The organism is Pseudomonas sp. 30_B, assembly GCF_017491605.1.
GTDB lineage: Bacteria > Pseudomonadota > Gammaproteobacteria > Pseudomonadales > Pseudomonadaceae > Pseudomonas.
In genome coordinates, this window is record NZ_JAFGYY010000028.1 from 1 (window position 1) to 55,721 (window position 55,721).

50 protein-coding genes (1 of these 50 running past the window's edge) are annotated in these 55,721 nt (G+C 65.2%); 29 read left to right on the forward strand and 21 right to left on the reverse strand.

Going from position 1 to position 55,721, the window contains the following annotated elements:
- The first annotated feature begins 309 nt into the window (after positions 1-309).
- The gene (locus J5M67_RS23405) at positions 310-507 is read left to right on the forward strand and encodes a heavy-metal-associated domain-containing protein (protein WP_207887782.1); all 198 of its coding nucleotides are present in this window, start codon (positions 310-312) and stop codon (positions 505-507) included.
- A gap of 106 nt (positions 508-613) precedes the next feature.
- On the opposite strand, the gene J5M67_RS23410 is transcribed toward J5M67_RS23405, so the two are convergent.
- Positions 614-1,246, reverse strand: a complete 633-nt coding sequence (locus J5M67_RS23410) for a TetR family transcriptional regulator (protein WP_207887783.1) — start codon at positions 1,244-1,246, stop codon at positions 614-616.
- Positions 1,247-1,401: 155 nt separating this feature from the next.
- Between J5M67_RS23410 and J5M67_RS23415 the strand changes: the two genes are divergently transcribed.
- The 3 genes from J5M67_RS23415 (at position 1,402) to J5M67_RS23425 (ending at position 7,116) form a co-directional block, all read left to right on the forward strand.
- Complete coding sequence (locus J5M67_RS23415) at positions 1,402-2,586, forward strand: efflux RND transporter periplasmic adaptor subunit (RefSeq protein WP_207887785.1); 1,185 nt, start codon at positions 1,402-1,404, stop codon at positions 2,584-2,586.
- 12 nt (positions 2,587-2,598) lie between these two features.
- Positions 2,599-5,751 carry an efflux RND transporter permease subunit gene (locus J5M67_RS23420; protein ID WP_347881009.1) on the forward strand — a complete coding sequence of 1,051 codons (3,153 nt, stop codon included), beginning with the start codon at positions 2,599-2,601 and terminating at the stop codon, positions 5,749-5,751.
- 189 nt (positions 5,752-5,940) lie between these two features.
- Complete coding sequence (locus tag J5M67_RS23425; protein ID WP_207887787.1) at positions 5,941-7,116, forward strand: multidrug effflux MFS transporter; 1,176 nt, start codon at positions 5,941-5,943, stop codon at positions 7,114-7,116.
- Between the two features lie 6 nt (positions 7,117-7,122).
- Here the strand turns inward: J5M67_RS23425 and J5M67_RS23430 are convergent, their stop codons facing one another.
- Together J5M67_RS23430 and J5M67_RS23435 are read right to left on the reverse strand one after the other, a co-directional pair.
- Positions 7,123-7,302: a hypothetical protein gene (locus J5M67_RS23430; protein WP_207887789.1), complete on the reverse strand. Its 180-nt coding sequence runs from the start codon at positions 7,300-7,302 to the stop codon at positions 7,123-7,125.
- A gap of 104 nt (positions 7,303-7,406) precedes the next feature.
- Positions 7,407-8,288 carry an AraC family transcriptional regulator gene (locus J5M67_RS23435; protein ID WP_207887791.1) on the reverse strand — a complete coding sequence of 294 codons (882 nt, stop codon included), beginning with the start codon at positions 8,286-8,288 and terminating at the stop codon, positions 7,407-7,409.
- A gap of 234 nt (positions 8,289-8,522) precedes the next feature.
- On the opposite strand from J5M67_RS23435, the gene J5M67_RS23440 reads away from it, so the two are divergent.
- Together J5M67_RS23440 and J5M67_RS23445 are read left to right on the forward strand one after the other, a co-directional pair.
- Complete coding sequence (locus tag J5M67_RS23440; protein WP_207887881.1) at positions 8,523-10,418, forward strand: propionyl-CoA synthetase; 1,896 nt, start codon at positions 8,523-8,525, stop codon at positions 10,416-10,418.
- 141 nt (positions 10,419-10,559) lie between these two features.
- Entirely contained in the window at positions 10,560-11,000 is a 441-nt protein-coding gene (locus J5M67_RS23445; protein ID WP_207887793.1) for a response regulator, read from the forward strand.
- A gap of 256 nt (positions 11,001-11,256) precedes the next feature.
- On the opposite strand, the gene J5M67_RS23450 is transcribed toward J5M67_RS23445, so the two are convergent.
- The 4 genes from J5M67_RS23450 to J5M67_RS23465 form a co-directional block, all read right to left on the reverse strand.
- The gene (locus J5M67_RS23450) at positions 11,257-12,165 is read right to left on the reverse strand and encodes a neutral zinc metallopeptidase (RefSeq protein WP_207887795.1); all 909 of its coding nucleotides are present in this window, start codon (positions 12,163-12,165) and stop codon (positions 11,257-11,259) included.
- Between the two features lie 215 nt (positions 12,166-12,380).
- On the reverse strand, positions 12,381-13,622 hold the full coding sequence (locus J5M67_RS23455) for a cation:proton antiporter (RefSeq protein ID WP_207887797.1): 1,242 nt from the start codon (positions 13,620-13,622) through the stop codon (positions 12,381-12,383).
- A gap of 118 nt (positions 13,623-13,740) precedes the next feature.
- Positions 13,741-15,294: a tryptophan halogenase family protein gene (locus J5M67_RS23460; RefSeq protein WP_207887798.1), complete on the reverse strand. Its 1,554-nt coding sequence runs from the start codon at positions 15,292-15,294 to the stop codon at positions 13,741-13,743.
- A 143-nt stretch (positions 15,295-15,437) separates the two neighbouring features.
- Positions 15,438-16,298 carry a PhzF family phenazine biosynthesis protein gene (locus tag J5M67_RS23465; protein ID WP_207887800.1) on the reverse strand — a complete coding sequence of 287 codons (861 nt, stop codon included), beginning with the start codon at positions 16,296-16,298 and terminating at the stop codon, positions 15,438-15,440.
- A gap of 172 nt (positions 16,299-16,470) precedes the next feature.
- Between J5M67_RS23465 and alaC the strand changes: the two genes are divergently transcribed.
- Positions 16,471-17,688: an alanine transaminase gene (gene alaC / locus J5M67_RS23470; protein ID WP_207887802.1), complete on the forward strand. Its 1,218-nt coding sequence runs from the start codon at positions 16,471-16,473 to the stop codon at positions 17,686-17,688.
- A gap of 61 nt (positions 17,689-17,749) precedes the next feature.
- On the opposite strand, the gene J5M67_RS23475 is transcribed toward alaC, so the two are convergent.
- Positions 17,750-18,184 carry a DUF411 domain-containing protein gene (locus J5M67_RS23475; protein WP_207887805.1) on the reverse strand — a complete coding sequence of 145 codons (435 nt, stop codon included), beginning with the start codon at positions 18,182-18,184 and terminating at the stop codon, positions 17,750-17,752.
- A gap of 201 nt (positions 18,185-18,385) precedes the next feature.
- Here J5M67_RS23475 and J5M67_RS23480 point away from each other — a divergent pair, with 201 nt between their 5' ends.
- Both J5M67_RS23480 and J5M67_RS23485 read left to right on the forward strand, forming a co-directional pair.
- Positions 18,386-18,853, forward strand: coding sequence for a DUF4345 family protein (locus J5M67_RS23480; protein ID WP_207887807.1), 468 nt, complete (start codon positions 18,386-18,388; stop codon positions 18,851-18,853).
- A gap of 131 nt (positions 18,854-18,984) precedes the next feature.
- The gene (locus tag J5M67_RS23485) at positions 18,985-19,287 is read left to right on the forward strand and encodes a DUF1883 domain-containing protein (protein WP_152220377.1); all 303 of its coding nucleotides are present in this window, start codon (positions 18,985-18,987) and stop codon (positions 19,285-19,287) included.
- A 3-nt stretch (positions 19,288-19,290) separates the two neighbouring features.
- On the opposite strand, the gene J5M67_RS23490 is transcribed toward J5M67_RS23485, so the two are convergent.
- From J5M67_RS23490 to J5M67_RS23500, 3 genes are all read right to left on the reverse strand, one after another.
- Positions 19,291-19,785 carry a DUF4136 domain-containing protein gene (locus tag J5M67_RS23490; RefSeq protein ID WP_207887809.1) on the reverse strand — a complete coding sequence of 165 codons (495 nt, stop codon included), beginning with the start codon at positions 19,783-19,785 and terminating at the stop codon, positions 19,291-19,293.
- Between the two features lie 82 nt (positions 19,786-19,867).
- Complete coding sequence (trmA, locus tag J5M67_RS23495; RefSeq protein WP_207887811.1) at positions 19,868-20,953, reverse strand: tRNA (uridine(54)-C5)-methyltransferase TrmA; 1,086 nt, start codon at positions 20,951-20,953, stop codon at positions 19,868-19,870.
- Positions 20,954-21,077: 124 nt separating this feature from the next.
- Complete coding sequence (locus J5M67_RS23500; RefSeq protein WP_207887813.1) at positions 21,078-22,373, reverse strand: NCS2 family permease; 1,296 nt, start codon at positions 22,371-22,373, stop codon at positions 21,078-21,080.
- Positions 22,374-22,649: 276 nt separating this feature from the next.
- On the opposite strand from J5M67_RS23500, the gene J5M67_RS23505 reads away from it, so the two are divergent.
- Complete coding sequence (locus tag J5M67_RS23505) at positions 22,650-23,141, forward strand: hypothetical protein (protein WP_207887815.1); 492 nt, start codon at positions 22,650-22,652, stop codon at positions 23,139-23,141.
- A gap of 206 nt (positions 23,142-23,347) precedes the next feature.
- Here the strand turns inward: J5M67_RS23505 and glyA are convergent, their stop codons facing one another.
- Positions 23,348-24,601 carry a serine hydroxymethyltransferase gene (gene glyA / locus J5M67_RS23510; protein WP_207887817.1) on the reverse strand — a complete coding sequence of 418 codons (1,254 nt, stop codon included), beginning with the start codon at positions 24,599-24,601 and terminating at the stop codon, positions 23,348-23,350.
- Positions 24,602-24,870: 269 nt separating this feature from the next.
- A complete protein-coding gene (locus J5M67_RS23515; RefSeq protein ID WP_207887883.1) occupies positions 24,871-29,037 on the reverse strand; it encodes an EAL domain-containing protein in 4,167 nt (1,388 codons plus the stop codon).
- Between the two features lie 392 nt (positions 29,038-29,429).
- On the opposite strand from J5M67_RS23515, the gene ettA reads away from it, so the two are divergent.
- Complete coding sequence (gene ettA / locus J5M67_RS23520) at positions 29,430-31,094, forward strand: energy-dependent translational throttle protein EttA (protein ID WP_207887819.1); 1,665 nt, start codon at positions 29,430-29,432, stop codon at positions 31,092-31,094.
- 68 nt (positions 31,095-31,162) lie between these two features.
- Here ettA and J5M67_RS23525 read toward each other — a convergent pair whose 3' ends face one another.
- On the reverse strand, positions 31,163-31,459 hold the full coding sequence (locus J5M67_RS23525; protein WP_243434849.1) for a hypothetical protein: 297 nt from the start codon (positions 31,457-31,459) through the stop codon (positions 31,163-31,165).
- 214 nt (positions 31,460-31,673) lie between these two features.
- Here J5M67_RS23525 and gdhA point away from each other — a divergent pair, with 214 nt between their 5' ends.
- Positions 31,674-33,008: an NADP-specific glutamate dehydrogenase gene (gene gdhA, locus J5M67_RS23530; protein WP_207887821.1), complete on the forward strand. Its 1,335-nt coding sequence runs from the start codon at positions 31,674-31,676 to the stop codon at positions 33,006-33,008.
- A gap of 157 nt (positions 33,009-33,165) precedes the next feature.
- On the opposite strand, the gene J5M67_RS23535 is transcribed toward gdhA, so the two are convergent.
- The 4 genes from J5M67_RS23535 to J5M67_RS23550 all read right to left on the reverse strand — a co-directional run bounded on the left by J5M67_RS23535 (position 33,166) and on the right by J5M67_RS23550 (position 37,371).
- Complete coding sequence (locus J5M67_RS23535; RefSeq protein ID WP_207887823.1) at positions 33,166-33,525, reverse strand: hypothetical protein; 360 nt, start codon at positions 33,523-33,525, stop codon at positions 33,166-33,168.
- A gap of 159 nt (positions 33,526-33,684) precedes the next feature.
- Positions 33,685-34,905, reverse strand: a complete 1,221-nt coding sequence (locus J5M67_RS23540) for an RtcB family protein (RefSeq protein WP_207887824.1) — start codon at positions 34,903-34,905, stop codon at positions 33,685-33,687.
- A 52-nt stretch (positions 34,906-34,957) separates the two neighbouring features.
- Entirely contained in the window at positions 34,958-36,823 is a 1,866-nt protein-coding gene (locus J5M67_RS23545) for a DUF4105 domain-containing protein (protein WP_207887826.1), read from the reverse strand.
- Positions 36,824-36,882: 59 nt separating this feature from the next.
- Complete coding sequence (locus J5M67_RS23550) at positions 36,883-37,371, reverse strand: DUF3015 domain-containing protein (RefSeq protein WP_207887828.1); 489 nt, start codon at positions 37,369-37,371, stop codon at positions 36,883-36,885.
- A 221-nt stretch (positions 37,372-37,592) separates the two neighbouring features.
- Between J5M67_RS23550 and J5M67_RS23555 the strand changes: the two genes are divergently transcribed.
- The 6 genes from J5M67_RS23555 (at position 37,593) to J5M67_RS23580 (ending at position 42,755) form a co-directional block, all read left to right on the forward strand.
- Complete coding sequence (locus J5M67_RS23555; protein ID WP_207887830.1) at positions 37,593-37,916, forward strand: TraR/DksA family transcriptional regulator; 324 nt, start codon at positions 37,593-37,595, stop codon at positions 37,914-37,916.
- Positions 37,917-38,011: 95 nt separating this feature from the next.
- Positions 38,012-40,489, forward strand: a complete 2,478-nt coding sequence (locus J5M67_RS23560; RefSeq protein WP_207887832.1) for a Lon protease family protein — start codon at positions 38,012-38,014, stop codon at positions 40,487-40,489.
- 165 nt (positions 40,490-40,654) lie between these two features.
- Positions 40,655-40,996, forward strand: a complete 342-nt coding sequence (locus J5M67_RS23565) for a hypothetical protein (RefSeq protein WP_207887834.1) — start codon at positions 40,655-40,657, stop codon at positions 40,994-40,996.
- Between the two features lie 153 nt (positions 40,997-41,149).
- On the forward strand, positions 41,150-41,644 hold the full coding sequence (locus tag J5M67_RS23570) for a TIGR00645 family protein (protein ID WP_207887836.1): 495 nt from the start codon (positions 41,150-41,152) through the stop codon (positions 41,642-41,644).
- 121 nt (positions 41,645-41,765) lie between these two features.
- On the forward strand, positions 41,766-42,062 hold the full coding sequence (locus J5M67_RS23575) for a DUF6482 family protein (protein ID WP_207887838.1): 297 nt from the start codon (positions 41,766-41,768) through the stop codon (positions 42,060-42,062).
- Positions 42,063-42,137: 75 nt separating this feature from the next.
- Positions 42,138-42,755 carry an FKBP-type peptidyl-prolyl cis-trans isomerase gene (locus J5M67_RS23580; RefSeq protein ID WP_207887840.1) on the forward strand — a complete coding sequence of 206 codons (618 nt, stop codon included), beginning with the start codon at positions 42,138-42,140 and terminating at the stop codon, positions 42,753-42,755.
- 133 nt (positions 42,756-42,888) lie between these two features.
- On the opposite strand, the gene J5M67_RS23585 is transcribed toward J5M67_RS23580, so the two are convergent.
- Complete coding sequence (locus J5M67_RS23585) at positions 42,889-43,113, reverse strand: hypothetical protein (protein WP_207887842.1); 225 nt, start codon at positions 43,111-43,113, stop codon at positions 42,889-42,891.
- 169 nt (positions 43,114-43,282) lie between these two features.
- A complete protein-coding gene (locus J5M67_RS23590; RefSeq protein WP_207887844.1) occupies positions 43,283-44,251 on the reverse strand; it encodes a polyprenyl synthetase family protein in 969 nt (322 codons plus the stop codon).
- A 241-nt stretch (positions 44,252-44,492) separates the two neighbouring features.
- On the opposite strand from J5M67_RS23590, the gene rplU reads away from it, so the two are divergent.
- The 5 genes from rplU to J5M67_RS23615 all read left to right on the forward strand — a co-directional run bounded on the left by rplU (position 44,493) and on the right by J5M67_RS23615 (position 48,166).
- Positions 44,493-44,804: a 50S ribosomal protein L21 gene (gene rplU, locus J5M67_RS23595; protein ID WP_017521623.1), complete on the forward strand. Its 312-nt coding sequence runs from the start codon at positions 44,493-44,495 to the stop codon at positions 44,802-44,804.
- 24 nt (positions 44,805-44,828) lie between these two features.
- Positions 44,829-45,086, forward strand: coding sequence for a 50S ribosomal protein L27 (gene rpmA, locus J5M67_RS23600; RefSeq protein ID WP_017521622.1), 258 nt, complete (start codon positions 44,829-44,831; stop codon positions 45,084-45,086).
- Between the two features lie 159 nt (positions 45,087-45,245).
- A complete protein-coding gene (cgtA, locus tag J5M67_RS23605; protein ID WP_207887846.1) occupies positions 45,246-46,466 on the forward strand; it encodes an Obg family GTPase CgtA in 1,221 nt (406 codons plus the stop codon).
- Between the two features lie 115 nt (positions 46,467-46,581).
- Positions 46,582-47,700, forward strand: coding sequence for a glutamate 5-kinase (gene proB, locus J5M67_RS23610; protein WP_207887849.1), 1,119 nt, complete (start codon positions 46,582-46,584; stop codon positions 47,698-47,700).
- Positions 47,701-47,710: 10 nt separating this feature from the next.
- Positions 47,711-48,166 (forward strand): CreA family protein, encoded by a 456-nt coding sequence (locus J5M67_RS23615; protein WP_207887850.1) that lies wholly within the window; start codon positions 47,711-47,713, stop codon positions 48,164-48,166.
- A 130-nt stretch (positions 48,167-48,296) separates the two neighbouring features.
- On the opposite strand, the gene rpsT is transcribed toward J5M67_RS23615, so the two are convergent.
- Positions 48,297-48,566: a 30S ribosomal protein S20 gene (gene rpsT, locus J5M67_RS23620; RefSeq protein WP_009617555.1), complete on the reverse strand. Its 270-nt coding sequence runs from the start codon at positions 48,564-48,566 to the stop codon at positions 48,297-48,299.
- Positions 48,567-48,819: 253 nt separating this feature from the next.
- On the opposite strand from rpsT, the gene murJ reads away from it, so the two are divergent.
- The 6 genes from murJ to ispH all read left to right on the forward strand — a co-directional run.
- Positions 48,820-50,358 carry a murein biosynthesis integral membrane protein MurJ gene (gene murJ / locus J5M67_RS23625; RefSeq protein WP_207887852.1) on the forward strand — a complete coding sequence of 513 codons (1,539 nt, stop codon included), beginning with the start codon at positions 48,820-48,822 and terminating at the stop codon, positions 50,356-50,358.
- 105 nt (positions 50,359-50,463) lie between these two features.
- On the forward strand, positions 50,464-51,402 hold the full coding sequence (ribF, locus tag J5M67_RS23630) for a bifunctional riboflavin kinase/FAD synthetase (protein WP_207887854.1): 939 nt from the start codon (positions 50,464-50,466) through the stop codon (positions 51,400-51,402).
- A gap of 21 nt (positions 51,403-51,423) precedes the next feature.
- Positions 51,424-54,258, forward strand: coding sequence for an isoleucine--tRNA ligase (gene ileS / locus J5M67_RS23635; protein ID WP_207887856.1), 2,835 nt, complete (start codon positions 51,424-51,426; stop codon positions 54,256-54,258).
- Complete coding sequence (gene lspA / locus J5M67_RS23640) at positions 54,251-54,760, forward strand: signal peptidase II (RefSeq protein WP_207887859.1); 510 nt, start codon at positions 54,251-54,253, stop codon at positions 54,758-54,760. Before ileS ends, lspA begins: the two co-directional genes overlap by 8 nt.
- On the forward strand, positions 54,753-55,205 hold the full coding sequence (fkpB, locus tag J5M67_RS23645) for an FKBP-type peptidyl-prolyl cis-trans isomerase (RefSeq protein ID WP_207887861.1): 453 nt from the start codon (positions 54,753-54,755) through the stop codon (positions 55,203-55,205). Before lspA ends, fkpB begins: the two co-directional genes overlap by 8 nt.
- A 65-nt stretch (positions 55,206-55,270) precedes the next feature.
- Positions 55,271-55,721, forward strand: the beginning of a protein-coding gene (gene ispH / locus J5M67_RS23650; RefSeq protein ID WP_207887863.1) for a 4-hydroxy-3-methylbut-2-enyl diphosphate reductase. Its footprint extends 494 nt past the window's final position; 451 of the gene's 945 nt are visible here — the first part of the coding sequence; its start codon is at positions 55,271-55,273; its stop codon lies off the right edge, out of view.

Consider the following 55,721-nt stretch of genomic DNA (forward strand, 5'->3'; position numbering starts at 1 on the left):
TCGCCCTCCTGCTCAGTGCCGTGACACAGGCCGACGGCATGCCCGATACCTCGGCTGCGCGGGGGGCTGCGGGGCAGCCGAGGTATCGGGCATGCCGTCGGCCTGTGTCACGGCACTGAGCAGGAGGGCGAAGGCCAGGAGAAGGGAACGGCACATGGGCGTTCTCCGGGAGGGGATCATCCGGGCAGCTTGGCTGAGAGCCTGACGCAGGACAAGCGTGTGGGAGCAAATTGCACAGGGGCTTGACCTTGCCACGAGGGGAAGGTCGAGACTGCATCCAACTCATCAACACACGACAGGAGATTTCCCATGCATACCTTCCAAGTCAAAGGCATGAGCTGCGGTCACTGCGTACGGGCCATCACCCAGGCGGTACAGGCGCTGGATGCTGCCGCGGAAGTTCAGGTCGACCTGGGCCAGGGTGAGGTGCGCGTCGCCAGCCGCCTGGACGATTCGGCCATTCTCGCGGCGATCCGCGAGGAGGGCTACGAGGCCGAAGCGGCCTGAGAGCCTGTTGACGATCTGCTGCGCCTACTGCGGCTCCAGCTTGCGAGATCGTAAACGGGCTCTGAGTTCTTCATCCTTCCGGGCCGGCATTGCGCCGGCCCATCCGTCAGGCCTGAGGCGCGCTCCAGTCGCGCACCAGCCCCCTGAACAGCGCATCGAACAGGAAGCGGGTTTCCCGTTCCGCGTCGAATAGCTCCGGGTCGCGCAGCCAGTCGCTGAGCAGGCCGAAAATCATCGCATGCACCGCGCGCGACGCGATCTGCGGCGTCACCCCCGGCATCAGCCGGCTGCGGCAGCTCTCGCGGGTGAACAGTTGCTCGCAGAGTTCGATGAACTGACGGACGAAATGGTTGTGGCGTTCTTCCGCGTCGCGCAGTTCGTCAGTGAACTCGCAGCGCTGCAACAGGATGGTGAGAATGCGCCGGCGTTGCGGGTGACGCGCCAGGTTCTCGATGACTTCCACGCTCAATTCGAACAGCGACTGGATCGGGTCGTGCCCGTCGCAGCCGGAGAGACGCTGCGCCAGTTGTTCGGGAGGCAGGCGTACCTGGTTGAGCAGGTCATTGAATAGATGAGCCTTGTTCTGGAAGTGCCAATACACCGCGCCACGGGTTACGCCGGCACTTCTGGCGATCTCTTCCAGGCTCGTATTGGAGACGCCCTTGGCCAGAAAAAGCTGCTCGGCGGAGTCGAGAATTGTCTGCCGGGTCTTTTCCGAATCTTCTTTAGTTCTTCTCATGGCGCTTACTGGTATACAGGCTAGGATCACTACTTAGTTGGCAGTTTACTGATTTTAAAGTACGAACAGTCCGTATCCGGCACTGGCGCAAGTGAACTCCTCTCAGTCAATATTCCTACCGTCCCGCTTTTTCTGACTTTCCATGGAGAGGTTACATGCAGTTCGTCCGCCGTTTGCCCTTTGCAATTGCTGTATTCGGCTTACCTGCCTTATTCGCTACGGCGCTTCAGGCTGAGGACAAACCTGCTGTCGCTGCACCCCCTCCGCCGCCGGTGACGGTTGAAGTCGCCAAGGCCACCGTCGTACCCGTGACCCTGGAGTACGCCGCCCGCACCGCCGGCTACCGGGAGGTCGAGGTTCGCGCCCAGGTCAGCGGCATCCTGCAACGCCGCACCTATGAAGAAGGCCGCCCGGTGAAGGAAGGACAGGTGCTGTTCCGCATCGATCCGCGTCCTTACCAGGCCGCGCTGGGCCAGGCCCAGGGCGCGCTGGCACAGGCCCAGGCGCGCTACCGCCAGACCGACCGCGATCTGCGCCGTATCCGTGAACTGCAGAAGAAGGGCTTCGCCAGCGAAAGCGAACTGGACCGCTACATCTCCAACTTCGAACAGGCCAAGGCCGACGTCGAAGCCGCCCGCGCCAACGTGCAGGCCAAGCAGATCGACCTCAACTACACCACCGTGACCGCGCCGATCTCCGGCATGGCGAGTAAGGAAGTGCGTTCCGAAGGCAGCCTGGTGGCCGCCGCCGATCCGGGCTCCAGCCTGCTCACCAAGCTCACCCAGCTCGACCCGGTATACGTCAACTTCGCCTACCCCGATACCGAGGCCGCGCGCCTGCGCGATGGCGTGCAGAGCGGCCGGCTGAGCCTGCCGGCGGACGGCAAGCTGAGCGCCGAGCTGCACTTCGGTGACGGCAGTCAGTACGGCATCGACGGCGTGGTCGACTTCACCGACAGCTTCGTCAACACCGGCACCGGCACGGTGAATGCCCGCGCCGTGGTGCCCAACCCGAAAAACCAGCTGATTCCCGGCCAGTTCGTCCGTGTGCTGGTCAAGGGCATCACCCGCAAGAACGCCGTCACGCTGCCTGAGCGCGCGTTGGCCCAGGGCCCGCGCGGCACCTTCGTCTACGTCGTGGACAAGGACGGTATCGCCCGCGTGCGCCAAGTCACCACGTCGCAGACGGTGAACGGCCGCTGGGTCATCGAGGCCGGGGTGGATGCCGGCGACAAGGTCATCGTGGACGGCCTGATCAAGGTTCGTCCCGATCAGCCGGTCAAGCCGGTAGAAGGTGGCGCGCAGCAGCCTGCGGCCAATACCGCCCAGACCCAGTCCTAAGGAGCGCCCATCGTGATTTCGCGCTTCTTCATCGATCGTCCGATCTTCGCCATGGTCATCTCCATCATCTTCCTGCTGGGCGGGATGGCGGCCATGCATGCCTTGCCGATTGCCCAGTACCCGGAGATCCTGCCGCCGCAGGTGTCGGTGACCACCAACTATCCGGGCGCCAGTTCCCAGGTGATCGCGGAAACCGTCGCCGCCCCGCTGGAACAGGAAATCAACGGCGTCGAAGGCATGATCTACCAGCTGTCCACCTCCGACAGCAGCGGTGCCATGACCCTCACCGTGTACTTCCAGGTCGGCACCGATCCCGACCAGGCGACCATCAACGTCAACAACAAGGTGCAGGCCGCGCTGGCCAAGCTGCCGCAGGAAGTGCGCCGGCAGGGCGTGAAGGTGCAGAAGAAGTCTTCGGACATCCTGCAGCTGGTGATCCTGTATTCGCCGGACAACTCGGTCGACCCGGTACAGATCAGTAACTACGCGCTGATCAACGTGATCGACGAGCTCAAGCGCCTGCCCGGCGTGGGCGACGTCACCCAGTTCGGTGCCAAGGATTACTCCATGCGCATCTGGCTGCGCCCGGACAAGCTGGCGCAGTACAACCTGACGCCGACCGACGTGGTCAACGCCATCCAGGAGCAGAACTCGCAGTTCGCCGCCGGCAACTTCGGCAAGGAACCTCTGCACACCCCGCAGGACTTCACCTACACGGTGAGCACCCAGGGTCGATTCTCCGATCCGAAGCAGTTCGAAAGCATCATCCTGCGCACCGACAGCACCGGCGCCAGCCTGCTGCTCAAGGATGTCGCCCGGGTCGAACTGGGGGCACAGGACTACTCGATGATGACCACGCTGAACGGCCAGCAGAACGCGGCCTTCGGTGTGTACCTGCAACCCGGCGCCAACGCCCTGGACACCGCCGAGGCCGTGCGCAGCACCATGGACCGGCTGTCCAAACGCTTCCCGCAGGGCATCGTCTACACCATCCCCTACGACACCACGGTGTTCGTGAAGGTGTCCATCGAGGAGGTGGTGCACACCTTCTTCGAGGCCCTGGTGCTGGTGATGCTGGTGGTCTACCTGTTCCTGCAGAACATTCGCGCCACCCTGATCCCGGTACTGGCGATCCCGGTGTCGCTGGTCGGCACCTTCGCCGGCATGTACCTGCTGGGCTTCTCCATCAACCTGTTGACCCTGTTCGGCCTGGTGCTGGCGATTGGCATCGTGGTGGACGACGCCATCGTGGTGCTGGAGAACGTCGAACGGGTGATGCGAACGGAGAAGCTCGGCCCACGGGAGGCCGCGATCAAGGCCATGGAGGAGGTGACGGGTCCGATCGTCGCCATCGTCCTGGTGCTCTGCGCGGTGTTCGTGCCGGTTGGCTTCCTCGGCGGCCTCGCCGGGCAGATGTACCAGCAGTTCGCGATCACCATTGCGGTGTCCGTGGTGATCTCCGGCATCGTCGCGCTGACCTTGTCACCCGCACTCTGCGCACTGATCCTCAAGCCCGAGCACAAGGAGCCCGCGGCGCCGTTCCGCTGGTTCAACCGCATGTTCGACAAGGCCACCGAAGGCTATGGCGCGGGCGTGCAGTTCTTCCTCAAGCGCGCGTCCATCGGCCTGCTGCTGGTCGGCGGGATGATCGCGCTGATGGTGGTGCTGTTCGAGCGGGTACCCGGCTCGCTGGTGCCTGACGAGGACCAGGGCTATGTGCTCAATGCCTACATCCTGCCGCCGGCCTCTTCGCTCAAGCGCACCGAGGAACTGACCAGTGCGGTCTCCGAGCAGCTGCAGAAGCATCCGGCGGTCAAGGACGTGGTGACCTTCTCCGGCCTGAACATCCTGACCAACACCAACGTCACCAGCGCGGGTGTGTCCTTCGTGACCCTGAAGGACTGGAAGGAGCGCCAGGAACCGTCGCTGGATGCGCGCAACCTGACGCGCACCTTCATGGGCATGGGCGCGCGTGAGCAGGACGGTGTGACCCTGTCGTTCAACCCGCCGCCGATCACCGGCATGTCCACCACCGGCGGCTTCGAGGCCTACATCCAGGACCGCAGCGGCGGCACCCCGGAGCAGCTTCAGGCAACCGTGCAGAAGTTCATGGCCGCGGCGGCCAAGCGTCCCGAACTGGCCGGCGTGACCACCACCTTCAACGCCGACGTGCCGCAGTACTACATCGACCTGGATCGCACCAAGGCACGTGCCTTCGGCGTGGCCATCGACGATGTGTTCACCGCCATGCAGTCGACCTTCGGCGCCTACTACGTCAACGACTTCAGCCTGTTCGGCCGTACCTGGAAGGTGAACCTGCAGTCCGAGTCGGATTTCCGTCGCAAGCCGGAGGATCTCAAACAGGTCTACGTGCGCTCCGTCACCGGCGACCTGATCCCGCTGGCGACGCTGGTACAGGTCAAGCGCATCCTGGCTCCGGATACCTTCTCGCGCTTCAACGTGTTCCCCGCGGCCAAGCTGCTCGGCGGCCCGGCACCGGGCTACAGCTCCGGCCAGGCGCTGGCGGCTATGCAGGAGGTGGCGGACCAGACCCTCGGCCAGGACTACATGCTGACCTGGATCGGCTCGGCCTATCAGGAACTGGAGGCCCAGGGTTCGGGTGGCCAGGCGTTCATCTTCGGCCTGATCCTGGTGTTCCTCATCCTGGCGGCGCAGTACGAGCGCTGGTCGCTGCCGCTGGCGGTGGTCACGGCGGTGCCCTTCGCGGTATTCGGCGCCATCCTCGCCATCTGGCTGCGCGGCATCGACAACGACGTGTACTTCCAGGTGGGCCTGGTGACGCTGATCGGCCTGGCGGCGAAGAACGCCATTCTGATCATCGAGTTCGCCGTGCTCTGCCGTGAAGAGCAGGGCATGGGGCCGGTCGAAGCGGCGCTGGAAGCGGCCAAGCTGCGCTTCCGCCCGATCGTGATGACCTCGCTGGCCTTCATCCTGGGTTGCGTACCGTTGGCGATCAGTACCGGCGCAGGCTCGGCCAGCCGTCACTCGATCGGCACCGGGGTGATCGGCGGCATGCTCGCCGCGACCCTGCTGGCGACCTTCCTCATCCCGATGTTCTACATGCTGGTGGAGTCGTTCTCCGACAAGCTTTCCAGCCGCAAGAAGAAGGACAAGCCCGTAGAGGGCGAGGCTCACAAGGCCTGAAGCCAGGACGGACCGGCAGCCTGCCGGTCCGTCCTACCACCTTTTCGGGAATTGATTAGTGAGCTTGCTAATTTCCCGGCCCTTGTCACAATGCAAGGCTTCGTCGCGCAGCGCTTTCGCGGCAGAACCTTACACGCCGTCCGCCCTGGCGCCTGAGCCGCCACCGCCGGTGTGTGTCCAGGTGACCTCATGAATCTCCGAATCCTGCTGATCCTTGGCGCCCTGAGTGCCTTCGGGCCGATGGCCATCGACTTCTATTTGCCCAGCTTCCCGGCGCTGGCGCATGCCTTCGACACCGACGTCGAGCACATCCAGCTGAGCCTGTCGGCGTATTTCGCGGGCCTCGCCATTGGCCAGCTGCTCTATGGCCCGTTGGCCGATCGCATCGGGCGGCGCATCCCGCTGCTGGTGGGGGTGGGCATCTTTACCCTGGCGTCGCTGGCCTGCGCCTTCGCGCCGGACCTGGAATGGCTGATCGCGGCGCGCTTCATCCAGGCGCTGGGAGGCTGCGCAGGCATGGTGATTTCGCGGGCGGTGGTGCGCGACCTGTGCGACCCGATTGCCGCCGCCAAGGCCTTCTCGCAACTGATGCTGGTGATGGGGTTGGCGCCGATCCTCGCGCCGCTGGGCGGCGGGCTGCTGCTGAAGCTCTCCGGCTGGCAGTCGATCTTCTATAGCCTGATGCTGTTCAGCGCCCTGGCCGGCGCGGCCATCGCGCTGTGGCTGCCGGAAACCATTCCGGCCGGTCCGCGCGCGCCCTTGCGGGGGGCCGGGCGGCAGTACCTGGCGCTGTTCGCCGACCGCTCCTTCCTGACCTATGCAATGACCGGCGGCTTTGCCGTCGCCGGGATGTTCTCCTACATCGCCGGCTCACCCTTCGTGTTCATCCAGCTCTATGGCGTGCCGGCGGAACATTACGGCTGGATCTTCGGCAGTAACGCGGCGGGTTTCATTCTGACGGCGCAGGTGAATGCGCGGCTGCTGCGCTATCGCGGGCCGGGTTTCTGGCTGCGCAGGGCGGTATGGGTGTATTTCGCCTGCGGCGCCACACTGCTGGCGGTCACCCTGGCCAAGCCGGCGCAGTTGTGGCCGCTGCTGATCCCGTTGTTCGGCGCCATTGCCTGCCTGGGCTTCCTGCTGCCCAACACCGGGGCCTGTGCCATGGCCAGCCAGGGTCGCCACGCCGGAAGCGCGTCGGCCCTGATGGGGAGTCTGCAGTTCACCGTGGCGGCGGGCGCTTCGGCATTGGTCGGCGCGCTGCACGACGGTTCGGCCCTGCCGATGGCGCTGGTGATCACCGCCTGCGGTCTGGCTGCCGCGCTGCTGGGCTGGTCCAGCGGACAGATCAGCAGTCGCGCCGCCTGAGTGGCGTCAGCCCGCGGCGCGTTGGCGCATCTCGGGCAAGTGGTGCGGTGCCCGCAACCGGGCTTCCAGGGTCTCGACGAAGGAGCGAGCTTCCCGCTCGCTGCGGAAGCCGACGGCCTGCTGATCCAGGCAGACTTCCCAAGGCTGATTCTTGTTGGCGGACGACGGGCGAACGAGGATGTGCATGATGGGCACCCCTGAACGGTCTTGGAAGGGATTCTCAGTGTAGACCCGTCACCGATCGGTAAAAGATGCGACACAAGGTCGCCGACAGCCGGCCGCTCCCCCCTTCACGCGCCGCCGTGGCCCTGGCTCAGGCGCCGGCGATAGGCACTGGGCGAGAGCCCCATGACCTTGCTGAAAAGTCTTGAAAAGTAATAGCTGTCGTCATACCCCACGGCCTGGCTGACCTGTGCAATGCCGCAGGCGCTGCTGTCCAGCAGTTGGCAGGCGTACTCGATCTTCAGGTGCAGGAAGTGCTGGATCGGCGTGCGTCCGGTGAGCGCCCGGTAGCGGTTGACGAAGTGGAACTTGGAGAGGTTGCAGAAGGCTGCCAGCTGCGGCAGCTCCAGGCGCTGGTGCAGGTTGTCGCGCATGTAGGCGTGCAGGCCGTCCAGGTCGAGCCCGGCATCGCGTACGGGGTGCAGCAGCGGCAGCTGGCAGAGCAGGGCGCGCAGGCGGCTGGCGGCGAGGAGGAAGGGCTGGAATCGGTAGCCGCTCCGGCGTGCTTCCAGCAGTTGGGCGAAGCCGCTGACCAGGGCGTGCTGCAGGCCCCAGTGGCGCACGGGAGAGTCCCCGTAGCCGGCCGCGTGGCGCAGCCAGTCGGCGCCGTCGCCGCGCAGGTGCACCCAGTGGATAGTCCAGGGATTGGCCGTATCGGCATGGTAGGCGTGGGCCATGCCGGGCGGCAGCCAGATCAGGTCGCCACAGCCGACCGCATGAGCCTGCCCCCGGGCGTCGAGCTCGCCCTGGCCTTCGCTGCAGTAGATCAGCAGGTGATCGTCATGCTGCTCGCGGCTCATCTGGTGGTCGCGGGCGCGGCGGTAGTGGCCCAGGGAGCTGGGGTACAGGTCATGGCTGAGCGGGTGCGTGGCGAGCTTGTGCAGCAGCGCCGGCGGCAGCACCAGGCGCAGGCTGTCGGCGGGAAGGGGCCAATCCGAGGTTCTCGACATACGGGTAGCTCGCTCAGCAATTTAATCCAGCAAGAGCACAATTTAGTCGATCATCGGCGCTGTGTGCCGGTGATAGCTTTGCTCGGGTGTGGAGTGTTCTGCCGTCTCTCCCGCAATAAAAGCCGGCTGCTGCCTGAGAGGCGCCGGCATACGACCAAAGGTTGATGGTGGGGGAGCGAACCCCGGCCATACTCGTTGTTCGACCTCGATAACAACAAATAAGAGGCTCAGATGATGAACTACCGGCAGTGCCATGACCGCTCCATCGCGGAGCCGTCCGAATTCTGGGCCGAGCAGGCCCGCCGCGTGGCCTGGTACCGCGCCCCGCAGGACATCCTGCAATCCCTGCCCGACGGCAGTCACCGCTGGTTCGCCGATGGCCGCCTGAACTCCAGCTACCTCGCGCTCGACCGCCAGATCGAACTCGGTCGCGGCGAGCAGACCGCGCTGATCTACGACTCCCCCGTCACCAACACCCAGCAGCGTTTCACCTACCTGGAACTGCGCGACGAAGTCGCCCGCCTGGCCGGTGCCCTGCGCGCGCTGGGCGTGGAGCGGGGCGACGGGGTGATCATCTATATGCCGATGGTGCCGCAGGCCGCGATGGCGATGCTCGCCTGCGCGCGCATCGGCGCCGTGCACTCGGTGGTGTTCGGCGGCTTCGCCCCCTATGAGCTGGCGCTGCGCATCGACGACGCCAAGCCCAAGCTGGTGCTCACCGCGTCCTGCGGGCTGGAGTTCGACCGGGTCATCGAATACAAGCCGCTGGTGGACAAGGCCCTGGAGCTGGCGCTGCACCAGCCGGCCCATGTGCTGGTATTGCAGCGTCCGCAGGCGATGGCCGAGCTGTATGCCGGGCGCGACCTGGACTGGCGCGAAACCCTGGCCCACGCCCAGCCGGCGGACCCGGTGGAGCTGGCCAGCGGCGACCCGCTGTACATCATGTACACCTCCGGCACCACCGGGAAACCCAAGGGCATCGTGCGCGACAACGGTGGTCACGCGGTGGCGCTGCACTATGCGCTGCCGACCATCTTCGGCCTGCAGCCGGGGGATGTGTGGTGGGGCGTCTCCGACGTCGGCTGGGTGGTCGGCCACTCGCTGATCGTCTACGGGCCGCTGATGAACGGCTGCACCACGGTGTTCTACGAGGGCAAGCCGGTGCGTACACCGGACGCCGGCAGCTACTGGCGGGTGATCGAGGAGCACAAGGTCAACAGCCTGTTCTGCGCGCCCACGGCGATCCGTGCGATCCGCAAGGAAGACCCCCATGGCGAACTGCTCAAGCGCTACGACCTGAGCTCGCTGCGGCACCTGTTCCTCGCTGGCGAGAAGCTCGACAGCAGCACCCAGCACTGGCTGGAGGAGCTCACCGGCAAGCCGGTGCACGACCACTGGTGGCAGACCGAGACCGGCTGGCCGGTGACCGCGCCCTGCACCGGCCTTGAGGGGCATGACCTGCGCGCCGGCTCCACCAACCGCGCAGTGCCTGGCTATCACGTGCAGGTGGTGGACGACGAAGGCCGCGTCCTGGGGCCGAACGAGCAGGGCTCCATCGTCATCGCCCTGCCGCTACCGCCCGGCTGTGCACAGACGCTGTGGAACGATCATCCGCGCTACCTGCAGGCCTACCTGAAGACCTATCCCGGCTACTACCACACCGGTGACGGCGGCTATGTGGACGAGGACGGCTTCGTCTACATCATGGGCCGCACCGACGACGTGATTAACGTCTCCGGCCACCGCCTCTCCACCGGCGAGATGGAGGAGTTGCTGGCGTTGCACGACGCAGTGGCCGAGTGCGCGGTGCTGGCCGTGGCGGACAACCTCAAGGGCCATGTGCCGCTCGGCCTGGTGGTGCTCAAGGACGACGCGAAGATCGCCGAAGACGCCCTGCAGCGCGAGCTGGTGGCGCTGGTGCGCGAGCGTATCGGCGCACTGGCCTGCTTCCAGCGCGCGGTGGTGGTCAAGCGTCTGCCCAAGACCCGTTCCGGCAAGATCCTCCGCGCTGTGCTGCGCAAGATCGCCGATGGCGAGGAGTACGCGCCGCCATCCACCATCGACGACCCGAGCATCCTCGGCGAGATCGCCGAGCGCCTGGGCGCGGCCGGTCTGGCCAAGGCGAGCTGATTCCCACGCGCCGGCCATGCCGGCGTCTTTCCAGGGCCGCCTTCGGGCGGCCCTTTTTTATTCGCCCTTCTGGATCGAACTGGGTGATAGCAAGATGCTTCTATACTGGTCGGATAGGCCTCTATGGGTGGTATTGCGGCTATGGTTACGGGCCCCCAGGACATTCTCGACGAAGAAGAGCTGGAAGCACTGCGGGAAGTCACCGCACCGACTCCGCGCCGGCCCGTGGCGCTGCTGGTTGAAGATGATCCCGAGGTATTGGCGGGGTTGCGCGAGCTGATCGAATCGGCCGACTTCCATTGCCTGGTCGCCCACAATGCGACCGAAGGGCTGCGCCGGATTCGCCGGGACGAGTCGGACATCGACCTGCTGATCACCGACCTGCCGATGGAGCGCAAGGGCGCGGGGCTGGAACTGATCCGCGAGCTCAACGTCATCGGCACCTTCCTGCCGATCATTGTCCTTTCCGGCCAGGCCGACACCCTCGACCTGATCGAGGCGATGGGGCTGAACGTGCTGGAAGTGATGCTCAAGCCAGTGGACCCGGAGTACTTCCTGCACACGCTGAGTCGTAGCCTGTAGGCGAAACCGTCTTCTGTCGGCGATATACGTGCCTATGCTTTCCCCTCACCCCGGCCCTCTCCCTGTGGGAGAGGGCCGGGGTGAGGGGCTGTCGTAGGGGCGCGCTGGATGTTATGCGCCGTTCCGGGTATTCCGAGCTGGGCCGGGGCGGGCGTCTCTGTAGGAGCGAGCTTGCTCGCGAACCGCCCAACACCGACGTGCCCGGGACTCTGTTCGCGAGCAAGCTCGCTCCTACAAGGTGATTCGGGGTGGCGCGTTACAGCGCCTGCGCCTTGAACGTATCGCACTTGCCCGGCGAGCCGCTTTCGAAGCCCAGCTTGAACCAGCGGACACGCTGCGCCGAGGTGCCGTGGGTGAAGGAGTCGGGCATCACGCTGCCGCGCGCCTGGCGCTGAAGGTGGTCGTCGCCGATGGCGTTGGCGGCGTTCAGTGCTTCCTCCACGTCGCCCGGTTCCAGCCAGTTCAGGCGCTGCTGGGCGTGGTTGGCCCAGACCCCGGCGAAGCAGTCGGCCTGCAGTTCCTGGCGTACCGACAGGCCATCGGCGCCCTCCATGCGCGCGCCGCGCTGACGGGCGGCGTTGATCTTGGCGGAAATGCCCAGCAGGTTCTGTACGTGGTGGCCGACTTCGTGGGCGATCACGTAGGCCTGGGCGAAGTCGCCGGCGGCGGAGAACTTCTGCTCCATCTCGCGGAAGAACCCGAGGTCGAGATACACGCGGTGATCGCCCGGGCAATAGAAGGGCCCGACCGCCGAGGAGGCGAAGCCGCACGCCGAATTCACCCCGCCGTTGAACAGAATCAGCTTGGGCTGCTCGTACTGCGCGTTGCTGCGGGCGAAGATTTCGCCCCAGGTGTCCTCGGTGTCGCCCAGGATCGCGCGGACGAACTCTACTTGCGGGTCGTTCGGGTTGGCCGGCTTGCCCTGCACCGGGCGGCTCGGTGCCTGTTGCGAGACGTCCATCTGGCCGAGCAGCGAGCCGAGGATCTGCATCGGGTCCTGGCCCATCAGCAGCCCGACCACCACCACAATGGCCACGCCGCCCAGGCTCAGGCCCCGCCCGCCGAGGCGCATGCCGCCGCCACCGCCCATGCCGCCTGCTCCATCATCAGAGCCATCGCGGGCATCCACTACGTTGTCGCTGCGTCGTCCTTTGCGCCAGAGCATGGCGGCATCTCCATCGAACAGGTGGGTTCAGTGTCGTCGCGGGTGGAGCTGGCCGCCAGCCCGGTCGTCAGGCGAAGCCCGGCCCGGACTCTGCCCTGCGGAATATCCGGCGCGCGTCGGTCAGCATGGATGCCTGGACGCCATGGCCGATAATCGCATGCGAGCGGACGCGGAGAGTACGGGAAGATTGCTATCCCAGGTGGTCTGTCACGATGTCAGGTGGTAGTCCGCCGGTGAGTGGCACTGGGGTTACCGAGCAGCAAGCTGAGCAGGGGCCCGGTCATCGACGTGGTGAGAAGAGCCATTATCAGCAGTATGGTGAACATTTCAGGGCCGATCAGGCCCGCATCCAGTCCGACCTTCATTACGATCAGCTCCATCAGGCCACGGGCATTCATCAGCGAGCCCACGGCGAAGCACTCCCTCCAGCACAGTCCGCTGGCCCGTGCGCCGGCGGCGGAGCCCAGTACCTTGCCGGCAGCGGCGACCACAATCACCAGCGACAACGCTCCGAGGTTCGTGGCAGTAAAGGCCTTGGCGGTCGTGCTCAGGCCTGCTAGGGCGAAGAACACCGGCATCAGCACTATCAGCGCCGGATATTCGAAGCGCTCGACCAGAACTTTCAGGAGGCGGTCGTCCCTGGGCAGGCTGGCTCCGAACAGGAAGGCACCGAACACCGCATGGATACCCAGCCACTGGCTCAGGGCCGCGCAACCAATGGCCCCGGCGGACAAGGCTGAGAGCACCAGCAAATCCGTGGGGCCACCGGCGGTCCAGTTGTGCAGCAAGCGGGCAATGGCGGGCTTGAGCAGACCCCAGGTCAGGCCCACCAGGGCCAGCATTCCCAGCGTGGACTTGAGTATCGCGGCGGAACCGCTCTGGTTGGTGAGCGTAACCACCACCGCGAGCAGAATCCAGGCGACCACGTCGGCGATGGCGGCCGAGGCCATCGACAGCCGTCCCAGTGTGCTCTGTGTCATGCCGCGCTCTTTCAGGATGCGGGCCAGGACTGGAAAGGCGGTGATCGACAGGGCGGCGGCCATGAATAACGCAAAGGACCAGAAGCTCACGCTCGCCGGTGCCAGGCCGGGGTGCAGGGCGAGGGAGGCAGCCAGCCCCAGGACCATCGGCGCTGCCACGCTCAGCATGGCCACTATGCCGGCAGAGCGCAGTTGTGCGCGAACGCCGTCCGGCGCGCGTAGTTCCGCGCCGACCACGAACATGAACAGGACCAGGCCCAATTGCGACAGCGCTGACAGCGCCGGCAAGGACTGTGGTTCGAACAACAGTGCGTGGAATTGCGGAAACAGTGCACCCAGCACTATGGGCCCCAGTACGATGCCCGCGGCCATCTCACCTATCACGGTGGGTTGGCCCACGGCGCGTAGCGCCAAGCCGAAAATACGAGAGACCGCCAGAATCACCAGAAGCTGCAGCAGAAACGGAGTATGAGACATATCACCGACCCAGAATGGCATCGCCGACCGGCCCGGCGATGTCGCATGAATGGCAAGTTATGCCGTCTGCCCGTTGCGGGGATTTGCTTCGGACAGGCGCTGCATGGCTAGCCTTGGCTCAAGGCTGAGGGGCCTGAGCCTGTTCAGCGGTGGCCGTATAGCCTTCGGCGGTCATGCGCCGGTCCACCTGGATGAGGAACTCGCCGATCTGCTGCCGCTTCTCCGTCGACAGCGGCACCAGGTCCGCCGCGGTGGCTTCGCGGGTCAGAACTCCCAGAGGGGCCGCCACGGACATCCAACTGGTCGGCCCGAACAGGCTGAAAGTGCCGCCTCTGTAGGGTTCGAGATCCATTTCCCGCGGCGGGCGAAGCTTGAAGGTCCGCTTGAGTTCGGCGTAGCTGGCTGGTGCCGGCGCGCTGCTTGCCGCTCTCCAGAACGCGGTGTCCTGGCGGGGCGTATCGTAGTGGAGGAAGAGGAAGTCGCGGATACCGTCCCAGTGCCGGGTGATGTCACGGTTGAATTCATCCACCAACTGCTGCGGAATAATGCCGTCGCTGCAACTGACCAACTGATTGAAGCGGGCGAGCTGGACCAGTGTCTGCCCGATCGAGGTGGCTTCCAGTGGCTCCACGAAGCCGGAAGATAAGCCGACCGCCATGACGTTGCCGATCCAGACTTTTTCGAAATGGCCAGGCGAGAAGCTGAAGTGGTTGACCGGCTCGATCTCCATGCCCCAGTACTTTTGGGCCTCGAGCAGAGCACCCTCCCTGTCGGTGTGCTGGTTGCTGTAGACATAGCCGACACCGAGTCTTTCCTGAGTGGGGATGCTCCACATCCAGCCATTTTTCATGGCGATCGCGCGGGTGACCAGTGAGGGGTTGGCGGTCTGCGCGGGAATGAAGAATGGCAGCGCCTCATTCAGCAACAGATGTTCGGAGTAGGACCGCCAGGGGGCATTCAGGGCCTTTTCGATGATCAGACGCCGCAGGCCGGAGGCATCGATTACGAAGTCGACGGCGATTTCTCCGTCTGCCAGGATCAGGTCGGTGACGTGCCGGCGCTCGTTCAAGCGTACGGAGTTGACCTGTGCGTTGATGCGCTTCACGCCGCGCTTCACGGCAACCTCACGTAGGTAGGCGGCCAGTTTTCTCGCATCGAAGTGGAAGGCCATCGGCGGGACCGAGTACTGCTTCAGTTGCTCCTGCAGATAGGCTTCCGCTTGCTCCTGACTGGCACCTTCACGGTACAGGCGCCAGACATCCGGGAAATGATCCAGCGGCAGATTCTGGTTGATCAGGATGGATGCCAGCGGATAACTGCCGTTGGGTTCGATCCAAGAGTTCAGGTCCACGCCTTGACTGAGGAATGCGAAAGGATGGAGGAAAACATCGTCCTTTGCACCGGTTCGCCAGCCTTCCAGGGAGAGCCCCAGTTTGTAGGTCGAGCGTGTTTCACGCATGAATTCGGCGCGATCGATTTGGTAGCGGTCAAGCGCGCGATTGAAGTTGGGCAGGCTGCCTTCGCCTGCGCCGATGATTCCTAATGTCTCGGACTCGACCAGTACGATCTCGACTTTGTCGAGAAATAGCTTTCTGAGTTCAAGGGCGGCGAACCAGCCGGCGCTTCCGCCGCCAACGACAGCGACTCGACGGCAATTGGATAGATTCAACATGATCGTTTCCTGGATGTCTGCGGGGCAGGAGTCCTGTGCGGTGCTCCTTTTGAGGCTTGCAATTATCCGGAGTTGATCGGAATAACGATGGCGGATATTTCTCGGGGAGCTGTAGTCAGAACCTGATTTTTACAGGGTTGCGGTCAAGCGAAGCGGTGCAGCAGCTCGGCGCGGGCGAGCAACTGGACGTCACCGCCGACGCGGACCTCGTCGTCCTGGCCGACCTGCACGTCGAGCCGGCTGGGGCGGCCGACGAAGCGGCCCTGGGCCAGGTGGAACGGCTCGCCGCGGCGCGCCTTGCCCAGCTCCACCAGGTAGGCGGCGACGGGGCCGGCGGCGCTACCGGTGGCGACGTCCTCGATGATTCCAGCGCCGTCCCAGGTGCGGCCCTCGCGATTATCCACGTCCAGCACGAACACGAAGGCAGCGTTGAGTTTTGCCAGCTCGGCCGTGAGGTCCGTGCGCTGGCGCACGCGGCCCAGGGCTTCGCCGCGTACCGGCAGCAGCAGGTAGGGCAGGCCGGTGCTGACCACGGCGGCGGGGTAGTCGGCGAGGTCGGCGGCGGTCAGCGAGAAGGCCTCGGCGAACCAGCGGCGCGCGTCGTCGTCCAGCACCGTGCCGAAGTCGGCGGCGCCCTGGTTCATCTCGGCGTGGAAGCCCACGCCACGACGGCGGGTGGCGACCTTCACCGCCTTGGCCGGCAGCTCCAGCGTCCAGAGTTCTTCCTCGCCGCGCTGGTGCAGGTGATGCAGCAGCGCGGCGGCGCCCAGCACCGGGTGGCCGGCGAAGGGCAGTTCCTCGTCGACGGTGAAGATGCGCGCGGAGTAGGTGTCCAGCGAGGCGGACGGGAACAGGAAGATCGACTCGAACTGGCGCAGCTCCTGGGTCAGCGCCTGCAGGGTCTGGGTGGGGATGCCCCGGGCATCGGGGAATACCGCCAGGCCATTGCCGGTGAGCGGTTGGTCGGCGAAGACGTCGAGCTGCCAATACTGTTGCGTGGACATGGGCCTCCAAATGCCGCCCTTGAGCGGCGCAAAGAAAAACTCGACAGCCAGCCTAGCGAGCTATATGTTCGCCGACAAGAAAGCGCTGGTCACAATGCCTCGCTTTCCAGGCCACCGCAGTGGCCGGCGTCGCTCGGACGGTTCCGGGCGCCTACGTTAACCCGAGGACACCATGACTGAACCCCGTTCAGCTCGTCGCTTTGCGCGCATCGATCGCCTGCCCCCCTACGTTTTCAACATCACCGCCGAACTGAAGATGGCCGCCCGCCGCCGAGGCGAGGACATCATCGACCTGTCCATGGGCAACCCAGACGGGGCCACGCCGCCGCATATCGTCGAGAAGCTCTGCCAGGTCGCCCAGCGCGAAGACACCCACGGCTATTCCACGTCCCGTGGCATTCCGCGCCTGCGCCGCGCCATCTCGCACTGGTACCGCGACCGCTATGACGTGCAGATCGACCCGGAATCCGAAGCCATCGTCACCATCGGCTCCAAGGAAGGTCTGGCGCACCTGATGCTGGCAACCCTGGATCATGGCGACACGATTCTGGTGCCCAACCCCAGTTACCCGATCCACATCTACGGCGCGGTGATCGCCGGCGCCCAGGTGCGCTCGGTGCCCCTGGTGCCGGGAATCGACTTCTTCAACGAGCTGGAGCGGGCGATCCGCGAGTCGATTCCCAAGCCGAAGATGATGATCCTCGGCTTCCCCTCCAACCCCACGGCGCAGTGCGTGGAGCTGGACTTCTTCGAGCGCGTGGTCGACCTCGCCAAGCGCTACGACGTGCTGGTGGTGCACGACCTGGCGTACGCGGACATCACCTTCGACGGCTGGAAGGCCCCTTCGATCATGCAGGTGCCCGGCGCCAAGGACATCGCGGTGGAGTTCTTCACCTTGTCCAAGAGCTACAACATGGCCGGCTGGCGCATCGGCTTCATGGTCGGCAACCCGGAGCTGGTCTCGGCCCTGGCGCGGATCAAGAGCTACCACGACTACGGCACCTTCACCCCGCTGCAGGTAGCGGCCATCGCCGCGCTGGAAGGCGACCAGCAGTGCGTGCGCGACATCGCCGAGCAGTACCAGAAGCGCCGCGACGTGCTGGTGAAGGGCCTGCACGAGGCCGGCTGGATGGTGGAGAACCCCAAGGCTTCCATGTACATCTGGGCGAAGATTCCCGAACACTACGCGCACCTGGGCTCGCTGGAATTCGCCAAGAAGCTGCTCAAGGACGCCAAGGTCTCGGTGTCGCCCGGCATCGGCTTCGGCGACTATGGCGATGACCACGTGCGCTTCGCCCTGATCGAGAACCGCGACCGCCTGCGCCAGGCTGTGCGGGGCATCAAGGCGATGTTCCGCGCCGACGGCCTGTTGCCGGCGAAGGCGGAGTGATGCAAAAGGGGCGGCCAGTTGGCCGCCCCTTTCGTTTGTGAGTCCTTGGCCCGGGTGAGCCTCAGTGCGCGGGATAGTCCGCCAGCACTTCACGCTGGCCGGTTTTGCTCAGGCCCACGACCTGGTAGGCGTCATGGCGGTCGCCCATTTCCATGCCCGGCGAGCCGACCGGCATGCCCGGCGCGGCGGCGCCGACCAGGTCCGCGCGCTCGCGCAGTTTCAGCACGTCGGCGGCTGGCACGTGGCCCTCGACGAACTTTCCGTCGATCACCCCGGTGTGGCACGAGCCCATGTTGTAAGGCACGCCGAGCTTGGTCTTCACTGCACTCATGTCCGCCTCGACATGGTCGTTGACGGTGAAGCCGTTCTTCTCCAGGTGCTTGATCCAGTCCTTGCAGCAGCTGCAGTTGGCATCGCGGTGGACGTCGATGGTCAGCGGCTCGGCGGCCTGGGCGGCGCCGGCGACGAGGGCGGTGAGCAGAAGCAGGGTACGCATGGTGGAAACCTCAAGGACCGGAAGCCTGCGAGGATACTCCCCGGAGGCTGGACCGCCCCATCGGCCAGCTGTATCTATATATGACGGAGGTCCCGAACTTGCCGCGTCTTCCGGGGTCTCTAGCTGATCGCTCATGCATCCGCGGCGCTGGGTCGCAGCTGCGGACGCGCTGGAATGGCTATTCGGCCAAGGAGAAAGAGCATGCTCTTCGCCCGTCTCGTCCTGCTGCTACAGGCCCTGGTGTGGGGTGGTCTGGGGCTGCTGTATTGGATTCGCCCCTACGAAATGGCCAACCTCAGCGGTATGTTGCTGATGGAGCCTTCCTCTGTGAGCGATGCCCGGGTGTTCTACGGCGGGCACCAGTTCGCCCTCGCGCTGTTCCTGGTGTTCGCCCTGCGCCGCCGCCTGCTGGTGCGCCCGGCGTTGATCCTGGTGATCCTCGTGCAGCTCACACTGACCCTGTCGCGCCTGCTGATCGCCTGGACCGAAGGCGGCATGGAGGTGGACGCGCAGCTGGCCGGCGTGGTCTATCGCGGAGCGATTTCCGCGCTGGCGATCCTCGCCCTCTACTGGCTGGAGCGGCAGTCGCGCAACCGGACTCCACCGACGTCGTCCAGCAAGGAGCCCGACGAGCCGGAAGAGCACCGGGCGGATTTCGAGGGCCTCTGAGCCCCGGAAATTCCCTGCCACGCGGACGGTGTCCGGATGAGCGGGGTAGCCCAACGCACCCGGAATGCCGGGTTACCCCGCGTGTCATGCTATCGTATTGATTTTGCGGAAGAACCGGTGCGGGGCCAAAGATGAAGTTCGTACATCAACGTGAACACCTGAACGAAGGCGATCTGGTGGTCATCGAGTGCTCCATGACCTGCAACATCCGCCTGATGACCGATGCCAACTTCCGCAGCTTCAAGAACGGCGGCCGCCATGCCTACCACGGCGGCGCGTTCGACCGTTTCCCGGCGAAGATCAAGGTGCCCAGCACCGGTTACTGGAACGTCACCATCGACACCGTGACCCGCCGCGCCATCAGCGTCACGCGCAAGGCCGACTTCAAGTACAGCATCAAGTTCGTCCGCAAGTCGCCGTCCAACTACAGCTGATATTCAGTGTCCGGCGTGCGCGGGGAAATCCTTCAACAGCCGCGCGATGGCGTCGTCGAATACCTGTTGGGTCAGGGACGGATCGTGCAGCTGGCGCGCACCCTGGGCCTGCAACAGCACCTCGCCTGAGGCTTCGTCGAGAATCCGCAGGGCCAGCCGGGCCTCTGCGGAGTCGGTGATCTGCGTCTGGGTGATCACCCCCGCCGAGGTCGACACCGGGCGCTGGACGATCCCGGACTGGTTATCGAGCCCGAACAGGTAGATCACCCGCAGTTCCCCCGAACTTTCCTGGTAGCGATACCCCTTGGCCTCCAGCGCCCGGCGCACGCCGAGGTCGAAGCGGTCTTCGAGATCCTCGCGTTGCCCCGGCGCGTCCAGGGCCTGGATGAAGAAGGTGCTCTGGTGGCCGTCGGCGTTCGGCGACACGCTGACGGTGGCGGGGTCGCTGGCGCAGCCGGCCAGCAGGAGAAGCAGCAGGGGCAGGATCAGGCGGGGCATGGGCGGTACTCGGGTTATTGTGCCCTTAGCCTAGCCCGTTGAACGCAGGACGCCGCCCAACTCTTGGTTGGGCGTTGCCTGATCAGCGGCGGGTCAGCAGCACGCCGGCTTCCATGTGGTGCGTGTAGGGGAACTGATCGAACAGGGCGCAGCGGCTCACCCGGTGGGTGTCGTGCAGCTGGGCGATGTTCTGCGCCAGGGTCTCCGGGTTGCAGGAGATGTACAGGATGTTGTCGAAGCGCCGGGTCAGCTCGCAGGTGTCCGGGTCCATGCCGGCGCGCGGCGGGTCGACGAACACGCTGCCGAAGGCGTAGGACTTCAGGTCGACGTCGGCCAGGCGGCGGAACGGGCGCACGTCATTCAGCGCCTGGGTCAGCTCCTCGGCGGAGAGGCGCACCAGCGTCACGTTGTCCACGGCGTTGTCGGCCAGGTTCGCCAGGGCGGCGTTCACCGAGGTCTTGCTGATCTCGGTGGCCAGCACCTTGCGCGCGCGGGTCGCCAGCGGCAGGGTGAAGTTTCCGTTGCCGCAGTACAGCTCCAGCAGGTCGTCTTCGCGCTGGCCCAGGGCTTCGTAGGCCCAGTTGAGCATCTTCTGGCAGACCTCGCCGTTGGGCTGGGTGAAGGCGCCCTCCGGCTGACGGTAGCGGAAGGTGCGGCCGGCGACGGTCAGCGCTTCATTCACATAGTCACGGCCCACCACCAGACGCTTGCCGCGCGAGCGGCCGACGATGCTCACGCCCAGTTCGGCGGCCAGCTTCTCGGCGGCAGCCTGCCAGGCAGCGTCCACCGGGCGGTGGTAGCAGAGGGTGATCAGCGCGTCGCCCGCCAGGGTGGTGAGGAATTCCACCTGGAACAGCTTGTGGCCCAGGGTCGGCTCGGCCCAGGCGGCCTTCAGGCGCGGCATCAGCTCGTTGATGCGCTGGCTGGCGATGGGGAACTGCTCGATCAGGATCGGCGTGTGCTTGTCGCCCTGCTCGAACATCGCGTAGTGGCGCGCTTCGCCTTCGCGCCACAGGCGGAACTCGGCGCGCAGGCGGTAGTGCTCGCGGGGCGAGTCGAACACCTCCGGTTCCGGCGCGGCGAAGGGCGCCAGCAGCTCGCGCAGGCGGGCGGCCTTGTCGGCCAGTTGGCTGTCGTATTGGGAAGGGTCGAAACGCGGACTGCTCATGGGGCGGGTAACTCGTGTGGAGGCGGCGGCATTTGATGGGTATCGCTTCGCTCCACGCCATCCTACATCAGTGCCACTTGTAGGATGGGTGGAGCGCAGCGATACCCATGCCGCGAAAGAAAAATCAGGCGTTGTACCAGCCCAGCTTGATCACAAACAGAACCGACAGGATCACCAGCGCCGGGTTCAGCTCGCGGAAGCGGCCGGACAGCAGTTTGCAGGCGGTCCAGGTGATGAAACCGAAGGCGATGCCGTTGGCGATGGAGAAGGTCAGCGGCATGGCCAGGGCGGTGACCACCACGGGTGCGGCGACGGTCAGGTCGTCCCAGTCGATTTCGGCCAGGCCCGAGGCCATCAGCACAGCGACGAAGAACAGCGCCGGTGCGGTGGCGAAGGCCGGGACGTTACCCGCCAGCGGGGCGAAGAACAGCGCCAGCAGGAACAGTAAGGCGACCACGAGGGCGGTCAGGCCGGTGCGGCCGCCGGCGGAAACGCCCGCGGCCGATTCGATGTAGCTGGTGGTGGTGGAGGTGCCCAGCAGCGAGCCGAACATGGCGGCGGTGCTGTCGGCGATCAGGGCGCGGCCCATCTTCGGCATGTGTCCGTCCTTGCCCATCAGGCCGGCGCGCTTGGCCACGCCGATCAGGGTGCCGGAGTTGTCGAACAGGTCGACGAAGAGGAAGGCGAAGATCACGCTGGTCAGGCCGATGTCCAGGGCGCCCTTGATGTCCAGTTGCAGGAAGGTCGGCGCCAGCGACGGCGGCATCGACACCACGCCGCCGAACTTGGATACGCCCAGGGCGATGGCGATGAAGGTCACCACCAGGATGCCGATCATCACCGCACCGGTCACGCGGCGGGCTTCCAGAGCGACGATCAGGATGAAGCCAAGGATCGCCAGCAGCGGCTCGGGCTTGGCCAGGTCACCCATGCCCACCAGGGTGGCGGCGTTGGCGACGACGATGCCCGATTCCTTCAGCGCGATCAGCGCGAGGAACAGGCCGATGCCCGCGGCGATCGCCGAGCGCAGCGCCAGCGGGATGCTGTTGATGATCCATTCGCGGATGCGGAAGATCGAAATGATGAAGAACATGCACGCGGAGAGGAACACCGCACCGAGCGCCACCTGCCAGGTGTGGCCCATGTGCAGCACCACGGTGTAGGTGAAGAAGGCGTTCAGGCCCATGCCGGGCGCCAGGGCGATCGGGTAGTTGGCGATCAGGCCCATGATGGCAGAGCCGATGGCCGCCGCCAGGCAGGTGGCGACGAAGATCGCGCCCTTGTCCATGCCCGTCTCGCCGAGAATGCTCGGGTTGACGAAGAGGATGTAGGCCATGGTCAGGAAGGTGGTGATACCCGCCAGGATCTCGGTGCGCACATTGGTGTTGTGCGCCTTGAGTTGGAACAGCTTTTCCAGCATGTTTGGCTCCCCGTGACGCTCTTGCGCCGTTATCGTTCTGGCCGGGAAAAGCAAGGTGCATGCCCAGGTGGGCCCTGCGCCTTTCTTGTGGCCGGCAAAAGGCGCGCATGATACCAGCTCGTCCTGCGCCGGAGAATTTCTGACCGGACCGCCAGCATCCGTTCGTCATCCAGCATAGTAGCGGGTGCCGACCAAGGGAGTGCAACTTGTGCCACGAAGGTGGTCTGACTCTCTATGACCCTGGCCCGACGGGCCCTTCTGCCTGATTCGCATTCGATGAAACGCTCGATACCGTTCCTTTTCACCACGCTGCTGGCCGCCTGCGCCGGTGCTCCGCCGTCGGCGCCGCAACATACGTTCGATGTGCATGCCTTGGCCGAGCAGCCTACGGCCAGCACCCGCACCCTGGCGGACCCGCAAGGCAAGGCCGTGCTGGTGGCAACCCATCCCGCGCTGACCCAGCAGGACGTGCAGCGCGCCGAACTGGCCAGCGTGGCCGATGGCAAGCCGGCGGTGCGCGTGCTGTTCACCCCGGACGCCAGCCAGCGCCTGGCCAGGCTGACCCAGGAAGAGCAGGGCAAGGCCCTGGCGGTGGTCATCGACGGGCAATTGCGTCTATTGCCCAAGGTGACGCGGGTGGTGACCGACGGGCAGGTGATGCTCAAGGGTTTCGCAAGCCAGGCGGAAGCCGAGACGCTGGTACGGCGGCTGAATGAGTTGCGCGATACCCCGGTGCAACCGGAGCAGCAGTCAGGCGGGCAGCCGTAATAAAGGTAGGACGGCCTTCCGGCTTTTGTAGGAGCGAGCTTGCTCGCGAACCGCACAACGCAGGAGCCTGGCTGGAATCCGTTCGCGAGCAATAACGATGGCGTCCCCCCTCGCTCCTACAGGTTCAGCCTGATCCCTGCGGAAGGCAGACATGAAAAAGCCCGGCATCTGCCGGGCTTTTTCGTCGTGCGGTTCGCGGTTCGGGCTTAGGCGCCGTATACCGGGAACTTGGTGCAGATGGCCTTGACCTTCTCGCGCACGCTGTCCACTACGGACTCGTCGCCCATGTTGGTCAGGATGTCGCAGATCCAGCCGGCCAGCTCGCGGCACTCGGCTTCCTTGAAACCACGGGTGGTGACAGCCGGGGTGCCGATGCGCAGGCCGGAGGTGACGAACGGGGAGCGCGGGTCGTTCGGCACGCTGTTCTTGTTCACGGTGATGAAGGCGCGACCCAGGGCGGCGTCGGCGTCCTTACCGGTGATGTCCTGCTTGATCAGGGACAGCAGGAACAGGTGGTTCTGGGTACCGCCGGAAACCACGTCGAAGCCGCGCTCGATGAACACGCTGGCCATGGTCTGGGCGTTCTTCAGGACCTGCTGCTGGTAGGCCTTGAACTCGGGCTGCAGGGCTTCCTTGAAGCACACGGCCTTGGCGGCGATCACGTGCTCCAGCGGGCCACCCTGGGCACCCGGGAAGACGGCGGAGTTCAGCTTCTTCTCGATCTCTTCGTTCTTGCGAGCGAGGATCAGGCCGCCGCGCGGGCCGCGCAGGGTCTTGTGGGTGGTGGTGGTGACCACGTCGGCGAACGGCACCGGGTTCGGGTAGACGCCAGCGGCGACCAGACCGGCCACGTGGGCCATGTCGACGAACAGGTAGGCACCGACCTTGTCGGCGATGGCGCGGAAGCGGGCGAAGTCCAGCACCTGGGAGTAGGCGGAGAAGCCGGCGACGATCATCTTCGGCTTGTGCTCGACGGCCAGGCGCTCGACTTCGTCGTAGTCGATCAGGCCGTTGGCGTCGATGCCGTACTGGATGGCGTTGTACAGCTTGCCGGAGGAGGAAACGCTGGCGCCGTGGGTCAGGTGACCGCCGTGGGCCAGGCTCATGCCCAGGATGGTGTCACCGGCATTGAGCAGGGCCAGGTAGACGGCGGAGTTGGCCTGGGAGCCGGCGTGCGGCTGGACGTTGGCGTAGTCGGCGCCGAACAGCTGCTTGGCGCGGTCGATGGCCAGTTGCTCGACGACGTCGACGTACTCGCAACCACCGTAGTAGCGCTTGCCCGGGTAGCCTTCGGCGTACTTGTTGGTCAGCACCGAACCCTGGGCTTCCATCACCGCCGGGCTGGTGTAGTTCTCGGAGGCGATGAGCTCGATGTGCTCTTCCTGGCGCTGGGCTTCCTGCTCCATCGCGGCGAAGAGTTCGGCATCGTAGCGGGCGAGGGTCAAATCACGGCTGAACATGGCGGTCCTCTTAAGGATCGGGTGCTGGGAAAGGCGCGCATTCTAACCCAAGGTGGCGGGGCTGGCACATGAAAGGCGGTCATGTGGCTGACAAGCGGGGTTCAAGGCCAGGATCGCGGCGGAATTGAGCGCGCTCTGGCACTCAGGGTAGGGCGGGCGTAGGAGCGGACTCCGTCCGCGATCGCTTCCCGGCAACTCCGATCCGGCCGGTGGCACATCGCGGACGGAGTCCGCTCCTACGCATAGCCAGGCATCGCGCGGATGCGCGGTCAGCCCAGCAGGAAGATGGCATTGCTGGCAAACAGCGCCGCGAACTGCTCGGGCGGCACCGGGCGGCCGAAGAGGAAGCCCTGCACCTCGTCGCAGCCGTGCTCGCGCAGGAACTCCAGCTGCTCATGGCTCTCCACGCCCTCGGCGATCACCATCAGGTTCAGGCTGTGGGCCATGGCGATGATGGCACGGGCGATCTGTGCGTCCTGCTCGCCGTGGGGCAGGCCGTCGACGAAGCTGCGGTCGATCTTCAGCACGTCGATGGGGAACTGCTTGAGGTAGTTGAGCGACGAGTAGCCGGTGCCGAAGTCGTCCACCGCAATCGCCAGGCCCAGGCGCTTCAACCCGCGGAGGATCTGCATGGCCTGGGACACATCGCTCATCAGGATGCTCTCGGTCAGCTCCAGCTCCAGGCACGCCGGCGGAATGCCGGTGTCGCGGAGGATGCTGGCGATGCGCTCGCCCAACTGGCCGTCGGCGAACTGCCGGGCGGAGAGGTTCACCGAGATCTTCGGCACCCGCACCTTGTCGCGGTGCCAGGCCCGAAGTTGCAGGCAGGCCTGCTCCAGCAGCCAGTCGCCGACCTGGGCCACCAGGCCGAGCTCCTCCAGCACCGGAACGAACTCCGTCGGCGGGATCAGCCCGCGCTTGGGATGCTGCCAGCGCAGCAGCGCCTCGGCACCGGTCAGGCGGCGGCCGTCGCCGGTGAACTGCGGCTGGTAATGGAGGATGAACTCTTCCTGCTCGATGGCGCGGCGCAGGTCGCTTTCCAGTTCCAGGCGCTCCAGGGCGCGGGCGTTCATCTCGGCCTGGTAGAACTGGAAGTTGTTCTTGCCCATTTCCTTGGCGTGGTACATCGCCGTATCGGCGTTCTTCATCAGCTGGCTGAGCTCGGCGCCGTCCTGCGGCGAGAGCGCCACGCCGATGCTGGCGGTGACGAAGAACTCGCGGCCTTCGAGGGTGAAGGGGCGGGCGAGGCTGGCGAGGATCTGCTCGGCCACCTGGATCGCCTGCCGCAGCGCGCGCTCCCGGTCGCCCTGGCCGGGCAGCAGCAGGGTGAACTCGTCGCCGCCCATGCGCGCCACGGTGTCGTCGTCGCTGACGCAGTGGCTCAGGCGCTCGGCCACTTCCTTGAGCATGCGGTCGCCGGCGGCGTGGCCGAGGGAGTCGTTGATCGGCTTGAAGCGGTCCAGGTCGAGGAACATCAGCACCACCCACTGCTGGTGCCGTTCGGCCTGCAGAAGCGCGGTGTGCAGGCGGTCCTGGAACAGCGTGCGGTTGGGCAGGTGGGTCAGGGCGTCATAGTAGGCCAGGCGGTGGATGCGCCGCTCGCTGGCCTTGCGCTCGCTGATGTCGCTGAAGAAGCAGACGAAGCTGACCAGATCGCCTTCCTCGTCGTGCACGGCAGTGATGCCGACCCAGGATGGGTACAGCTCGCCGTTCTTGCGCTTCTGCAGTATCTCGCCTTCCCAGCTGCCGCTCTTGCGCAGGCTGTCGAGCACGTGCTTGAGCTGGTTGGCTTCCTGGCGGTCGGCGGTGAGCATCCGCGGCAGCTGGTCCAGCACTTCCTCGCTCCGATAGCCGGTGACGCGGGTGAAGGAGTCGTTGACCTGCACGATGTAGCCGACCGGGTCGGTGACGATGATCGCCGCCGTGGAGTGCTCGAATACCGTGGCGGCCATGCGCATCTCGCGCTCGGCGCGGCGCTGCTGGCTGATGTCGCGGGCGACGCCGAGCAGGCCCTCGAAGCCGCCGTGGTCGTCCCACATCAGGGCGATGCGCAGCTCCACGGGAATCTTGTGGCCGTCGGCGTGGATGCAGTCGAGGGTGAACAGCTGCGGCTTGATGCTCTCGCGCAGTTCGGCGAGGCGCGTCGGTTCGCCGATGGCGTCGTGCAGGCGATCCAGCAGCGTGCTGAGCCGCTCCAGTTGCGCCGGGTTGGCGGCGACCTGCTGGAAACCGTGCTGCAGTACCCATTCGGCGCTGTAGCCGAACACCTGCTGGATCGACGGGCTGACGTAGTTGAGCTTGACCTGGGCGTCGGTGGAGACGATCACGTCGCTGATGCTTTCGGCCAGCATGCGGTAGCGGCGGCCGCTCTCACGCAGGGAGTTGTACGCCTCGACGGTGTCGGTGATGTCCTTGGCCACACCGATCAGGCGTGCCACGCGGCCACCGGCATCGCGGGTGAGGGCCTGTTCGCGGATATCGAACCAGTGCCAGCTGCCGTCGCGGTGGCGCCAGCGCAACTGGCTGTCCAGCAGCAGGCCATCGCCCACCACCTGCTGCAGGTTGCGTATGCGCCAGTAGTATTCGACATCGTCCGGGTGCAGGACCTTTTCCCAGAAGCGCTCGCCCATCTGGCGCAGCTCGTCGGTGTTGTAGCCCAGCTGGTAGCCGAGGTTGTGGTTGCTGAAGATCACCCGGCGCGCGGCGATGTCGTGGATGTACAGGGTATCGGGCACCGCGCGTACCGCGTCGGACCAGAACTTCTCGCGCTCCACCAGGGACAGTTCGACCTGCTTGCGCGAGGTGATGTCGGAGAGGCTCAGGGTGACCGCGTGGAAGTCCTGGATCATCTCCGGCACGCGCAATTGCAGCCAGAGGTGGCGCTGCTCGCCCTGGCGCGTCTGGATGCAGGCTTCCAGCTCGATCATGCCGTGGCCGGCCATTACCGCGTCGAGCACCTTGCTGCGCACGCCGTCCGGGCGCATGCCGGCGCTGCCGATGAGGATCTGCCAGGCCTGTTCGGTGGTGCTGACGCCCATCAGGCGCTTGGCGACGTTGTTGATCTCGGTGATGCGCACTTCGCGCAGCAGCGCGGGCAGGCGATCGGGTTGCGAGGCGATCCACTCCTGCAGGTCGTTTTTCCGGCGCAGGTTGAGGTCCACCAGACGCTGCCGCAGCGCCGACAGGTCTAGCACGCAGAGAGCGACGCCGACGCCGTCGAAGATGTCCTGGTAGCGCCGTCGTGTCTCTTCGAGGATATGCAGCGCCTGCTGCTCCTCGGTGACGTCGCGCAGCACCCAGACCTGACCGCCGTGGGGCAGGTTGCCGCGCAGCGTCCACGGCAGTTCCGGGGCGAGGGGATGATCGTCCAGCGGGCGGCGGCTGACCGCGAACAGGCGTGCCTGCCCGGTGTGGTTGACCCGGACCAGCTCGGTACCGCCGCTGTCGGGCAAGGGACTGTCGCCGTTGAGCTGTGCGCCCAGCCCCGGCAGGAGTTCCAGCAGGTGATGGTTGGCGGCCTGCTCGGCCTGGATGCCGAACAGCTGCTCGGCCTGCGGATTGAGGTAGGCCAGGCGGCCGTCGGCGCGGGTCACCACCACCCGCTCGTCGATGGCGCCCAGCGCCTGGGCGGCCTGGCGCAGGCGCTGCTGGGAGTCGGCGGTCAGCGCGCGCAGGTTCTGCTGCTCGCGCTGCAGGCGCAACAGGGCGGCGCCGGTGACGCCCGCGAGCAACAGCAGCAGCGCCAGTTCCCCGACCAGTCGCGGTAGCAGCGTGGTGCGCACGCGCTGCGCATCGAACAACGGGTGCAGTTGCCAGTCGGTGTTCTGGATCGGCAGTCCGGCGAGACTCTGTGCCTGTTCCAGCGGCGAGGCGGCGGCAAGCGGGCCCGGCCGGGAACCACTGGAGCGGCCGAGGACCTTCTGCCGTACCTGGTCTTCGAGGATCCACGGCGGCGCGTCCGGCCGCAGCTGCGCGCTCCAGCTGCGGCGGGCGAGGCGTTCGTCGAGGCGGATGATGCTGTCGCCTTCGCCCTCCACCGTGGCGCGCAGCCAGATGTAGAAGACGCCGCCGTTTTCTTCGCTGAAGGCGTAGTGGTAGGTCTGCTGGCCACCGCGCTCGCGCAGGGCGACGATGAAGGCCGCGTCTTTGAAACCGATGGCGGAGTCGCGCCGTGGCAGGCCGTTGCTGTCCAGGCGGACGAGGCTGTGGAAGGAGGGGTAGATCCGGCGCAGGCCATTGATCAGGGCGGGTTCGCCGTCGACGTCGCCACGGTCGTCGCGCTGCTGGAGCAGGGCCTGGGCGGCCATGGCCTTGAGCTCCAGGGTCAGCGAGATGCGCTGGGCCAGCTGCTCGCCGTGCAGCACCACCCGCTCGCGCTCGAAGCGCTCCTGGCTGCGGAACTCCTGATGCAGCTGCCAGGCCAGCAGGCCGAGCATCAGCAGCACCAGCAGCAACAGGGCGGTCCGGCTCGCCACGCGGCCAGTCTTGGCCAGGGAGTCCGGGGACGAACGGGGAGTTGTAGACAAGGACCTGTTACCTGGCGGCGATACGGCGGAATTCGGCATGGTTAGGATGCCCGGAAGTGCGGCGATGTGCCAGTACGGCCGACGAGCGTCGTTTGCCCTTCCCGGCCCATTCCGGTAGCTTTGCCGCACGCGCGCGGGTGAAAAGCCCGCGCCACGATTCGCGCGAAGTCCCCGAACCGGCCCTTCGCGCCCGCCGGTGGAGGCGCTCCACCGTATCCGGCCAGCAGCGCCGGCGATCCGGAACCTGTGGCAGTGTGTTCCGGCCCATTCCGATCACTATTCATCCCAGAAGTCAGGTATCCATGGCTCAATACGTCTACACCATGCATCGGGTCGGTAAAGTCGTACCGCCCAAGCGTGAAATCCTCAAGGACATCTCCCTGTCGTTCTTCCCCGGCGCCAAGATCGGCGTGCTCGGCCTGAACGGCGCGGGTAAATCCACCCTGCTGCGCATCATGGCTGGCGTCGACACCGAGATCGAAGGTGAAGCCCGCCCGATGCCCGGCATCAACGTCGGTTACCTGCCGCAGGAGCCCAAGCTCGATCCGCAGGCCACCGTGCGTGACATCGTCGAAGAAGCCGTAGGCCAGATCAAGCAGGCCCAGGCCCGCCTGGACGAAGTCTATGCCGCCTACGCCGAGCCGGACGCCGACTTCGACGCCCTGGCCGCCGAACAGGCCAAGCTGGAAGCCATCCTCCAGGCTTCCGACGGCCACAACCTGGAGCGTCAGCTGGAAGTCGCCGCCGACGCCCTGCGCCTGCCGCCGTGGGACGCGAAGATCGAGCACCTCTCCGGTGGTGAAAAGCGCCGCGTGGCCCTGTGCCGCCTGCTGCTGTCTGCTCCGGACATGCTGCTGCTGGACGAACCGACCAACCACCTGGACGCCGACTCCGTCGCCTGGCTGGAACACTTCCTCCATGACTTCCCGGGCACTGTAGTCGCGATCACCCACGACCGCTATTTCCTGGACAACGTCGCCGGCTGGATCCTGGAACTGGACCGTGGCCACGGCATCCCGTTCGAGGGCAACTACTCCGGCTGGCTGGAATCCAAGGCCAACCGCCTGGCCCAGGAAGCCAAGCAGGAAGCCTCCCACGCCAAGGCCATGAAGGCCGAACTGGAATGGGTGCGCCAGGGCGCCAAGGGCCGCCAGGCCAAGTCCAAGGCCCGCCTGCAGCGCTTCGAGGAACTGCAATCGCAGGAATTCCAGAAGCGCAGCGAGACCAACGAGATCTACATCCCGGCCGGTCCGCGCCTGGGCGACAAGGTCATCGAGCTGCACAATGTCACCAAGGGCTACGGCGAGCGCGTGCTGATCGACAACCTGTCGCTGAGCATTCCCAAGGGCGCCATCGTCGGCGTGATCGGCGGCAACGGTGCGGGTAAATCCACCCTGTTCCGCATGCTGACCGGCAAGGAACAACCGGACTCGGGCACCATCGAGATCGGCGAAACCGTGCAGATCGCCAGCGTCGACCAGAGCCGCGAGATCCTCGAAGGCAACAAGACCGTCTGGGAGCAGGTTTCCGACGGCTTCGAGCAGATCAAGATTGGCAACTACGAAGTCCCGTCGCGCAGCTATGTCGGCCGCTTCAACTTCAAGGGCGGCGACCAGCAGAAGTTCGTCAAGGACCTCTCCGGTGGTGAGCGCGGCCGCCTGCACCTGGCCCTGACCCTGAAGCAGGGCGGCAACGTGCTGCTGCTCGACGAACCGTCCAACGACCTCGACGTGGAAACCCTGCGTGCGCTGGAAGAAGCGCTGCTGGACTTCCCCGGCGCCGCCATCGTGATTTCCCACGATCGCTGGTTCCTGGACCGTATCGCCACCCACATCCTCTCCTACGAGGACGACGGCAAGGTGACCTTCTTCGAAGGCAACTACACCGAGTTCGAAGCCGATCGTAAAAAACGCCTGGGCGACGCTGCCTCGCAGCCGCACCGCGTGCGTTACAAGAAGCTGGCGTAAGCCGCTTCCTGACGAGAACGGGGCCTTCGGGCCCCGTTTTCATTTCCGCGTTTTTCCCATCCGATGCTTCAACGGCTGCGCTTGAGATCGTCCAGTGCGCGCTGTTGCTCATCCAGGCGACGCTCCAGCTTGTCGATCAGCCGCGCCTGGTCCTCCAGAGTACGCTGCTGCGCTTCGAGCTGCCGGGTCATGCGCTTGAGGTCATCGGTGTTGAAGTCCGATTTGTGGAGGGTCTCGCTGTCGAAGGTGTCGGCCACCAGCAGTGGCCCGGACTGGGTGAAGTTGTCCAGCTTCATGGCCGCCTGGGCTGGCAAGGCGAGGCAGCAGGCGAGCGTGGCGAGGACTGCGATGGGACGGAGGATCATCGGGGCATCCTGATGGCGGAAATGGATTGGTGTAATTCCCTATTGATTTTGTATACAAAAATCTGTTTTTCTGCCATTCCGGCAAGGATGCAATTTATATTTTTGCACCAAAAAGATTCAGAAAAGCGTCACCTTGCACTATCTGTGTGCGTTTCAGCTTGTTAGAGTCTGCCGGCAAAAAGCATCACATAACCAGAAAAGTACCGGTGTAGACATGACGCAATCCGTTGACTCCTTCCTCGAGCGCCTCAAGCGGCGCGACCCCGATCAGCCCGAGTTCCACCAGGCGGTGGAAGAGGTGCTGCGCTCCCTCTGGCCGTTCCTCGAAGCCAACCCGCATTACCTGCAGGCTGGCATCGTCGAGCGCATCGTCGAACCCGAACGCGCGATCCTGTTCCGCGTGCCGTGGGTCGATGACGCCGGGCGCGTACGAGTCAACCGTGGCTTCCGCGTGCAGATGAGCAGTGCCATCGGCCCATACAAGGGCGGCCTGCGCTTCCACCCGTCGGTGAACCTGGGCGTGCTCAAGTTCCTGGCCTTCGAGCAGGTATTCAAGAACTCCCTGACCTCGCTGCCCATGGGCGGCGGCAAGGGCGGCTCGGACTTCGACCCCAAGGGCAAGAGCGATGCCGAAGTCATGCGCTTCTGCCAGTCGTTCATGAGCGAACTGTTCCGCCACGTCGGCGCAGACCTCGACGTGCCGGCCGGCGACATTGGCGTGGGCGCCCGTGAGATCGGCTACCTGTTCGGCCAGTACAAGCGCCTGTCCAACGAGTTCACCTCGGTACTGACCGGCAAGGGCCTGGCCTACGGCGGCAGCCTGATCCGTCCGGAAGCCACCGGCTACGGCTGCGTGTACTTCGCCCAGGAAATGCTCAAGGCACGCAACAGCGGTTTCGACGGCCAGCGCGTGGCGATCTCCGGTTCCGGCAACGTCGCCCAGTATGCGGCGCAGAAAGTGATGGAACTGGGCGGCAAGGTGATCTCGCTGTCCGACTCCGAAGGCACCCTGTTCGCCGAAGCCGGGCTGACCCTGGAACAGTGGGAAGAAGTCATGGAGCTGAAGAACGTCCGTCGCGGCCGCCTCAGCGAAATGACCGGTCCCGGCCTGCGCTTCCTGGCCGGCCAGCGTCCGTGGGCGCTCGCCTGCGACATCGCGCTGCCCTGCGCCACCCAGAACGAGCTGGACGCCAACGATGCACGCACCCTGCTGGCCAACGGCTGCATCTGCGTCGCCGAAGGCGCCAACATGCCGTCGACCCTGGAGGCTGTGGATATCTTCATCGAGGCCGGCGTCCTTTATGCGCCGGGCAAGGCATCCAACGCCGGCGGCGTGGCCACCAGCGGTCTGGAAATGAGCCAGAACTCCATGCGCCTGGCGTGGACCGCCGGTGAGGTGGATCAGCGTCTGCACAGCATCATGCAGAACATCCACCATGCCTGCGTCTCCTACGGCGAAGAGAATGGCCGGATCAACTACGTGAAGGGCGCCAACATCGCCGGCTTCGTGAAAGTCGCCGACGCCATGCTGGCCCAGGGCGTGGTCTGATCTCCCTGGCAGCATGAAAAAACGGGCCCGATGGGCCCGTTTTTCGTTTAAGGATGTCTTGTTCTCGTAGAAGCGGACTTCGTCCGCGATAGCCCAAGCGAAAGAGCATCGCGGACGGAGTCCGCTCCTACGGCTCGGCATTTGCGATAGCGCCACTTCACTCGCCGCGCAGGGCGCGTCCCAGCACGCGGTCCTTCTCCTGCTCCCACTCGTGGTCACGATCGCTTTGCCGCTGCGACTCGTAGTGCTGGCGTTCCTGGCTGACGTACTGGCCCTGGCATTGCTGGAAACCATCGCTCCAGCCCAGGGCGTACTGCTTGTCCGCCAGGTAGCGCGGCACGTTCTTGCGGAACTCGCCGGTGATGGCGCCCGCCGCCTGACGCCCACTTCCGCAACCGTCGTCGAAGCCGTCGGCGTAGGCGGGCGGGTAGCCCTGGGCGATGAGCATCTGGTGGGTGGTCTCGCAGCCGGCCAGCGGTGCGAGCAGAAGCAGGATGAAGATGGCGCGGGGCGCCATGGGAACTCCCGTGTGCCGAAAGGCGGGCGCACACGCCGGACAGAAAGGCATGCCACCGACCGGGTGGCATGCTGGCAATCTAGGTGGCGGGGCGTGAGGAAAGCGTCAAGCCGGTGTGATCGCGATGTATTGCGGTCTTTTCGTCCGATGATTTCCGCCTCACCCCTTCACGCACACCACCTGGCGCAGGGTATGCAGCACTTCCACCAGATCGCGCTGGGCGGCCATCACGGCGTCGATGTCCTTGTAGGCCATCGGGATCTCATCGATCACGTCCTTGTCCTTGCGGCACTCGACATGGGCGGTGGCGCGCACCTGGTCCGCCACGGTGAACAGCTTCTTCGCGCGCGTCCGGCTCATGGTCCGGCCGGCACCGTGGCTGCACGAGCAGAACGCCTCCTCGTTGCCCAGTCCGCGGACGATGAAGCTCTTGGCACCCATCGACCCCGGAATGATGCCGAGCTGGCCCTTCTGTGCGGACACCGCGCCCTTGCGCGTCACCAGCACCTCTTCACCGAAGTGGCGTTCCTTCTGCACGTAGTTGTGGTGGCAGTTCACCGCTTCCAGGCTGGCCTCGAACGGCTTGCGGATCACCTGCCGTGCCGCGGCGATCACCGCGCGCATCATCAGCTCGCGGTTTTGCCGGGCAAAATCCTGGGCCCAGCCCACGGCTTCCACATAGTCGTCGAAGTGCCGGCTGCCCTCCTCGAAGTACGCCAGGTCGCGGTCCGGCAGGTTGGTGATGTGCTGGCGCATGTCCGCCTGGGCCAGTTCGATGAACAGGTTGCCGATGGCGTTGCCCACGCCGCGTGACCCGCTGTGCAGCATGAACCAGACGCGGTCTGCCTCGTCGAGGCAGACTTCGATGAAATGGTTGCCGGTGCCGAGGGTCCCCAGGTGGTGGCGGTTGTTGGTTTTCTCCAGCTTAGGGTACTTGGCGGTGATCGCCTTGAAGCGGCCGGCCAGCGCCCTCCACGCGTCATCGGCGTGATCCGGCACATGCTCCCAGGCGCCCTGGTCGCGGCGGCCGAAGGTCTTGCCGTGGGGCACGGCCTTTTCGATGGCCGTGCGCAGGCGGTGCAGGTTGTCCGGCAGGTCGGCGGCCATCAGCGAGGTACGTGCCGCGATCATCCCGCAGCCGATATCCACGCCCACGGCGGCAGGGATGATGGCGCCCTTGGTCGGGATCACGCTGCCGATGGTCGAGCCCTTGCCCAGGTGCACGTCCGGCATCACGGCCAGGTGCTTGAAGATGAAGGGCATCTTCGCGGTGTTCATCAATTGCTGGCGAGCGTCTTCCTCGACCGGTACGCCCTGGGTCCAGAGCTTGATCGGCTTGCTTTTGGCAACTTCCAGCAGTTGGTAGGTCTTGCTGTTCATCAGGGGTTCCGGCGTTCACGCGACTCCCCATTGTGCGCCGGAACCTCCAGGCTCAGTAGTGGTACCAGCGCAGCTCCAGCATCACTTCGTTGACCGGCGTGGCCAGTTGGCTGAACTCGCGCTGGGCCGACAGGCGCAGGCCGAGGTTGCGGCCCAACTCCACCTGCTGGCCGAAGCTCAGGTTGCGGCGCACTTCGCCGTTGTGGAAGTAGTCGCCCTTGGCTTCGACGGTCAGGTTGCCCAGCGGGTTGCTCCATAGCAGGCCGGTGTCGAAGCCCAGCGCCGGGGCGATGGTCGCGGCGAAGTCCTGGTTGTTCTCGATCCGCGCGGTACCCAGCGCATAGGCCTGCAGGTCATCGGTCAGCTTCCAGCTGCCGCCGGCGCCGCCATTGAGGTGGCCGACCAGGGTGTCGTGGTCGTTGTCGCTGTGCTTGCCGAGCACCCGCTCCCAGCCGCCGGAAACCTGCCAGGAAAGCGGCTGCAGCAGTTCGTTGCGCGGCGTCATCGAGCGAATGGTGACCAGGTCCAGTTGCTGCAACTGCCAGCGGTTGCCTTCGTATTGGCGCAGCTTCAGCTGGCCGAGTTCGATCTGTGCGCCGAGGGGGAAGCCGTACTGGTTGTCGGCGAGGTCGTGGTAGGCCATGCGCAGGCCGTACTGGGCGAAGGCTTCGCCATCGCGGTTGCCGGCGCCGAGTTGCCAGGTGCGCGACTCGTGGCCGTCTTCCGGCTGGCCGGGGCGCTCCACGGTCAGGGCCGGCGGCGGATTCTGGTTGATCGCCTTGAGCAGGGCATAGCTGCGCGAGGCGGTGGCGTTGTCCCGCTCCTGGCCGGTGGCGCGGTAGCGCAGCAGGCGGAAGGCGGTGTCCTGTACCAGCGCTTGCCGGTCGGCGGGCAGGGCCTTGAATCCGGGGCTGTCGAGCAGCCTGTCGTCGTCTGCCAGCTGGCGTGCCAGGAGCTTTTCGTCGTGGCTCAGCGGGGCGCCGCGAGCGAGCAGTTCACGCTCGCGGGAGGGGCGGTAGTCGATCCGCTCGATCATCCCGGCATTCTTCACCGCGCGCACGGTGTCGGTGGGGATGGCGGTAAGCGGGAACTGGTCGGTGAGCTCGGTGCCGGGGCGGGCGATTTCCAGCAGCTCCAGCAGGCGGAATGAGCAGTTCTCGTCGAAGAAGTAGTACTTGAAGCGGACCTGCTTGAGTTCCCAGACGTGCTCGACCATCCGCCCGGTCTCTTCGGGCGTGAGATTGAGGCGGTATTCCCAGAGGTCGCGGTTCTCCAGCCGGCTGTATTCGGAGAGCTTCTCGCGGTACGGCACCAGCGCGAACAGGCCGGGGTAGCCGCCCATCAGGCCCTTCCAGGCGTAGAGGATGCTGTTGTCCATGCCTTCGATGTAGGCGCCGAAGTTCAGCGCGTAGCTCAGCAGGGCGGTGTTGTCGGAGTCGACATCGGCCTGGTCGATGCGCAGCAGGGTGTGGCCGAACATCGAGGACGGGCTGTTCAGGTAGGCCGCCGGGAACACCAGCACCGCGCTGTGCGGATTGATGTCGGCGTACCAGGTCTTGTACTCCTGGCAGTCCACGGGCGGCAGATCGTCGAGTTGCAGCTGCTGGCGCAGCCAGCGGGTGCGCGCGGGATAGACGCACTGGGCGTGTTTGTCGCCCAGGTTGGCCGGGGCGTAGAGCGCCTTCACGGTGGCGGCCAGTTCGGCGTCCGGATGCTGCTCGCCATCGTCGGCGAGGAAGAACTTCGGGTCGTCGACGAAACTGCGCCAGCCGCCCAGACGGGCGTGTTCGTAGTGCCCCAGGGCGAGCCAGTAGGGTTCGCTGGCCAGGGCCTGCAGGCGCTGCGGGGCGATCTGTGGTGCGGCGAACAGTGAGGTGCAGGCGCACAGCGCCATCCAGGGCAACAGGCGTTTGGGCATCGGGGGCTACTGCAAGAGAGGGAGTGAGCCCACCGTGGCGGTGGGCTCGCGAGCGGCCGTCAGGCCTGTTCGGCGTACTTGGCCAGCTGGGCGTCCTGTTTCAGGACAGCCTGGGTGTTGGCGTACACGTCTTCCGCGGTGACGTTGGACTTGTCGAAGATCTGAGCGAAGTGCTCGTGGGTCACTTGCGCGAAGTGGGCGCGATCCTGCGGGGCAACGCCCAGGACTACGGCATAGGTGGTCAGAGCTTCGCCGTTACCCTTGGCCATGTCTTCGGACAGCTCGTCCATCATGCTGCTCAGCACGATCATCGGCTTGCCGCCGTAGGTCAGGGCGCCATTGGTGTGGCAGCCGTTGGTGCCGGTGGTCATGCCGAAGGTGTTGTTGCCGCTAGTGCCGTTGGTGGTGGCGGCCAGGACGTGGGTAGCGGTGCCGCGCTGGCCCTTGAAGAGCATGTTGCCCCAGCCGCAACCGTCGCTACCGGGAGCGTCGGCCAGGGCACTGAGGGAGGCGGTGGCGAGGAGGGTACCGATCAGAATCCTTTTCATCGTTTTTCTCTCTTTTCTCGAATACGGGCAGGTGTCGCTGACAGCAAACAGCGCCGCCTGAAGCTTTTAGGAATGAACCCTGGGTGTCAAGGAAACCGGTTCGAACCTGTGCGGCGCATTCCGGCTGCTTGCCGCCAGCCGGCAGGTTATTGATCGGCATCAGCGGCGGTTGGCTTGGAACGGGCCACACTTGAAGGAGTTCCCTTTTCGAGGAGGTCGCCATGGCCGATTTCGATCCGCGTCCGAGGCTGGATCAGCTGGCGGCGGAGTATTCCCGGCGTGCCGAGGCGATTCGTCGCGATCTCGGCCGGACCCATTCGCCGGACTTCGCCGAGCAGGCCCAGCAGCGGCAGAACGACGACGTCCTGCGCGCGCTGCTGGCGGAAGCGGAGGCGGGCATGCGCCTGGTCGGGCTGGCGCGCCTGCGCCTGGCGGACGGCACCTACGGCGTCTGCGCGCGCTGCGGAGAGCCGATCGAGGCGCGCCGCCTGCAAGCGCTGCCGGCGGCGGAGCACTGTCTGCGCTGCGCCGATGAAGTGGGCTGAACTGTCACCAATACTGCCTTGCCAGTGGCGCGCGGGCGGCGCGAGAATGCGGACAACTCTCCGCGGCCTTGCGCCGCTCGAAGCAAGGACTTCCGATGCCCGATTCCGTTGCTGCAGGCCTGCGCCTGGCGCCCGATGAACTGACCCGTCCCTTCTCCCCCGAACAATTCCCCTTCACCACCACCGACGAACTGGAGCCCTTCCTCGGCGTGCTTGGCCAGGAGCGCGCGGTGGAGGCCTTGCAGTTCGGCGTGGCGATGCCGCGTCCGGGGTACAACGTGTTCGTCATGGGCGAGCCGGGCACCGGCCGCTTCTCGTTCGTGCAGCGCTACCTGAAGGCCGAAGGCAAGCGTCTGCCCACGCCGGCGGACTGGGTCTACGTCAACAACTTCGACGAATCCCGCGAGCCGCGCGCCATCGAACTGCCACCAGGCAGCGCGGCGGACTTCGGTGCCGATCTCGATCATCTGATCGACAACCTGCTCTCCACCTTCCCCTCGGTATTCGAAAGCCCGGCCTACCAGCAGAAGAAGAGCGCTATCGACCGCGCCTTCAACCAGCGCTACGACAAGGCCCTGGACACCGTCGAGCGCCTGGCGCTGGAGAAGGACGTCGCGCTGTACCGCGACAGCGCCAACATCGCCTTCACCCCGATGAGCGAAGGCAAGGCGCTGGACGAGGCGGAGTTCGCCCAGCTTCCGGAGGCCGAGCGCGAGCGCTTCCACGCCGACATCGCCACCCTGGAAGAACACCTCAACGAGGAACTGGCCAGCCTGCCGCAGTGGAAGCGCGAGTCCAGCAACCAGCTGCGCCAGCTCAACGAGGAAACCATCACCCTGGCGCTGCAGCCGCTGCTGGCGCCTCTGGTGGAGAAGTACAACAACAACTCCGGTGTCAGCGCCTATCTGCAGGCCATGCAGCTCAACCTGCTGAAGACCGTGGTCGACCAGCTGGTGGACGCCGAGCGCACCGACCCGCAACGCAAGCAGAGCCTGGAAGAGCAGTACGCGCCCAACCAGGTGATCGGCCACCACTCCACCAGTGGCGCGCCGGTGATCTTCGAATCGCATCCGACCTACGACAACCTGTTCGGTCGCATCGAGTACGCCTCCGACCAGGGCGCGCTGTACACCAGCTACCGCCAGTTGCGTCCGGGTGCGCTGCACCGCGCCAATGGCGGCTTCCTGGTGCTGGAAGCGGAGAAGCTGCTCAGCGAGCCCTTCGTCTGGGATGCGCTCAAGCGCGCGCTGCATTCGCGTCAGCTGAAGATGGAGTCGCCGCTCGCCGAGCTGGGCCGCCTGGCGGCCATGAGCCTGACGCCCCAGGTGATCCCGCTGAACATCAAGGTGATCATCATCGGTTCGCGGCAGATCTATTACACGCTGCAGGACCTGGACCCGGACTTCCAGGAGATGTTCCGCGTCCTGGTGGACTTCGACGAGGACATCCCGCTGGGCGAGGACAGCCTCGAACAGTTCGCCCAATTGCTGAAAACCCGCACCTCGGAGGAGGGCCTGGCGCCGCTGACCAGCGCCGCCGTTGCCCGCCTGGCGACCTACAGTGCGCGCCTGGCCGAGCACCAGGGTCGCCTGTCGGCGCGTATCAGCGACCTGTTCCAGCTGGTCAGCGAGGCGGACTTCATCCGCCAGCTGGCGAACGAGGAGGTCACCGACCTGGGCCACATCGAACGTGCCCTGAAAGCCAAGGAAACCCGTACCGGTCGGGTCTCCGGACGCATTCTCGACGACATGCTGGCCGGCATCATCCTGATCGATACCGAAGGCGCCGCCGTCGGCAAGTGCAACGGCCTGACGGTGCTGGAAGTCGGTGACTCGGCCTTCGGCGTGCCGGCGCGGATTTCCGCCACCGTCTACCCGGGCGGCAGCGGTATCGTCGACATCGAGCGCGAGGTGAGCCTCGGCCAGCCGATCCACTCCAAGGGCGTGATGATTCTCACCGGCTACCTTGGCAGCCGCTATGCCCAGGAGTTCCCCCTGGAGATTTCCGCGAGCATCGCCCTGGAGCAGTCCTACGGTTACGTGGACGGTGACAGCGCCTCGCTGGGCGAGGTCTGCACGCTGATCTCCGCACTGTCGCGCACGCCGCTGCGGCAGTGCTTCGCCATCACCGGCTCGATCAACCAGTTCGGCGAGGTGCAGGCGGTCGGCGGGGTCAACGAGAAGATCGAAGGCTTCTTCCGTCTCTGCGAGGCCCGTGGCCTGACCGGTGAACAGGGGGTGATCATCCCGCGCTCCAACGTCAGCACCCTGATGCTGGACGAACGCGTGCTGCAGGCGGTGCGCAACGGCCAGTTCAACATCTACGCCGTCCGCCAGGCCGACGAGGCGCTGAGCCTGCTGGTCGGCGAGCCGGCCGGTGCGCCGGACGCCAAGGGCAACTTCCCGAAAGGCAGTGTGAATGCCCGTGTGGTCGAGCGTCTGAAGGAAATCTCCGAACTGGGAATGGAGGAGGACGAGAAGGAAAAACCGGTCAAGGAGGCCGTGGCAAAGGCCAAGGCAGCCAAGGCACCGGTGGAGAAGGAGCGGGCGCGCAAGAAGAAGGACGCCGACTGAGCAGAACCTGACCAGCCGCCTCCGCACCGCGCGGGGCGGCGCTCACGGGCTGCTGCCCCCGCGCAGTTCACATGCTTATCCACAGCCGGCGTGGATAAAACGGCGCTTTCGCGTGTCGGAACCTGGGTGTAGTCTCGAACTCAGGATCACCGCGAGGGTGCCGCCATGCCGCGTAACCTCTGCCTTATCCGCCCCTGTCTGGGGCTGACCACGCGAATCGAATGCGCGATCAGGCCGCTGGCCGGAGAGAATGGACTCTGGATCTTGCTGTGTGCGGCCGGCATGTCCGGCGCACAGCCCACCGCCATCAAGGCGCAAGGCCCGTTCTTCGGGCCCTTCGTCGCCGAGGGCGTGCTCGAGGCGATTTCCGATTGCCTGGCCCAGCAGGGCTACATCGAAGCCTCCGACCCGCCGATCTGGCAATTGCACCTGCAAGCCGAGTTGCGCCGTCTGAACGGTGAGCGCAGCCGTCATCTGGGGAATTATCAGTTCCGTCCGGAGTCCTGATGCGGCACGCCGCGTAGGCAACGGATGCTCATGGCGCCTGGTTTCCGCCTGCCGATCCCGCGGCGTCCGACATATTTGTCCACAGAATTGCCGGGCGACCCGGAAATTGCCTTCGCTATACTTCGACTTTTTCCTAACACCCCTGCGAGATCCATGGAACGCTTCGTCGAAAACTCCCTGTACGCCGCCCGTTGGCTGCTGGCGCCGATCTATATCGGCCTGTCGCTGGCGCTGCTGGCCCTGACCATCAAGTTCTTCCAGGAAATCGTCCACATCCTGCCGAGCATCTTCACGATTGCCGAGGCGGACCTGATCCTGGTGCTGCTGTCGTTGATCGACATGGCGCTGGTCGGCGGCCTGCTGGTGATGGTGATGTTCTCCGGCTACGAGAACTTCGTGTCCCAGCTGGACATCGACGAGAGCAAGGAGAAGCTCAGCTGGTTGGGCAAGATGGACGCCAGTTCGCTGAAGAACAAGGTGGCTGCCTCCATCGTGGCGATTTCCTCGATCCACCTGCTGCGCATTTTCATGGACGCCCGCAACATCGAAGACAACAAGCTGATGTGGTACGTGATCATCCACCTCACCTTCGTTCTCTCGGCCTTCGCCATGGGCTATCTGGACAAGGCCACGCGCCACGAGCACTGATCCCGAAAGGCCCTCCCAGCCGCCCGGCCGTTGTGAAACGGACGGGCGGCTGCGTTTCCGGCTTGCGGTGGCGGACAGCTGTACAAGACTTTTGCATGACGCCATGTGCAGGAGGTGCCCCATGAACCTCGAGGAACTGACCAACCGCTCCCTTGCCGGGGATATCGACGAAATCAACCTGGTGTCGCTGGAAGGCGATATCTATGTGCTCGAAGCCCGGATGGGTGGCCGTTTCTATCCGATCCAGGACGTGATGGGGCATGTGCTCAGCGTGCGTTCCGTTGCCCATGCCCGCGAGTTGCTGCATGCCGTGCCGGCGGTGCCGTTCCAGCTGGTGCATGCGGTGGTGCATGACGAGATGGTCGGCATGCAGGACGAGCGCGATATCGGCGACGGCGTGCCCATCCCGCTGCACTAGGCCGCGGCGGTGGGGACGGCGAATCATCTGTGCTAGGCTGGCGGCCCTTTTTTGAACCCCCAGCGGAGCGCCGCCATGAGCGAACTCAACCTTTCCACCGACGAAGCCCGCGTCAGCTACGGCATCGGCCGTCAGCTGGGCGACCAGCTGCGCTCGAACCCGGTTCCGGGCATGACCCTCGACGCCGTCCTGGCCGGTCTGTCCGACGCCTTCGCCGGCGCTGAAAGCCGCGTGCCGGGCGAGGCTCTGTCCGCCAGCTTCCAGGTGATCCGCGAGCGCATGCAGGCCGAAGCCCAGGCGAAAGCCGAAGCCGCCGCCGCCGTTGGCCGCGAGTACCTGGTCGACAACGCCAAGCGCGAAGGCGTGACCGTCCTGCCGTCCGGCCTGCAGTACGAAGTGCTGGTGGCAGGCGAGGGCGCCAAGCCGTCCCGCGAGGACACTGTGCGTACCCATTACCACGGTACCCTGGTCGACGGCACCGTGTTCGACAGCTCCTACGAGCGCGGCCAGCCGGCTGAATTCCCGGTGGGCGGCGTGATCGCCGGCTGGGTCGAAGCCCTGCAACTGATGAATGCCGGCAGCAAATGGCGCCTGCATGTGCCGAGCGAACTGGCCTACGGTGGCCAGGCCGTCGGCAGCATCCCGCCGCACAGCGTGCTGGTGTTCGACGTCGAGCTGCTGGATATCCTCTGATACCCGAAGGCTCGCTGCGCAGCGCCGTCCCTGGCGACTGCGCAGGAGAAGAAGGGGCGCTCCGGCGCCCCTTTGTGCATCCGCTTCCCGGGCAGCGGAGCAGCGACGGCGCATCCGGCGCCGCCCAGTGGTATCAGCGCAGCGCGCGGGCGTAACAGAACAGGAACAGGTTGCGCACCAGCTCCTTGAGCACTCCCGGTTCGCTGGTGGACAGCTCCGAGAGTTCCAAGCCGCCCTGTTCGCGCAATTCTTCCAGGGCATCTTCCTCCAGCACCGCGCAGACTTCCCCGGTATCCCGATGCAGGATGCGCAGGTAGGGATGCGGGCGATCCAGCCAGGCGTCGATCATGTAGGTCATGGCAGTTCCTCCGTGCGAATCTTTTGTTGAGAATAATTCTTATTATCTCAATAGCAAGTCCCAATCGAAGATTTTCCTGCGCAGGCGATGATCCGTTGCCCCCGGTCAACGGACGAGCAATAAAAAGCCCGCCGCGGCGAGCCGGGGCGGGCTTTTCGAACAGTGCCGATCAGTGCGTGCGGGCGACGGCGAACTCGGCCAGCTCGGTCAGCGCGGCGCGGTATTCGTTATCCGGCAGCGCCTTGAGGCAATCGACGGCGCGGGCGGCGTACTCACGGGCCAGATTGGCGGTGTAGTCCAGGGCGCCAGCGGCTTCGACGGCGGCGCGGATGCCTTCCAGATCCTGGCTGCCGCCCTGCTGGATGGCCTTGCGCACCAGTGCGGCCTGTTCCGGCGTGCCGTCGCGCATGGTGGCGATCAGCGGCAGGGTGGGCTTGCCTTCGGCGAGGTCGTCGCCGACGTTCTTGCCCAGGCTGGCGGCGTCGCCGCGATAGTCGAGCAGGTCGTCCACCAGCTGGAAGGCGATGCCCAGGGCGTCACCGAACAGGCGCAGCGCCTCGGCCTGTTCCGCCGGCGCCTCGGCCAGCGCCGCGGCGCTGTGGGTGGAGGCTTCGAAGAGCATCGCGGTCTTGCCGCGGATGACTTCCATGTAGGTTTCTTCGGTGGTGCTGGCGTCGCGGACCTTGGACAGCTGCAGCACTTCGCCTTCGGCGATGACGCGGGTGGCCTGGGAGATGATGCGCATCACCGGCATGGAGCCGAGCTCGACCATCATTTCGAAGGAGCGGGCATAGAGGAAGTCGCCCACCAGCACGCTCGGCGCGTTGCCCCACTGGGCGTTCGCGGTAGCGCGGCCACGGCGCAGGCCGGAGGCGTCGACCACGTCATCGTGCAGCAGGGTGGAGGTGTGCAGGAACTCGATGGTGGCGGCCAGCAGCTTCAGGTCGTCGCCCGAATAGCCCAGGGCCTTGCCCGAAAGCAGCACCAGCAGCGGGCGCAGGCGCTTTCCGCCGGCGGAGATGATGTAGTCGCCGATCTTTTCCACCAGGGGAACGCGGGAAGTGAGCTGGCGGCGGATAATGCCGTCGACGGCGGTGAAGTCGTCCGCCACCACGCGATAGAAAGCCTGGGGTTGCATCAAAGACAGCGCTCCTCGTAGATTGCGCGGCATGCTAGGTGCCGGGGGTAGGGCTGTCAAGGCAAGGCCCCGTGAGGCTTGATCCGGAACACCGCTTTGCGTACAATCGCGGCCCCGAACTTCCCTGGCATACCCTGCCTTACGCAATTGCACGGGCGTCCTTTCCGGCCCCATGCAGCCATGCCGACCGATTCCTCTTTCTATAAAGCGTCGGGTGAGCAGGTCTAACGGAGACATCCAGATGTACGCAGTAATTGTTACTGGTGGCAAGCAATACAAAGTCACCGAAGGCGAATTCCTCAAGGTCGAGAAACTCGACGTCGCCACCGGCGAAGCGATCAACCTGGATCGCGTTCTGCTGGTCGCCAACGGCGATGACGTCAAGATCGGCCTGCCGGTGGTAGAAGGCGCGAAAGTGACCGCAGAAGTGGTTTCCCACGGTCGTCACGACAAAGTGCGCATCATCAAGTTCCGCCGCCGCAAGCACCACATGAAGCGTCAGGGCCACCGCCAGTGGTTCACTGAAATCAAGATCACCGGCATCCAGGCCTAATTCCTTTTTTAGGAGAATTGACTCATGGCACACAAAAAAGCTGGCGGTAGTACCCGCAACGGCCGCGATTCCGAAAGTAAACGCCTTGGCGTGAAGCTGTTCGGCAGCCAGGCTGTTAAAGCAGGCAACATCATCGTGCGTCAGCGCGGCACCCAGTTCCACGCTGGTTACGGCGTTGGCATGGGCAAGGATCACACCCTGTTCGCTAAAGTCGACGGCGTGATCAAGTTCGAAGTGAAAGGCGCCTTCGGCCGTCGCTATGTAAGCGTCGTCGCTGCCTAAGCGAGCTCTCACTGAAAAAGCCCTGTCTCGCGACGGGGCTTTTTTGTTTCTGGCGTTTCCAGGCGAGGTGCTGCCGGTTCGGGCGTTTGTGCTGACTTGGCTGTATCCTATGCTCCTTTTCTTATTTTCAACCCGCAGGTACTGCGGGAGGCGTTCGCAATGAAATTCGTCGACGAAGTATCCATCCACGTGAAAGCCGGTGACGGCGGCAACGGTCTCATGAGCTTCCGCCGCGAGAAGTTCATCGAGAAAGGCGGTCCCAACGGCGGTGACGGTGGCGACGGCGGCTCGGTGTTCCTCGAGGCCGACGAGAACCTGAATACCCTGGTGGACTATCGCTATACCCGCCGTTTCGACGCCCAGCGCGGCGAGAACGGCGGCAGCAAGGACTGCACCGGTGCCAAGGGTGACGATCTCGTCCTGCCCGTGCCGGTCGGTACCACCATCATCGATGCCAACACCCAGGAAATCATCGGTGACCTGACCACTGCCGGTCAGCGCATCATGGTTGCCCAGGGCGGCTGGCACGGTCTGGGTAACACCCGCTTCAAGTCCAGTACCAACCGTGCGCCGCGCCAGACCACTCCGGGCAAGCCCGGCGAGGCGCGCGACCTCAAGCTGGAACTGAAAGTGCTGGCGGACGTTGGTCTGCTCGGCCTGCCGAACGCCGGCAAGAGCACCTTCATTCGCGCGGTATCCGCCGCCAAGCCGAAGGTCGCCGACTATCCCTTCACCACCCTGGTGCCGAACCTGGGCGTGGTCAGCGTTGGTCGCTTCAAGAGCTTCGTGGTCGCTGATATCCCGGGTCTGATCGAGGGTGCCGCCGAAGGCGCCGGCCTGGGCATCCGCTTCCTCAAGCACCTGGCGCGTACCCGCCTGCTGTTGCACATCGTCGACATGGCGCCGCTGGACGAAAGTGATCCGGCCGATGCTGCTGAAACCATCGTCAACGAGCTGGAGAAATTCAGCCCGGCGCTGACCGAGCGTGATCGCTGGCTGGTGCTGAACAAGGTGGACCAGATCCTCGAGCCCGAGGAGCAGGAGCGTCGCAAGCAGGCCGTGGTCGAGCGCCTGGGCTGGGAAGGTCCGGTCTACGTGATCTCCGCGCTGGAGCGCGAAGGCACTGAGGCCCTGAGCCAGGACATCATGAAGTACCTCGACGAGCGCACCCTGCGCATCGAGGAAGAGCCGGCCTACGGCGAAGCCCTGGCGGCCCTGGATCAGCGCATCGAGGACGAGGCGCGCGCCCGTCTGCAGGCCCTGGACGATGCCCGTGCACTGCGTCGCGCCGGCCTGAAGAATGCCGATGATCTGGATGACGATGATTTCGATGATGATGAAGACGACGGCGATGGGCCGGAAATCTTCTACGTGCCTTGATCGGCGCGTATCTGTTCTCTGGATGTGGCGTGTAGCCCGGCGGCCCTGGCGGCCGGGTCCTCCAGTGTTTCCCGTGGACGCGGGGATGAGCCGCCTGATTGCTAAGGTTGAGGGTATGCGTGAGAAGGTCACTGGCGCCAAGCGCTGGGTAGTCAAGATTGGCAGTGCGTTGCTGACCGCCGACGGTCGCGGTCTGGATCGCGATGCCATGGCGGTGTGGGTCGAGCAGATGGTCGCGCTGCATTGCGCGGGCGTCGAGCTGGTGCTGGTGTCCTCGGGGGCTGTTGCGGCGGGCATGAGTCGCCTGGGGTGGGTTTCCCGACCTAGTGACATGCACGAGCTGCAGGCTGCCGCCGCGGTGGGGCAGATGGGCCTGGTGCAGGCCTGGGAGTCCAGCTTTGGCGTGCATAGCCTGCAGACCGCCCAGGTGCTGCTGACCCATGACGACCTCTCGGACCGCAAGCGTTACCTGAACGCGCGCAACACCCTGCGTACGTTGGTCGACCTCGGCGTGATCCCGGTGATCAACGAAAACGACACCGTGGTTACCGACGAGATCCGCTTCGGTGACAACGACACCCTGGCGGCGCTGGTGGCCAACCTGGTCGAGGCCGACCTGCTGGTGATCCTTACCGATCGCGACGGCATGTTCGACGCCGATCCGCGCCACAATCCCGATGCCGAGCTGATCTTCGAGGCTCGCGCCGATGATCCTGCCCTGGATGCTGTCGCTGGCGGTACGGGTGGCGCGCTCGGTCGTGGCGGCATGCAGACCAAGCTGCGCGCGGCGCGCCTCGCGGCGCGTTCCGGTGCGCACACTGTCATCGTTGGCGGTCGTATCGAGCGTGTGCTGGATCGCCTGCGTGCCGGCGAGCGCCTGGGCACCCTGCTGACTCCTGAGCAGAGCCGCAAGGCCGCGCGCAAGCAGTGGCTGGCCGGTCATCTGCAGATGCGCGGCACCCTGGTGCTGGACGATGGCGCGGTGAAGGCTGTGGCCCATGATCACAAGAGCCTGCTGCCGGTGGGTGTGAAAACCGTGCAGGGCAGCTTCCGTCGCGGGGAGATGGTGGTTTGCGTGGATCTGCAGGGGCGTGAGATCGCCCGTGGCCTGGCCAACTACAGTGCCCTGGAGGCGCAGAAGATCATCGGTCAGCCGACCGATGCCATCGAGAGCCTGCTGGGTTATGTGGATGGTCCGGAGCTGGTCCATCGCGACAACCTGGTGCTCGTCTGAGGAGAGATCCATGCGCAAGGGATTGATGGCGGTGCTGATGCTGCTGCCGATGCTGGCGGGTGCCGAAGAGATTGGCGAAGTCTCCACGGTCTTCAAGTGGGTCGGGCCGAACGACAAGATTGTCGTCGAGGCGTTTGATGATCCGAAGGTGGAAGGTGTCAGTTGTTACCTGTCCCGTGCCAAGACCGGTGGTGTGAAAGGTGGCTTGGGATTGGCCGAGGATCGCGCCGAGGCGTCGATCTCCTGTCGCCAGGTCGGTCCGATTCGCTTCGTCGGCGAGCTCAAGGATGGCGAGGTGGTGTTCCAGCAGCGCACCTCGCTGGTGTTCAAGACCATGCAGGTGGTGCGCTTCTTCGACAGGAAGCGTAACGCGCTGGTCTATCTGGTCTACAGCGACCGGGTGATCGAGGGTAGCCCGCAGAATGCGGTGACGGCGATTCCAGTCATGCCGTGGCCTGAGAAGTAAGAAGGAAAGGGCGGATAACCGCCCTTTCTTTTTGCCTGTGGAAAAGTGAGCTTGCGGATGGCTGTGCGCTGAGCAAAATCGCAGGCAATAAAAAACCGGCCCTGGGGCCGGTTTTTCAAGAACGGAACGCTTACGCGGTGGCCAGGGCCTTCACGTGGGCGTTCAGGCGGCTCTTGTGACGAGCGGCCTTGTTCTTGTGGATGATGCCTTTGTCAGCCATACGGTCGATAACCGGTACGGCGGCAACCAGAGCGGCCTGGGCCTTCGGCAGGTCCTTGGCGTCGACTGCTTTGACTACGTTCTTGATGTAGGTACGAACCATGGAACGCAGGCTGGCGTTGTGGCTGCGACGCTTCTCAGCCTGTTTGGCGCGTTTTTTGGCGGAAGGTGTGTTGGCCACCGTCGAGCTCCTCGAAAAAAACTTGGGATGTTGCGAATAAATTAAGGCCGCGAATAATGCCGTTGCATCAGGGCCTTGTCAAGGGTATGCGCGGCCTCCGACGAGTGGTGCGACGGGCGCACGCTGTCCGGCGGATGGGGTGATTTATTCGCCCCGCGGCCCTAAACTGCTGCGCTTCGCCTGGCGACCGAGCTTTCGCTACAGGCCAGTGCCGAGCCCGGCAGGGTCGGCCATTCTACCAGTTCTGGACGCTATGAACCTACTCAAGTCGCTGGCCGCGGTCAGCTCGATGACCATGATCTCGCGGGTGCTCGGCTTCGTGCGCGACACCATCGTCGCCCGCATGTTCGGTGCCGGCATGGCCACCGATGCCTTCTTCGTCGCCTTCAAGCTGCCCAATCTGCTGCGCCGCATCTTCGCCGAGGGCGCGTTCTCCCAGGCGTTCGTGCCGATCCTGGCCGAGTACAAGACCCAGCAGGGCGAGGAGGCGACCCGCACCTTCATCGCCTATGTGTCCGGCCTGCTGACGCTGATCCTGGCGCTGGTCACCGCGTTGGGCATGCTCGCCGCGCCCTGGGTGATCTGGGTGACGGCGCCCGGCTTCGTCGATTCGCCGGAGAAGTTCGAGCTGACCAGCGCCCTGCTGCGGGTGACCTTTCCTTATATCCTGCTGATCTCGCTGGCGTCCCTGGCGGGGGCGATCCTCAATACCTGGAACCGCTTCTCGGTGCCGGCCTTCGTGCCGACCCTGCTGAACGTCAGCATGATCCTCTTCGCGCTGTTCCTCACGCCGTACTTCAACCCGCCGGTCATGGCGCTGGGCTGGGCGGTGCTCGCCGGTGGCCTGGCGCAACTGCTCTACCAGCTGCCGCACCTGAAGAAGATCGGCATGCTCGTGCTGCCGCGCATCAACCTGCGCGATTCCGGCGTCTGGCGTGTGCTCAAGCAGATGGGCCCGGCGATCCTCGGTGTCTCGGTCAGCCAGATTTCGCTGATCATCAACACCATCTTCGCCTCCTTCCTGGTCGCCGGTTCGGTGTCCTGGATGTACTACGCGGACCGCCTGATGGAGCTGCCGTCCGGCGTGCTCGGCGTTGCGCTGGGCACCATCCTGCTGCCGTCGCTGGCCAAGACCTACGCCAGTGACGATCGCCACGAGTATTCGCGGCTGATGGATTGGGGCCTGCGCCTGTGCTTCCTGCTGGTGCTGCCGTGCTCCCTGGCGCTGGCGGTCATCTCCGAACCCCTGACCGTCGCGCTGTTCCAGTACGGCAAGTTCAGCGCCCACGACGCCCTGATGACCCAACGCGCGCTGATCGCCTACGCCGTCGGCCTGCTCGGCATCATCCTGGTTAAGGTACTGGCGCCGGGCTTCTACGCGCGGCAGAACATCAAGACGCCGGTGAAGATCGCGCTGTTCACCCTGGTTTCCACCCAGCTGATGAACCTGGTATTCATCGGCCCGCTCAAGCACGCGGGACTTGCCCTGGCGATCAGCCTGGCGGCGTGCCTGAACGCCGGCCTGCTGTTCTGGCAGCTGCGCAAGCACCAGCTGTTCGATCCGCAGCCGGGCTGGGGCAAGTTCATCACCAAATTGGTGGTATCTGTACTGGTGATGTGCGCCGTATTGATCTGCATGATGTACGTCATGCCGGCCTGGGACGAGGGCGGCATGCCGATTCGCCTGGTGCGCCTGGGCGCGCTGGTGGTGGCCGGCGTGGTCGCCTATTTCGGTATGCTGGCGCTCCTCGGCTTCCGTTTGCGGGACTTCTCCCGGCGCGCGGTGCTGTAACCTTCGCCGGGTAAAGCAGGCATCCGTTTGCGGCGGCGGCATTTTGCCTGTCGCACGGCGACGGGTGCGGGTATAATCGACCACTTTCTGAGCAATACGCGCGCTATGCAGCTGCTTCGAGGCCTTCACAACCTGCGGCCCCTGTCCGGGGGCTGTGTCGCCACCATCGGTAACTTCGACGGCGTCCATCTCGGCCACCAGGCGATCCTGGGGCGTCTGCGCGAGCGTTCGCTGGAGCTGGGCGTACCCAGTTGCGTGGTGATCTTCGAGCCGCAGCCGCGCGAATACTTCGCTCCCGATGCCGCTCCGGTGCGCCTGACCCGCCTGCGTGAGAAGCTCGAACTGTTGCGCCAGTACGGCGTCGACTTCGTCCTCTGCCTGGCGTTCAACCGCCGCCTGCGCGAGCTGTCGGCCGCCGAGTTCGTCCGCCAGGTACTGGTGGAGGGCCTGCGGGTCCGCCATCTGGAAGTGGGCGACGATTTCCGCTTCGGCTGTGACCGTTCCGGCGACTTCGCCTTCCTGGTCAACGCCAGCGCGGAGCAGGGCTTCACCGTCGAAGCCGCGACCACCGTGGAAGTCGACGGCATGCGCGTGAGCAGCTCGCGCATTCGCAAGGACCTGGCCGATGGCGACCTGCACATGGTCGAGCGCCTGCTGGGTCGTCCCTACAGTCTGAGCGGCCGCGTGCTGCACGGGCAGAAGCTGGGCCGTACGCTGGGTTCGCCCACCGCGAACATCCAGCTCAAGCGCCGCAAGGCGCCGCTCAATGGGGTTTACCTGGTCAGCACCCTGGTGGCTGGCCAGCGCTGCAACGGGGTTGCCAACATCGGCACCCGGCCGTCTGTGAATGGCGATGGCCGGCCCCACCTGGAAGTGCATCTGCTGGATTTCGCTGGTGACCTTTACGGCCAGCATCTGGACATCACTTTCCACCAGAAGCTGCGTGATGAGCAGCGTTTTGCCTCGCTGGAGGCACTCAAGGCGGCCATCCTCGCCGACATCGCCGCCGCCCGGGCCTATTGGCTGGGCCAACCGCTTGATTGAAGATCCTGAACAGGCCCTGAGATGACCGATTACAAAGCCACTCTGAACCTTCCCGAAACCGACTTCCCGATGAAAGCCGGCCTGCCGCAGCGCGAGCCGCAGACCCTGAAGCTCTGGAACGACATTGGCCTGTACCAGAAGCTGCGGAAGATTGGCGAAGGTCGCCCGAAATTCATCCTGCACGATGGCCCGCCCTACGCCAACGGCAGCATCCACATCGGTCACGCGGTCAACAAGATCCTCAAGGACATCATCGTCCGCTCCAAGACCCTGGCCGGCTACGACGCCCCCTATGTGCCGGGCTGGGACTGCCACGGCCTGCCGATCGAGCACAAGGTCGAGACCACCCACGGCAAGAACCTGCCGGCGGACAAGACCCGCGAATTGTGCCGCGAATACGCCGCCGAGCAGATCGAAGGGCAGAAGGCCGACTTCATCCGCCTGGGCGTACTGGGCGAGTGGGACAACCCCTACAAGACCATGGCGTTCGCCAACGAGGCCGGTGAAATCCGCGCCCTGGCCGAGATGGTCAAGCAGGGCTTCGTGTTCAAGGGCCTGAAGCCGGTGAACTGGTGCTTCGACTGCGGCTCGGCCCTGGCCGAAGCGGAAGTCGAGTACGCCGACAAGAAGTCCGACGCCATCGACGTCGCCTTCCCGGTGGAGGATGCCGACAAGCTGGCCGCCGCCTTTGGCCTGGACAGCCTGCCGAAACCCGCTGCCATCGTCATCTGGACCACCACCCCCTGGACCATTCCGGCCAACCAGGCGCTGAACGTCCATCCCGAATTCACCTATGCGCTGGTCGACACCGGCGAGCGCCTGCTGGTGCTGGCCGAGGAACTGGTCGAGTCCTGCCTCGCACGCTATGGCCTGGAAGGCCAGGTCATTGCCACCGCACAGGGTGAAACGCTGGACCTGATCCGCTTCCGCCACCCGTTCTACGAGCGCTTCTCGCCGGTCTACCTGGCCGAGTACGTCGAGCTGGGCGCCGGCACCGGCGTGGTTCACTCTTCCCCGGCCTACGGCGAGGACGACTTCCGTACCTGCAAGCAGTACGGCATGAGCAACGACGACATCCTCAGCCCCGTGCAGAGCAATGGCGTCTACGTGGCCGACCTGCCGTTCTTCGGCGGCCAGTTCATCTGGAAGGCCAACCCGGCCATCGTCGCCAAGCTCGATGAAGTCGGCGCGCTGCTCAAGCACACCAGCATCAGCCACAGCTACATGCACTGCTGGCGCCACAAGACCCCGCTGATCTACCGCGCTACCGCGCAGTGGTTCGTCGGCATGGACAAGCAGCCGGAAACCGGCGCGCCCCTGCGCGAGCGCGCGCTGCAGGCCATCACCGAAACCGATTTCGTGCCCAACTGGGGCCAGGCGCGCCTGCACGGCATGATCGCCGGCCGTCCGGACTGGTGCATCTCGCGTCAGCGCAACTGGGGCGTGCCGATCCCGTTCTTCCTGCACAAGGCCACCGGCGAGCTGCATCCGCGCACCGTCGAGCTGATGGAAGCCGTCGCCCAGCGCGTCGAGAAAGAAGGCATCGAAGCCTGGTTCAAGCTCGACGCCGCCGAGCTGCTGGGCGATGAAGCCGCGCAGTACGACAAGATCAACGACACCCTGGACGTCTGGTTCGACTCCGGTACCACCCATTGGCACGTGCTGCGCGGCTCCCACGCCGAACTGGGCCACGCCAGCGGTCCGGCGGCCGACCTCTACCTGGAAGGCTCCGACCAGCACCGCGGCTGGTTCCATTCCTCGCTGCTGACCGGCTGCGCCATCGACGGCCACGCGCCGTACCGCCAGCTGCTGACCCACGGCTTCACCGTGGACGAGTCGGGCCGCAAGATGTCCAAGTCCCTGGGCAACGTGATCGCTCCGCAGCAGGTCACCGATACCCTGGGCGCCGACATCCTGCGCCTGTGGGTTTCCGCCACCGACTACTCGGGCGAGATGGCGGTTTCCCAGACCATCCTGCAGCGCAGCGCCGATGCCTATCGCCGCATCCGCAACACCGCGCGCTTCCTGCTCTCCAACCTGTCCGGCTTCGATCCGGCCAAGGACCTGCTGCCCAACGACCAGTTGCTGGCCCTGGACCGCTGGGCCATCGACCGCGCCCTGCTGCTGCAGCGCGAGCTGGAAGAAGCCTACCGCGACTACCGCTTCTGGAACGTCTACTCCAAGGTGCACAACTTCTGCGTGCAGGAGCTGGGCGGCTTCTACCTGGACATCATCAAGGACCGCCAGTACACCACCCAGGAAAACAGCGTCGCCCGCCGTTCCTGCCAGACCGCGCTGTTCCACATCGCCGAAGCCCTGGTGCGCTGGATCGCCCCGATCCTGGCCTTCACCGCCGAGGAAATCTGGAGCTTCCTGCCGGGCGAGCGCGCCGAGTCGGTGATGCTGACCACCTGGTACGAGGGCCTGTCCGAGCTGCCGGCCGACGCCGAACTGGACCGCGCCTACTGGGACGAAGTCATGGCGGCCAAGGCTGCCGTGAACAAGGAACTGGAGAACCAGCGCAGCGCCAAGACCATCGGCGGCAACCTGCAGGCCGAGATCACCCTCTACGCCGAGGACTCCCTGGCCAAGCGCCTGGAGAAGCTGGGCAACGAGCTGCGCTTCGTGCTGATCACCTCCGCCGCCACCGTCGCGCCGCTGGCCGATGCGCCGGTCGATGCGGTCGAGAGCGAACTGCCGGGCCTGAAGCTGAAGGTGGCCAAGTCCGCCCACGCCAAGTGCGGTCGTTGCTGGCACTTCCGCGCGGACGTCGGCAGCCACGCTGCGCACCCGGAACTGTGCGGTCGCTGCGTAGAGAACATCGATGGCGCCGGTGAGGTGCGTCACTATGCCTAACGCCGATCGCTTCGGCCGCCTGCCGTGGCTGTGGATCACCGTGGTTGTGTTAGTTCTGGACCAGATCAGCAAGGCCTTCTTCCAGGCCGAGCTGACCATGTACCAGCAGATCGTGGTCATCCCCGATCTGTTCAGCTGGACCCTGGCCTACAACACCGGCGCGGCGTTCAGTTTCCTGGCCGACGGCTCGGGCTGGCAGCGCTGGCTGTTCGCCCTGATCGCCATCGTGGTGAGCGCCGTGCTGGTGGTCTGGCTCAAGCGCCTGAAGCGCGGCGAGACCTGGCTGGCCATTGCCCTGGCACTGGTGCTGGGCGGTGCGCTGGGCAATCTGTACGACCGCATCGTGCTCGGTCACGTGGTCGACTTCATCCTGGTGCACTGGCAGAACCGCTGGTATTTCCCGGCGTTCAACCTGGCTGACAGCGCCATCACTGTCGGCGCCGTCATGCTGGCGCTGGACATGTTCAAATCGAAGAATTCCGGAGAGACCGCCCATGGCTGAGATTTCTGAAACCGTTCAGCGCATCGGTGCGGATACCCAGGTCACCCTGCATTTCGCCCTCAAGCTGGAAGACGGCAACGTCGTCGACAGCACCTTCGACAAGCAGCCGGCCACCTTCAAGGTCGGCGACGGCAACCTGCTGCCGGGCTTCGAGCAGGCGCTGTTCGGCCTCAAGGCCGGCGACAAGCGCACCCTGACCATCGAGCCGGAGCTGGGCTTCGGCCAGCCGAACCCGGCCAACGTGCAGGTGATGCCGCGCGACCAGTTCCAGGACATGGAGCTGGCCGAGGGCCTGCTGGTGATCTTCAACGACGCCGCCAAGACCGAGCTGCCGGGCATCGTCAAAGCCTTCGATGACCAGCGTGTCACCATCGACTTCAATCACCCGCTGGCCGGTAAAACGCTGGCGTTTGAAGTGGATATTATCGACGTACAACCAGCCTGATCGGCGGCGCGTCGGCCAGAATTTCCGTTTAAGCGTCCGGGACGCTACGTCCACCCGAGGCCACCATGCAAATCAAACTCGCCAATCCCCGCGGCTTCTGCGCCGGCGTCGACCGGGCGATCGAGATCGTCAACCGCGCCCTCGACGTGTTCGGCCCGCCGATCTACGTGCGCCATGAAGTGGTGCACAACAAGTTCGTGGTGGAAAACCTGCGCAACCGCGGCGCCGTGTTCGTCGAGGAACTCGACCAGGTGCCGGACGACACCATCGTTATCTTCAGCGCCCACGGCGTTTCCCAGGCCGTGCGCAAGGAGGCCGAGAACCGTGGCCTGAAGGTCTTCGATGCGACCTGCCCGCTGGTGACCAAGGTGCATATGGAAGTGGTGCGCTACAGCCGCGATGGCCATGAGTGCATCCTGATCGGCCACGAAGGACATCCGGAAGTGGAAGGCACCATGGGGCAGTATGACGACTCCAACGGCGGCGCCATCTACCTGGTGGAAGACGAGGACGACG

What these genes read in the sequence shown, in the direction of transcription:
- J5M67_RS23540 (WP_207887824.1), bottom strand. Translation starts at nt 34,905, where the DNA reads ATGAACAGCAAGACCTACCAACTGCTGGAAGTTGCCAAAAGCAAGCCG.
- alaC (WP_207887802.1), top strand. Translation starts at nt 16,471, where the DNA reads ATGACTGAACCCCGTTCAGCTCGTCGCTTTGCGCGCATCGATCGCCTG.
- J5M67_RS23450 (WP_207887795.1), bottom strand. Translation starts at nt 12,165, where the DNA reads ATGCTCTGGCGCAAAGGACGACGCAGCGACAACGTAGTGGATGCCCGC.
- J5M67_RS23500 (WP_207887813.1), bottom strand. Translation starts at nt 22,373, where the DNA reads ATGCTGGAAAAGCTGTTCCAACTCAAGGCGCACAACACCAATGTGCGC.
- J5M67_RS23475 (WP_207887805.1), bottom strand. Translation starts at nt 18,184, where the DNA reads ATGCGTACCCTGCTTCTGCTCACCGCCCTCGTCGCCGGCGCCGCCCAG.
- J5M67_RS23485 (WP_152220377.1), top strand. Translation starts at nt 18,985, where the DNA reads ATGAAGTTCGTACATCAACGTGAACACCTGAACGAAGGCGATCTGGTG.
- fkpB (WP_207887861.1), top strand. Translation starts at nt 54,753, where the DNA reads ATGGCTGAGATTTCTGAAACCGTTCAGCGCATCGGTGCGGATACCCAG.
- J5M67_RS23460 (WP_207887798.1), bottom strand. Translation starts at nt 15,294, where the DNA reads ATGTTGAATCTATCCAATTGCCGTCGAGTCGCTGTCGTTGGCGGCGGA.
- J5M67_RS23590 (WP_207887844.1), bottom strand. Translation starts at nt 44,251, where the DNA reads ATGCAACCCCAGGCTTTCTATCGCGTGGTGGCGGACGACTTCACCGCC.
- J5M67_RS23415 (WP_207887785.1), top strand. Translation starts at nt 1,402, where the DNA reads ATGCAGTTCGTCCGCCGTTTGCCCTTTGCAATTGCTGTATTCGGCTTA.
- J5M67_RS23535 (WP_207887823.1), bottom strand. Translation starts at nt 33,525, where the DNA reads ATGGCGCCCCGCGCCATCTTCATCCTGCTTCTGCTCGCACCGCTGGCC.
- J5M67_RS23490 (WP_207887809.1), bottom strand. Translation starts at nt 19,785, where the DNA reads ATGCCCCGCCTGATCCTGCCCCTGCTGCTTCTCCTGCTGGCCGGCTGC.
- J5M67_RS23465 (WP_207887800.1), bottom strand. Translation starts at nt 16,298, where the DNA reads ATGTCCACGCAACAGTATTGGCAGCTCGACGTCTTCGCCGACCAACCG.
- ileS (WP_207887856.1), top strand. Translation starts at nt 51,424, where the DNA reads ATGACCGATTACAAAGCCACTCTGAACCTTCCCGAAACCGACTTCCCG.
- rplU (WP_017521623.1), top strand. Translation starts at nt 44,493, where the DNA reads ATGTACGCAGTAATTGTTACTGGTGGCAAGCAATACAAAGTCACCGAA.
- murJ (WP_207887852.1), top strand. Translation starts at nt 48,820, where the DNA reads ATGAACCTACTCAAGTCGCTGGCCGCGGTCAGCTCGATGACCATGATC.
- J5M67_RS23525 (WP_243434849.1), bottom strand. Translation starts at nt 31,459, where the DNA reads ATGATCCTCCGTCCCATCGCAGTCCTCGCCACGCTCGCCTGCTGCCTC.
- J5M67_RS23555 (WP_207887830.1), top strand. Translation starts at nt 37,593, where the DNA reads ATGGCCGATTTCGATCCGCGTCCGAGGCTGGATCAGCTGGCGGCGGAG.
- trmA (WP_207887811.1), bottom strand. Translation starts at nt 20,953, where the DNA reads ATGAGCAGTCCGCGTTTCGACCCTTCCCAATACGACAGCCAACTGGCC.
- J5M67_RS23455 (WP_207887797.1), bottom strand. Translation starts at nt 13,622, where the DNA reads ATGTCTCATACTCCGTTTCTGCTGCAGCTTCTGGTGATTCTGGCGGTC.
- lspA (WP_207887859.1), top strand. Translation starts at nt 54,251, where the DNA reads ATGCCTAACGCCGATCGCTTCGGCCGCCTGCCGTGGCTGTGGATCACC.
- gdhA (WP_207887821.1), top strand. Translation starts at nt 31,674, where the DNA reads ATGACGCAATCCGTTGACTCCTTCCTCGAGCGCCTCAAGCGGCGCGAC.
- proB (WP_207887849.1), top strand. Translation starts at nt 46,582, where the DNA reads ATGCGTGAGAAGGTCACTGGCGCCAAGCGCTGGGTAGTCAAGATTGGC.
- J5M67_RS23580 (WP_207887840.1), top strand. Translation starts at nt 42,138, where the DNA reads ATGAGCGAACTCAACCTTTCCACCGACGAAGCCCGCGTCAGCTACGGC.
- J5M67_RS23505 (WP_207887815.1), top strand. Translation starts at nt 22,650, where the DNA reads ATGAAACGCTCGATACCGTTCCTTTTCACCACGCTGCTGGCCGCCTGC.
- J5M67_RS23430 (WP_207887789.1), bottom strand. Translation starts at nt 7,302, where the DNA reads ATGCACATCCTCGTTCGCCCGTCGTCCGCCAACAAGAATCAGCCTTGG.
- J5M67_RS23405 (WP_207887782.1), top strand. Translation starts at nt 310, where the DNA reads ATGCATACCTTCCAAGTCAAAGGCATGAGCTGCGGTCACTGCGTACGG.
- J5M67_RS23565 (WP_207887834.1), top strand. Translation starts at nt 40,655, where the DNA reads ATGCCGCGTAACCTCTGCCTTATCCGCCCCTGTCTGGGGCTGACCACG.
- J5M67_RS23545 (WP_207887826.1), bottom strand. Translation starts at nt 36,823, where the DNA reads ATGCCCAAACGCCTGTTGCCCTGGATGGCGCTGTGCGCCTGCACCTCA.
- J5M67_RS23445 (WP_207887793.1), top strand. Translation starts at nt 10,560, where the DNA reads ATGGTTACGGGCCCCCAGGACATTCTCGACGAAGAAGAGCTGGAAGCA.
- glyA (WP_207887817.1), bottom strand. Translation starts at nt 24,601, where the DNA reads ATGTTCAGCCGTGATTTGACCCTCGCCCGCTACGATGCCGAACTCTTC.
- ribF (WP_207887854.1), top strand. Translation starts at nt 50,464, where the DNA reads ATGCAGCTGCTTCGAGGCCTTCACAACCTGCGGCCCCTGTCCGGGGGC.
- J5M67_RS23570 (WP_207887836.1), top strand. Translation starts at nt 41,150, where the DNA reads ATGGAACGCTTCGTCGAAAACTCCCTGTACGCCGCCCGTTGGCTGCTG.
- J5M67_RS23615 (WP_207887850.1), top strand. Translation starts at nt 47,711, where the DNA reads ATGCGCAAGGGATTGATGGCGGTGCTGATGCTGCTGCCGATGCTGGCG.
- J5M67_RS23425 (WP_207887787.1), top strand. Translation starts at nt 5,941, where the DNA reads ATGAATCTCCGAATCCTGCTGATCCTTGGCGCCCTGAGTGCCTTCGGG.
- J5M67_RS23515 (WP_207887883.1), bottom strand. Translation starts at nt 29,037, where the DNA reads ATGCTCGGCCTGCTGGCCTGGCAGCTGCATCAGGAGTTCCGCAGCCAG.
- J5M67_RS23560 (WP_207887832.1), top strand. Translation starts at nt 38,012, where the DNA reads ATGCCCGATTCCGTTGCTGCAGGCCTGCGCCTGGCGCCCGATGAACTG.
- cgtA (WP_207887846.1), top strand. Translation starts at nt 45,246, where the DNA reads ATGAAATTCGTCGACGAAGTATCCATCCACGTGAAAGCCGGTGACGGC.
- J5M67_RS23575 (WP_207887838.1), top strand. Translation starts at nt 41,766, where the DNA reads ATGAACCTCGAGGAACTGACCAACCGCTCCCTTGCCGGGGATATCGAC.
- J5M67_RS23550 (WP_207887828.1), bottom strand. Translation starts at nt 37,371, where the DNA reads ATGAAAAGGATTCTGATCGGTACCCTCCTCGCCACCGCCTCCCTCAGT.
- rpmA (WP_017521622.1), top strand. Translation starts at nt 44,829, where the DNA reads ATGGCACACAAAAAAGCTGGCGGTAGTACCCGCAACGGCCGCGATTCC.
- ettA (WP_207887819.1), top strand. Translation starts at nt 29,430, where the DNA reads ATGGCTCAATACGTCTACACCATGCATCGGGTCGGTAAAGTCGTACCG.
- J5M67_RS23585 (WP_207887842.1), bottom strand. Translation starts at nt 43,113, where the DNA reads ATGACCTACATGATCGACGCCTGGCTGGATCGCCCGCATCCCTACCTG.
- J5M67_RS23410 (WP_207887783.1), bottom strand. Translation starts at nt 1,246, where the DNA reads ATGAGAAGAACTAAAGAAGATTCGGAAAAGACCCGGCAGACAATTCTC.
- J5M67_RS23440 (WP_207887881.1), top strand. Translation starts at nt 8,523, where the DNA reads ATGAACTACCGGCAGTGCCATGACCGCTCCATCGCGGAGCCGTCCGAA.
- J5M67_RS23435 (WP_207887791.1), bottom strand. Translation starts at nt 8,288, where the DNA reads ATGTCGAGAACCTCGGATTGGCCCCTTCCCGCCGACAGCCTGCGCCTG.
- J5M67_RS23480 (WP_207887807.1), top strand. Translation starts at nt 18,386, where the DNA reads ATGCTCTTCGCCCGTCTCGTCCTGCTGCTACAGGCCCTGGTGTGGGGT.